Origin of the sequence: Frigoribacterium sp. VKM Ac-2530 (assembly GCF_015350835.1) — a bacterium.
GTDB lineage: Bacteria > Actinomycetota > Actinomycetes > Actinomycetales > Microbacteriaceae > Frigoribacterium.
On record NZ_JADKSE010000002.1, the window covers coordinates 225,039 to 281,902 of the forward strand.

Genomic DNA, 56,864 nt, shown 5'->3' on the forward strand with positions numbered 1-56,864 from the left:
CCGCGACGCCCTCATCGCCGGTCGCTGACCGGGGGCGACGCTCGCCGCGCCTCCTCGGCCCTACAGCACCGCCCAGCGGCCGAGCGGCCAGAAGACGACCGTCGCGCGGCCGACGACGTGGTCGAGCGGCACGAAGCCCTCGTAGGGGCCGGTCACGTGCGACCGGGAGTCGGCCGACTGCTCGCGGTTGTCGCCCATCACCCAGAGCGCGCCGTCGGGCACGGTGACGTCGAACGGCGCGAGCGACGCCGGGTCCCCCTCGGGCACGTTCAGGTACGGCTCGTCGAGCGGCTCGCCGTTCACCAGCAGGCGCCCCTCGGCGTCGCAGCACGAGACGGTGTCGCCGGGCAGCCCGATCACGCGCTTGACGAGGTCGTCGCCCTCGCCTGCCGTCAGCCAGCCGCCCGGGTCCTCGAAGACGACGACGTCGCCCCGGTGCAGGTCCATCACGTCGGGCACGAGCTCGTTCACGAGGATGCGGTCGCCGATCAGCAGGGTCTGCTCCATCGACGCCGACGGGATGAAGAACGACCTCACCAGGAACGTCCGGACGCCCCACGACACCAGCAGGGCGACCAACACGATCACGACGAGGTCGCGCAGCCAGCGCAGCCCTCCCGCCCGCCGGGTCGCAGGAGGCGCGGCAGCGTCGGCAGGATCGGTCACGCCCCCATCCTCCTGCGTCCGCATCGGCGGCGGCTACGCCGCGGGCCGCCGCAGCCGCTCGAGCCGCGCCAGCGAGTGCTCCTCGGCCACCGGCTTGTCGCCGAGCACGCGGCCGATCGCCCCGAGCATCACGCCCGCGGGCCGGGTGGTCGGCAGGTCGACCGGCCCGACGTGCGGTGCACGCAGGCCGAGCAGCTCGCGGAACCGCGGCTGCAGCGTCCCCACGGCGCCGTTGAACAGCACCGGGTAGCCGACGCGCAGCACCGGGAACAGGGGCGGCCGCTTGATGAAGCCCACCACCTCCTCGGTCCGGGCGGTGCGCTCGAGGATCCCGCGGCGGTCGAACGCCATGAGCTGGTCCTGCATCTCGGCGACCGAGCGCGGCGGGTCCACCACGCCCATCAGCTCGCCGGCGGTCGCCCACTCGCGCACGTACGCGTCAGGCCCGCCGGGCACCTCGCCCTCGCCCCACGCCAAGTAGGCGGCGAGGAACGAGTCCGCGAAGGCCATGTGCACCCAGCTGAGCAGCTCCGGGTCGTTCGCGGCGTAGTCGTGCGACACGCCGTTCCGGTCGTCGTAGCTGCCGACCACCTTGGTGTGCAGGCGGCTGACCCACTGGGAGGCGTGGGTCGCCGCCTCCTGGCTGCCGTAGGTCACGGTGTAGATCCAGCGGATCGTGCCGGCCAGCCGGCCGAGCGGGTCCTCGCGGAACCGCGAGTGGTCGTGCACCCCGGCGAGCGCCCCCGGGTGCAGCGCCTGCACGAGCAGGGCGCGCACCCCGGCGAGGATGGCGGTGTTCGAGCCGTGCACGGCCCAGACCGCCGACCCCGGCGCGAAGAAGCCCTCGTCGTCGCCCTTCGCGAGGTCGGTGACCCACTCGGGCGTGCCCGTGTACTGGCCGTTGAAGGTGTACTGGAGGCGGGCGCGGAGCGGCTCGGTCAGGGCGGGCATCCTCCGATCATGCGCCGCGGGGGCTGGGCGCCTGCCCTCGGCGAGCGCGGGAGTCTCGACGTCGAGGCAGTCGAGGCAGTCGAGGCGGTCGAGGCGGTCCGGCCGTCCTGCCCTGGACGCACCGCGCCTCCTCGTCCCGGTGTCGAGACGAGGAGGCGCGGGCAGGGCAGGCAGGCAGGCGTCAGTTGCCGTGCGCCTCCTCGGCGACGGGCTGCCACTCCTCCCACAGCGCGAGGCGCGACTCGTAGTCCTTCTTGGCGATGCCCAGCGGCGCCTTGCCGAAGAAGACGCGGAGCGGCGGCTCGTCGGCGTCGACGACCTTGAGGATCGCCGTGCGGGTGGCCGTGGGGTCGCCGGGGTCGGCGGCCGAGGGACGCTTGGACGCGGCCTCGCGGACCTCGGCGTACGCCTCGTTCTCGTCGCTGCGCGAGGCGGACGGGCCCGACCAGTCGGTCGAGAAGCCGCCGGGCTCGACGAGCGTGACCGAGATGCCGAAGCCGGCGACCTCCTGCGAGAGCGACTGGCTGATGCCCTCCAGGGCCCACTTCGACGCGTGGTAGATGCCGACGGTCGGGAACGCGCTGATGCCGCCGATGCTCGAGACCTGGACGACGTGGCCGGAGCCCTGCTCGCGCATGATCGGCAGGGCCGCCTGCGTCACCCAGAGGGCGCCGAAGAGGTTCGTCTCGAGCTGGCCGCGCGCCTCCTCCTCGGTGATCTCCTCGACCATGCCGAAGTGGCCGTAGCCGGCGTTGTTGACGACGACGTCGAGGCGGCCGAAGTGCTCGGCGGCCTGCTGCACGGCGGCCACGTCGGCGGCGCGGTCGGTGACGTCGAGCTGGATCGGCAGGAACGTGTCGGGGTACTGCTCGACGAGCGCGTCCACCGCCTCCAGCTCGCGGGCCGTGCCGGCGACGCTGTCGCCGCGCTCGAGGGCCGCCTCCGCCCATTCACGGCCGAAGCCCTTCGATGCCCCGGTGATGAACCAGACCTTGCTCACGGTGTTCCTCTCGTCGTGTGGTGTCGCGCTGTCGGGAGCGCGGTTCCACTGAACGCCCGGCCTCCCCGACGCGCGCACAGCCAGCTCGGAGGGTGCGCATCTCGGCCTAGAGTGGGGTCGTGACCATCGACACCGCTCGTCCCTGGCTGGCCTCCTACGCTCCCGGCGTCCCCCACGACATCGAGCCCGTCACGGGCTCCCTCCTCGACATCGTCGAGGGCACGGCCGCCGAGTACCCGAGGTCGGTGGCGCTCGAGTTCTTCGGCGCGACCACCACGTACGCCGAGCTCGTCGACCAGATCTCGCGCGCCGCCGAGGGCCTGCGCAAGCTCGGCGTCCGTCACGGCGACACCGTCGCCCTCGTGCTGCCGAACAGCCCCCAGCACGTGGTGGCGTTCTACGCGGTGCTGCGCCTCGGCGCGATCGTCGTCGAGCACAATCCGCTCTACACGCCGCGTGAGCTACGGCACCAGTTCGAGGACCACGGCGCGAAGATCGCCATCGCGTGGGACAAGGTCGTCGAGACCCTGCAGGACTTCCCCTCCGACGTCGCCGTCGACTCGATCGTGTCGATCGACGTCACCCGCGGCATGCCCCTCGCGACCCGCACCGCCCTCCGCCTGCCGATCAAGAAGGCCCGCGAGTCCCGCGACCGCCTGACCACGACCGTGCGCGGCACCGTCCCGTGGGAGAAGGTCGTCGGCTCGTCCCGCATCAAGGCGAAGCACCCTCGCCCCGAGACCTCCGACCTCGCGGTCATCCAGTACACGAGCGGCACCACCGGCACCCCCAAGGGCGCCCAGCTGACCCACGCGAACCTGCTCTCGAACGCGGCGCAGTCGCGGGCGTGGGTGCCCACCATCACGCGGGGCGACTGCACCGTCTACGCCGTGCTGCCGATGTTCCACGCCTACGGCCTGACCCTCTGCCTCACCTTCGCGATGAGCATGGGCGCCCGTCTCGTGCTCTTCCCCGCCTTCGACCCGGCCCTCGTGCTCAAGGTGATGAAGAAGCGCCCGCCGACCTTCCTGCCGGCGGTCCCGCCCATCTACACGCGCCTCCGGAAGGCCGCCGACGACGCGGGCGTCTCGCTGCAGGGCGTCGAGGTCGCGATCTCCGGCGCCATGCCGCTCTCCGCCGAGGTCGTCGAGCCGTGGGAGGAGCAGTCGGGCGGCTGGCTCGTCGAGGGCTACGGCCTCTCCGAGTGCTCGCCCGTGCTGATGGCCAACCCCGTCGGCCCGACCCGTCGCGCCGGCACCGTGGGCCTGCCCCTGTCGAGCACGGAGGTGCGCGTCGTCGAACCGGAGGACCCGACGGTCGACGTGCCCGCCGGCGAGAGCGGCGAGCTGATCGTGCGCGGCCCCCAGGTCTTCAGCGGCTACTGGCGGAAGCCGCAGGAGTCCAGCGAGGTCTTCGTCGACGGCGACTGGTTCCGCACCGGCGACATCGTCACGATCGACCCCGACGGCTTCGTCCGCATCGTCGACCGCATCAAGGAGCTCATCATCACCGGCGGCTTCAACGTGAGCCCGTCCGAGGTCGAGGAGGTGCTGCTGCGTCACGAGGGAGTGGCCGAGGCCGCTGCGGTCGGCCTGCCCTCCCCCGGCGGCGAGCAGGTCGCGGCCGCGATCGTGCTGCACCCTGGTGCCGAGGTCGACGTGCAGGCGCTGCGCGCCTTCGCCCGCCAGCACCTCACGCCCTACAAGGTGCCCCGTCGCATCGTGGTCGTCGACGAGCTGCCGAAGTCGCTGATCGGCAAGGTCCTGCGCCGCAAGGTGCGGGACGAGCTCGCCGACCGCTGACCCGGGCCGACCAGCCGCCGCCGTGGCCGCCGCCGCCGCCTCGCCGACCAGCTCGGGCCGGCCGGCGCTAGCCTCGACGGCATGACCATCGACGCTCTGCCCACCAGCACGCCGTCCGCCGAGGGGATCGACGCCGCCGGCGTCGAGGCCTTCCTCGACGGGCTCGAGTCCACGCCCGGCGTCGAGCCCCACAGCATCGTGCTCGTGCGTCACGGCTCCGTGGTGACGCAGGGCTGGTGGGCCCCGTACTCGGCCGACCGGGTCCACCTGCTCTACTCGCTGAGCAAGAGCTTCACCTCGACCGCCGTCGCCTTCGCAGTCGACGAGGGCCTCCTCGGCCTCGACGACACCGTGCTCAGCCACTTCCCCGAGCTCGACGCCGACGTGACCGACCCCCGCAGCCGCTCCATGCGCGTCCGCGACGTGCTCGCGATGTCGAGCGGCCACCAGGCCGAGGCCCTCGGCCGCGCGCTCGAGGCCGACCCGGCCGACCTCGTCCGCGGGTTCCTCCTCACGCCGCCGGAGGCCGACCCCGGCTCGGTCTTCGCCTACAACCAGCCCTGCACCTACGCGGTCGCGGCGATCGTGCAGCGCGCCTCCGGCCTGTCGCTCACCGACTACCTGCGTCCGCGGCTGTTCGAGCCGCTCGGCATCGGGCAGGCGAGCTGGCAGCGCGACGACAGCGGCCGCGAGATCGGCTTCAGCGGCCTGCACGCGCAGACCGAGGCCGTGGCGCTGCTCGGCCAGCTGTGGCTGCAGCGGGGCGTGTGGCAGGGCAGGCAGCTGCTGCCTGCCTCCTACGTCGACGAGGCGACCCGGGTGCAGGTCGCGAACCCCGACGAGGCGAACGCGGACTGGAGCCAGGGCTACGGCTTCCAGTTCTGGATGGCCCGGCACGGCTATCGCGGAGACGGCGCCTACGGCCAGTTCTGCGTCGTGCTGCCCGAGCACGACGTCGTGCTCGCGCTCACCGGACAGACCGTCGACATGCAGGCCGTGCTCGACCTCGCCTGGCAGCACCTCCTGCCAGCCTTCGAGGGCCCGGGCGACGCGGCCGCCGACGACGCGCTGGCCCGCCGCACGGCCGCGCTCGGGCTGGCGCCCCTCGAGGACGACGCCGGCGCTGCCGAGCTGCGTGCCGCCTCCTTCGTGCCGACGTCGTCGAGCGAGCAGTCGTCGCTGACGTCCGTCGAGCTGGCGGACGAGGGGCCGTCGTGGTGCGTGCTGCTGCACGAGGGCGACGACGTGCTCGAGGCCGAGGTCGTCCTCGGCGCCTGGACCGTCACCGACGCGCTCGCGGTCACCGCGGGCCGCCGGGGCGCGGCGCTGCACGTGGACGTGATGTTCGTCGAGACGCCGCACCGCCTGCACCTGGTGCTCGACGGAGGCGCCGCCGACGTCCGGTGGGAGACGACACCGCTGCACGCGCCGGCACTCCGTCAGCTGCGAGCGCCGCGCGGCGGCGAGACGGCCCCGCTCTAGCTCGGCGAGACCCGGTCGCGCAGCCGTCCCTCGGCCAGCCACGCCAGGCGCCGGAGCGTCTCGCGGTTGCGGACGCCGAGCGCAGGATCGAGCACGGCGTCGGGGACGAGTGCGCCCGGCCCGGTGACCGCCTCCTCCTCCATCACGACGAGGCAGCCGCCGGTCCGGTCGTGGACGGTGAGCGTCACCTGGGCCTCCCCCAGCGGCCAGCCCCTCGCGCGGAGGACTGCCTGGTGCGGCGGGTGCCACACGAGCACGCTCGTGGTGTCGTCGACGACGAGCGGCCAGACGCCGAAGGAGTGGTGGATCCGCGCCCCGACGGCCGGCCAGGTGAGCTCGACGTCGCGGATGCGCGAGGCGCCCACCACCCAGCTCGGGTAGAGCCAGCCGTCGCTCAGCACGTCGAAGACGTCGTGCGGCGATGCCTCGACGAACCTCTGGTCACGGCTCACGTCGTCGTCCCTCCGTCGGGCCCCAGCCGGGGCAGGTGCTCGACGCCGAACTCGTGGCGCAGCGCGCTCAGGGCGGCGTAGGCCCCGCCCATCCCGTGCACGGAGGGGCCGGGCGGCACGGACGACGACGCGAGGTAGGTGCCCGGGACAGGGGTGCGCCACGGGTCGGTCGACACCACCGGGCGCGCGATCAGCTGCCGCATCGTGGGAGCGCCCGACGCGATGTCGCCGCCAACGTAGTTCGGGTCGTGCTCCTCGAGGTCGGACGCCGTGTGGGCGCGGGAGGCGAGGACGAGGTCGCGGAAGCCGGGCGCGAACCGCTCGATCTGCTGCGTGACCGCCTCGGTCATGTCGACGGTGCTGCCGTTCGGCACGTGCGCGTAGGTCCACAGGGCGTGCTGCCCGGCGGGCGCGCGGGTGTCGTCGACGACGCCCGCCTGCACCGCGAGCACGAACGGCTCGGCAGGGTGCACGCCGCGGGCGACGTCGTGCTCGGCCCGCGCGACGGCTGCCCGGTCGCCGCCGAGGTGCACGGTCGGCGTGCGCCGCAGCTCCTCGGCCTGCCACGGCACGGGGCCGCTGAGGGCGAAGTCCACCTTGGAGGCGCCTCCCCCGTAGCGGAACCGCTCCAGCCGGCGTCGGTACCCGGCCGGCATCTCGTCGCCGGCGATCGCGATCAGCTGCTTCGGGGTCACGTCGAGCAGCCGGACGGACGCGTCGAGCTGACGCAGGCTGGTCACCTCGACGCCGGTCTCGATCACGCCGCCGTGCGCGACCAGGTCGTCGGCGAGCGCGTCCGCGATCGCCTGGCTGCCGCCGCGCGGCACCGCCCACCCGTAGCCGTGGCCGTGCACCGCGAGGGCGAGGCCTGCGGCCGACGCGCTGAGGCTCGGCATCGGGCGGATGGCGTGGGCCATGACGCCCGCCAGCAGCGCGCGCGCCTCCTCGGTGCGGAGGCCGGCGTCCCACCACGGTCCTGCCTGGTGCAGGATCCGCAGGCCGAACTCGACCGTCGTGCCGAGGTGGCGGGGCACCTGGAGGATCGGCGACAGGGTGAACTGCGAGAGCTCGGGCTCGAGGTCGACGAGGCGGGAGAACATCCGGTGCCAGGTGGGGCCGTCGACGCCGAGGCCGTCGGCGGTCCGCTCGAGGTCGCGGTACGCCACGCCCGCCGTGCCGCCGTCGAGCGGGTGCCCGTACGAGACCTCGGGCACGATCATCTCGACCCGCTGCTGCAGCCCCCACCGCCGGAAGAAGCCGGAGGCCATCGCCATGGGGTGCACCGCCGAGCAGATGTCGTGGCGGAACCCCGGCAGGGTCAGCTCGGCGGTGCGGGTGCCGCCGCCGATGGTGTCGGCGCGCTCGAGCAGCTGGACCCGGAGCCCTGCCCGCGCGAGCACGACGGCGGCGGAGAGGCCGTTCGGCCCGGCCCCGACGACGACGGCGTCGAAGGCGGCCGTCACGGGCGGCGCCGGCTGCCGGCGACGGCCCGCACCACGGCGGCGCCCGCGCCGAGGGCACCCGCCGCGGCGAGCGCGTAGCTGACGCCGCGGTTGCGCGTGTACCAGACCTGCGGGCTGGTCGAGCGGGCCTGGTCGTCGAAGATGCCGTGGGCGCCGTGGTCGCCCGCGACCGGGCTGTACAGGTTGTCGGGCCACATCGGCTCGGACTTCTCGGGCGCCTGCTGTCCGCTGTAGCCGGTCTTGGCGAGGTACACGTCGAGCCAGTTCGCCACGAACCGGTTGCCGAGCACCGTCATGACGGTCGGCTCGCCGATCCACGAGCGACGACGCGGCTTGTCGGCCACGTCGGCGATCGCCCGGGCGCCCACCTCGGGCTGGAAGATCGGCGGCACCGGCTTCGGGTGCTCGGGGAGACGCGACCGGACCCAGTTGAACTGGATCGTGTTGAGCGCCGGCATGTCCACGGTCGAGATGACGACGTGGCTCCGGTTGTGGATCAGCTCGGTCGTCACCGACTCGGTGAACCCCTGCACGGCGTGCTTCGAGGCGCAGTAGGCGGCCTGCAGCGGGATGCCCCGGTGCGCGAGGGCGGAGCCCACCTGGATCACGTGGCCCTTGTCACGCGGCGTCATGCGCGACAGGGCCGCGCGGGTGCCGTTGACGAAGCCGAAGTAGTTCACCTGGGTGGCACGCTCGAAGTCGTCGGGGTCGGTCTCGAGGAACTCGCCGAACACCCCGACCATGGCGCAGTTGACCCAGAGGCCGATGTCGCCGAGCTCGTCCTCGACGCGCGTCGCGGCCGCCTCGACCTGCTCGCGGTCGGCGACGTCGGTGGGGACGCCCAGGGCGCGGCGACCGGCCGCCCGGACGTCGGCGACGGCGCCGTCCAGCCCCTCCTGTCCCCGCGCGAGCACCGCGACGTCCCAGCCGCGGTCGGCGAGCTCGCGCACCACGGCCCGTCCGAGACCCGCGCTGCCCCCCGTCACGACGGCGATGCGAGAGATGGTGGGATCGAGCTTGCTCATGGGTCTCCTCAGACGGTCTGCGACGGGGTCGTCGGGGTGCGGGTGGTCGACGGTAGTCCTGGCCAGGGGTCCCGGTCAGATGTCGAAGTCGCCGAAGCCGCCGCCCCCGCCGAAGTCGCCGCCCCCGAACCCGCCGCCGAAGTCGCCGCCCCCGAAGTCGCCTGCCGCGCCCGGGTCGCCGCCGGTCGCGTCGCCGCCGGCCAGCTGCGGGTCGGAGCCGGCGTCGGCGCCCGCACCGCCGTCCGCGCCGCCGTCGGCAGCGGCGTCGCCCTCGGCACCGGCGTCGCCCGCGTCCCCGCCGTCGGCCGTGGCGTCGCCGCCGTCGGGCAGGAACGAGCTGACGAGGGCCGAGCCGATCACGTAGCCGGCGACCGTGCCGAGCAACGAGCCGCCGATGATCGAGCCCATGCCCATGCCGCCGCCCTGCCGGCCCGGTGCCTGGCCGGCGCCGGCCTGCGCGCCCTGCTGGCCGCCTCCCAGGGTCTGCTCGAGGGTGCCGGGACGACGCAGCTCGGAGCGGGTGGCCGCCTGGGCCAGCGAGCCCGCGTCGTCACCGCGGGGCTGCTCGCCCTGGGGCGACTGGCGGCTGAGCTCGTCGAAGACCGTGCGGCGCTGCTCGGGCGTCAGGGTCGCGAACGCCTCGGCGTGCACCTGCTCGATGGTCTCCGGCGGCGCGGTGCGGAGCAGGTAGCGGTAGCGCTCGACGGCGATCTCGTCGTCGGTGCGACCGCCGGGACGCTGACCGGTCTGCTGAGGGGCCTGCTGCTGCGCGCCCTGCGGCGTCGCGCCGTCCTGCGGGTCGTCGCGTCCGAGGAGCTTGTCGAGGAATCCCATGGTGTGCCGTTCCTTCCGGTGGTCCCGGGAGCCTCCCGGGGTGTCCGACAGTACGGACGACCTGGGCCATCCGCCTGGACGGGCCGTGGGGATCCCCTCCGAGCGCGCCCCCGGCACGACGGGACGGATCAGCCCCGGGTGCGCTCGGCCGCACGGCGACGCCGCACCGCCCGGACGACGAGCCACAGGACGACCCCGGCGATGGCCGCGTAGACGGCGTAGTCGAGGTACGTCGCGTAGCGGTCGATCAGCTCGTACTGGGTGCCGAGGGCGACGCCCAGCCCGATCAGGAGCGTGTTCCAGAGGCCGCTGCCGATGATCGTGAAGAGCGAGAAGGTGACGAGCGGCATCCGGTCGGCGCCCGCGGGCAGCGAGATGAGGCTCCGCACCCCGGGGATGAAGCGCCCGAAGAAGACCGCCGACCGGCCGTGGCGGTGGAACCAGCCCGCCGCCGAGTCGAAGTCCTCGCGGTCGACGAGCGGCAGCTTCGACAGCCAGCGGATGCTGCGCTCGAGGCCGAGCACCGCGCCCAGCCAGTAGAGCACCAGGGCGCCCACGTAGGCGCCGAGCGTGGCCGTGGCCACGAGCAGGACGACGTTCATGTCGCCGCTGCCCGCCAGCGCACCGGCCAGGGGCAGGATCAGCTCGCTGGGGATCGGCGGGAACACCGTCTCGACGAACGTGAGCAGGCCGACGCCCCACTCGCCGGCGGCGTCGATGACGCGGGAGGCGATGCCGACGATGCCGTCGCTCTCGGTGAGCGAGCCGGGCGAGGCGGAGGCGGTCGGGCCGGAGGCGGTCGGGCCCGAGACGGTCGAGGCGGCGAGGAGGAGCGGGCTGGCAGCGGTGGAGGTCATGGGTCCCTGGGTCGGTTCGTGGCCCGCGAGGGCTCGGATCGGCTCGTCGAGCATGGCAGGGACGGCTGGGCGCAGCCCCGGACGCTGCACGCTCTGCACCGCGGCGCCCTCGCCCAACGCGCGTCCGCCCCCGCACCGGGACACGACCGGACTCGGGGCGACCCTGTCGGAGGCGCACGGTAGGTTGTCACCGACCGCTCCGCTCACCCCGAGCCGCGGTCCGGCACGGACGACAGGACTGAACGGGTACTCCCATGGGATCGCTGATCTACGGCACGTCGAGCATCGAGATCGAGTTCGACGACAGGACGCTCGAGCACCTGCAGATCGTCATCGCCACCAAGCTGCGACGACGCGAGTCGTTCTTCTTCTCCTGGCGCGACACCCAGAAGGTCGGCGACGGCCGCAGCAGCATCTGGCTCGACCCGGGCATCCCCCTCTACTTCAAGTACTCCGGCGGTCGCGTCCCGACGATCAGCCGCGAGTGGCTCGCCGAGCTGACCACCTCCTCCAACAGCTCGTCCGGCCTGGTGCTCACCGACGAGCCGAGCCTCGACAACTCGGTCAAGCGCAAGTAGCGGCCCCGGGCGGCTGCGGGCGCGTCGGCGCCTCGGCGCCTTGGCGCCCCCAGGTCGTCAGCGACGCGAGCCGCGGGCCCGACGGCGCCGCAGCCTCGCGAGTGCTCGCCAGCCCAGCAAGAAGACGCCGAGCACGACGACCGTGACGACCACGAAGCTCACCGCCGTGCCCTGACCACTGATCACCCTGAGCACCATCCCGACGACGACCGTGGCAGGCCACACGACGAGGCCGGAGCCGACGGCCGGGAGCGCCCGACCGCGCACCAGCACGAGGGCCCAGCCGACGACGAGCCCCGCGGCGAACGGCCACAGGGTCGTCAGCACACCGGCCAGCGCCGACCCCTCGTCGTGGCTGCGACGCCCGATCAGGACGAACGCCACCACGAGCACGAGATCCGCGACGAAGGCCCACCACGGAGACCTGCGCGCGGTCACCGGGGCTGCTCCAGGGTGCGCGACAGCTCGGCGAGCAGGTCGTCGACCTGCGGCTCGACGAGGCGCGCCAGGGCCTCCGCGATGCGTTCCCGGTGGTCGGCGACGGCGAAGCAGAGGGCCGTCCCGACCGCCTGCGCGTGCTCGTCGGCGAGGGCGAGCTCGCGACGGAGGGCCTGCTTGGCCTGCTCGGTGAACACCGGCTCGGCCGCCGCCTCCTCGTCGGTCGGGCCTGCAGGAGGCGCGTCCTCGGCGGCGAGGCCGGCCAGGGTGAACAGGAACGGCTGGGTCGGGTCGGGCTCGGGGTCGACGTCGAGGCCGTCGAACTCGGGTGCCAGGTCGGCCTCCGGCCGGTACCCGTCGGGCTCGCCCGCCGCGGCACGCCGCAGCTCGCGGTCGACCAGGGGCAGGTTGCGGGCCGTGTAGGTCTCGACCTCGGCGTCGACGATGTGCCGGAGGCGGTTGAGCAGCGCGTGCTGGACGGCGTGCGGCACGTCGTGGTCGAGGCCCGCCGCGGTGGAGACCGGCGAGCCGAAGCAGGTGCGGCAGACCCGGGTGCGCCCGCGGGCCGTGCCGATCCGCCAGCGCGGCAGCCAGCGCAGCCAGGCGTCGACCGCGCCGCGCACCTGCCCCTCGATGGAATCGGCCATGCGACGAATCTAGGGCGCGGAGCCCGTCGGGGGCCGCTGCCGTCGGGCGATTCGCACCTCCGACGTCCCAGGTATCAGGATCGAGCCGTCACGCGGTCCTGATCCGTGCACGGATCAGGACGATCACGCCCCTCCCCGCGCGGATCAGGACAGATGTTCCTGAATGAGGAGGTGGCGGGCGGGGCGGGTCAGTCGACGGTGACGAAGTCGATCAGCTGCTCGACGCGTCCCAGCAGGGCGGGCTCGAGGTCACCGAAGGTCCGCACGCGGCCGAGGATCCGCTGCCAGGCGGCGGCGATGTCGGCCTGGTCGTCGTGGGGCCAGCCGAGGTGCTCGCAGATGCCGTGCTTCCACTCGACCGAGCGCGGCACGATCGGCCACGACTCGAGCCCCAGGCGACCCGGCTTCACGGCCTGCCAGACGTCGACGAACGGGTGGCCGACGACGAGCACGTGAGCCCCCGACGGCCCGCGGGCGATCGAGTCGGCGATCCGGCTCTCCTTCGACCCGGCCACCAGGTGGTCTACCAGCACGCCGACGCGGCGGGTCGCGGTCGGCCGGAACTCGGCGAGCACTTCGGCCAGGTGGTCGACGCCCTCGAGGTACTCGACCACGACGCCCTCGACCCGCAGGTCGGCGCCCCAGACCTTCTCGACGAGCTCGGCGTCGTGCCGGCCCTCGACGAAGATCCTGCTCTCGCGGGCGACCCGCGCCCTGGCCCCGTCGACCGCGAACGAGCCCGAGGCCGTCCGGGCGCGCCCCTGGGGCGCCGCGCGGGGCACGCGCAGCGCGACCGGCGAGCCGTCGATCAGGAACGACCCGCCGAGGGGGAAGGCGCGGACGCGGCCCTTCCAGTCCTCCAGCTCGACGGTGCCGGCCTCGACCCGCACGACGGCTCCCGTGAAGCCGCTGCGCGCCTCCTCGACGACGAGGTCGCGGACGGCGTCGGTGGGCGTCGGCGCCGGTCGCGACGAGCGCTTCCAGTCGCCGCTCAGCACGTCCTGTCCGTAGCGGTCGTCATCCACGGGGCGGTCCTCCTCGGGTGGGTCGGGTGGGTCGGGGCTGGTAGGGGCGCGGCGGCCCCTTGCCGTCGGGCTCGCCGCCGGCGGGCCGCCCCGCCGTCGGTCGCCCCCCGGGGACGGTGCTCGGCGGCGGAGGGCGGGTCGCACGGGGAGCCACAGCGGGGCCCGTGGCGGAGCCGAGCCCCGCCCTGGCCCCGGGGCGGTCGGCAGGCGCGGTGGGGCGTGACGCACGGTCGGCGCGCAGGGCCGGGGCGGCTGTCGACGCCGACGCCGAGGCGGCAGCCCCCGATCGTGCCGGCACCGTCGCCGCCGACGCCGTCGGGGCCGCGGACTCGTCCGGTCGGAAGCCGAGCCCGAACGCCCAGGCGAAGCCGCCGAGCACGACGAGGACGTAGAGGCCCGACACGACGAGCGGCAGCCACCAGGCCGACAGCGGCCCCCCGCTCTGCCCCGCGATCGCCAGGACGACGAGTGCCGACACGAACCAGACCGCGGCGGCGAAGGCCCGGGCGGCCCAGCGAGCCAGGCGCAGCCGCAGCTCACGACGGCGGGGCGCCGCCTTCCAGTGCGCGGCGTGCGGCACGAGCAGGTGCCGAGCGGGCGTCCACGCGAGCGCAGCGGCCGTGAGCAGCCAGGCCAGGACGAGGCCGACGAGCACCGAGGAGGCGATCAGCACGAGGTCGGACCGGCTCGCGGCCAGCCCCGTGGCCCCGTCCCGGAGGTGGACGACCGCCACGCGGTCGGGCAGCAGCTGCGAGGCGGTCACCAGGACGAGCGCCGCCGCCGCGAGGGCGAGGCCCATCGGCGCGGCGGCACGGAGCAGAGGCGGCACGGTCATCGTGACCGGGCCGCCTCTGCGGCGTCGAGACGGGTGGTCAGGCCTGCGCCCTCTCGAGCACGAGCTCGCGGACGCGCGCGGCGTCCGCCTGGCCCTTCATCGCCTTCATGACGGCACCGATGACGGCGCCGGCAGCCTGGACCTTGCCGTCGCGGATCTTCGCCAGCACGTCGGGCTGCTGGGCGAGCGCCTCGTCGATGGCGGCGATGAGCGCGCCGTCGTCCGAGACGACCGCGAGGCCGCGCGAGGCGACGACCTCGGCGGGCGAGCCCTCGCCGGCGACGACGCCCTCGAGCACCTGCCGGGCGAGACGGTCGGTCAGCTCACCGGACTCGACGAGGGCGATCAGCTCGCTGACGTGCAGGGGCGACACGAGCGACGCCGGCTCGACGCCGGCCGCGTTCGCGGTGCGGGCGATCTCGCCGGTCCACCACTTGCGGGCCGCCTGGGGCGACGCGCCGGCGGCGACGGTGTCGACGAGCTCCTGCAGGAGGCCCGAGTTGACGACGTCCTGGAACTCCTGGTCGGCGAAGGCCCACTCGGCCTTGAGACGTCGACGCATGGCCACCGGCGCCTCCGGCAGGGCCAGGCGGAGCTGCTCGACGAGCTCGCGCGACGGGACGACGGGCAGCAGGTCGGGCTCAGGGAAGTACCGGTAGTCGTCGGCGTCGCTCTTCGGGCGCCCGGCGGAGGTGCGCCCGGTGTCCTCGTGCCAGTGCCGGGTCTCCTGCGTGATCGTCCCGCCCGCGGCGAGGATCGCCGCCTGGCGCTGGATCTCGTGGCGGACGGCGCGCTCGACCGAGCGGAACGAGTTGACGTTCTTCGTCTCGGTGCGCGTGCCCAGCTCCACCTGGCCGTGCGGACGGAGCGACACGTTGGCGTCGCAGCGCAGGTTGCCGCGCTCCATCCGCGCCTCGCTGACGCCGAGGCTGCGGACGATGTCGCGGATCGTCGAGACGTACGCGGCACCGAGCTCGGGGCCGAGGGCGCCGGCGCCGATGATCGGCTTCGTGACGATCTCGACGAGGGGGATGCCCGCGCGGTTGTAGTCGACGAGCGAGTACTCGGCACCCTGGATGCGACCGGTCGAGCCGCCGACGTGCGTGAGCTTGCCGGCGTCCTCCTCCATGTGCGCCCGCTCGATGGGCACGTGGAACACGGTGCCGTCGGGCAGCTCGACCTCGACCTCGCCCTCGAACGCGATCGGCTCGTCGAACTGGCTGACCTGGTAGTTCTTGGGGTTGTCCGGGTAGAAGTAGTTCTTCCGGGCGAAGCGCGAGCTCTCGGCGATCGAGCAGCCGAGGGCGAGGCCGAGGCTGATCGAGTACGTCACGGCCTGCTCGTTGACCACCGGCAGCGAGCCCGGCAGCCCCAGGTCGACCGGCGTCACGTTCGTGTTCGGCTCGCCGCCGAAGAAGTTCGGCGCGTCGGAGAACATCTTCGTCTTGGTGCCGAGCTCGACGTGCACCTCGAAGCCGAGGACGACCTCGTAGCGGGCGAGCGCCTCGTCGTAGTCCATCAGGTCTGCCTTGGCCATCAGATGACTCCCTCGGTGGCGGCGGTCTGCTCGGTGCTGCTCAGGTCGGGCGCACGCGAGATGAGAGTGTGGCCCCAGCCCTGCTCGAGGAGCTGCTCGACGGCGGCGCCGTAGGTGTAGAGACGCGCGTCCTCGCGGGCGGGAGCCATGAACTGCAGGCCCGTCGGCAGGCCGTCCTCGTCGGCGAGCCCCATCGGCACCGTGATGCCGGGCACGCCGGCGAGGTTCGCGGGGATGGTCGTGAGGTCGTTCAGGTACATCGACAGCGGGTCGTCGAGCTTCTCGCCGAGCGGGAACGCCGTGGTCGGCGCCGACGGCGAGACGAGCACGTCGACCTTCTCGAACGCGGCCGCGAAGTCGCGCTGCACGAGCGTGCGCACCTTCTGGGCGCTGCCGTAGTACGCGTCGTAGTAGCCGGCGCTCAGCGCGTAGGTGCCGAGGATGATGCGGCGCTTCACCTCGGGGCCGAAGCCGGCCTCGCGGGTGGCGGCCATGACGTCCTCGACGGTGCCGCGGCCCTCGGGGACGACGCGCATGCCGAAGCGCACGGAGTCGAACTTCGCGAGGTTGCTCGAGGCCTCGGCCGGGAGGATCAGGTAGTAGGCGCTGATCGCGTACTCGAAGCTCGGGGCGTCGATCTCGACGACTTCCGCACCGGCGCCGGTGAGCAGGTCGAGAGCCTCGGCGAAGCGCGCCTTCACGCCGGCCTGGAAGCCCTCGCCGGCGAGCTGGCGGACGACTCCGACGCGCACGCCCTGCAGGGCGCCGCCGGCGAGGCCGCGGCGGGCGGCGTCCGCGAACGACGGCCACTCGTCGCGCAGCGAGGTGGAGTCGCGGCGGTCGTGGCCCTTGATGACGTCGTGCAGCAGCGCCGAGTCGAGCACGGTGCGGCTGACGGGGCCGACCTGGTCGAGCGAGCTCGCCAGCGCGATGGCGCCGTAGCGGCTGACGCCGCCGTAGGTGGGCTTGACGCCGACCGTGCCCGTGACGGCACCGGGCTGACGGATCGACCCGCCGGTGTCGCTGCCGAGGGCCAGGGGCGCCTCGAAGGCGGCGACGGCCGCGGCCGAGCCGCCGCCCGAGCCGCCGGGCACGCGGTCCAGCGACCACGGGTTGTGGGTCGGGCCGTAGGCGGAGAACTCGGTCGACGAGCCCATCGCGAACTCGTCCATGTTCGTCTTGCCGAGGGGCACCAGGTCGGCGGCGCGCAGCTTCGCGACGACGGTCGCGTCGTACGGCGGCACCCAGCCCTCGAGGATGCGGCTGCCCGAGGTCGACGGCATGTCGATCGTGCAGAGCACGTCCTTGACGGCGATCGGCACGCCCGCGAGGGGGCCCATCGCGTCGCCGGCGGCGCGGCGGCGGTCGACGTCGGCGGCCGTGGCCAGGGCCTGGTCGCTCACGTGGAGGAACGCGTGCACGTCGCCGTCGACGGCGGCGATGCGGTCGAGGTGCGCCTGCACGACCTCGACGGACGAGACGTCGCGCGAGGCGAGGCGGGTGCTGAGGTCGTCCGCGCTGAGGCGGATGATCGAGGAGGCGTCGGCCACGTCTACTGCTCCTCTCCCAGGATGGCGGTCACGCGGAACCGCGAGCCGTCGTGGTCGGGCGCGCCCGAAAGCGCCTGCTCGACCGTGAGCGTCTCGCCGACGACGTCGTCGCGGAAGACGTTCGTCAGCGGGATCGGGTGGCTGGTCGCCGGGACGTCGTCGGTCGCGACCTCGGACACCTTGGCGACGTTGTCGACGATCTGCCCGAGCTCCCGGGTCATGGTCTCGATCTCGTCGGGGGTGAGGGCGATGCGGGCGAGACCTGCGAGGTGCTCCACCTGTTCGCGCGTGATTTCAGACATGCTGCTCCGTCACGTGGTTCGTCTGGGGTACCGCGGCTGGGGGTACCCGACGATCTTACGGGGCCGCACCCGGCCCGGCAGGCCCGGGACGTCGTGCCCGTCGCGGGGCGCGGCAGGGCTCAGTCGCGCACGTACAGGTCCTGGGGCCGGACGACCGAGAGGTCCGGCACCTCCGGGGCGACCGGGCGCGGGTCGCCGGGCTCGCCGTCGACGAGGTCGCCGCGGCCGAGCCCGATCAGGGCCGTGCTCCGCAGGGTCTCGGTGCCGGGCACGAGATAGGAGTTGTGGCCGAGGGCGGCGGCGAGGGCGCGTCCCGTGTAGCCGTCCGCGCCTCCCCCGGTGTGCAGCAGCACGGCGCCGAAGCCGGCGGTGCCGGGATCGGCGCCGAAGTACGCGCTGCCGGCCACGGGGTCGAAGCTGCCCGCCGCGGCGTAGACGTCGTCGCCGGCGACGTCGAGCATCGACGCGGTGGGGACGACGCTGCCGGGCGAGCCGAGCAGGACGAGGGAGTCGACCGACACGGTCCCGGACGACAGGGCGAGCGTGGCCGTCGTCGACCCGTAGGAGTGGCCCACGACCGTGACCCGGGCAGGCGAGGAGGCGCGGGCCGCGTCGAGCCCCGCGATCGCGTCCTCGAGGCGGTCGGCGCCGACCCGGGCGAGGTCGAGCCCGTAGACGTTGGTCAGGTCCGGGGTCCGGTACCCCAGCCAGGCCACGACGGCGACCTGGTCGAGCCCGCCGTCGTCCGCCCGGGCCAGGAGGTAGGTCCACGACCGCTGCTCGTCGAAGAGCTCGCCGGCCGTGTCCGTCCAGTCGACGAGCTGGCTCCCGACGGTGAAGAACATGCCCGGCACGAGCACGGTGACGTCGTCGGCCGTGTCGAGGTCGCCGACCGAGACGGCCGCTCGGCCCGGCAGAACCGTGTCGAGGACGACGAGGTGCCGCTCCGCGTCGCCGGCCGCGCGGCCCCCGACGGCCGCGGCGACCTGGTCGAGCATCTCGGCGCGGGCGTCGTCGTCGCGCCGTTCGTCGCCGGTGCCCCGACGCTCGTCGATCGCGGAGCGCGCGGCCACGAGGAACAACCGGTTCGCCTCGTCCCTGGTCGTGTACGGGACGCCCTCGAGGTTGCCGACGAGACCAGGCACGCGAGCGACGAGGGTCAGCTGGCGCGAGGGGTCGAGGCCTGCCCACCAGGACGCCACCTCGGGGGCGGTCCGGACGGAGGCGACCGCGTCGACGAGCGCACCGGTGTCGTCGCCGGAGGCGTCCAGGGAGGCGGCCAGGCCGTCGAGCTCGTCCTCGCTCGCCGTCGCGAGGTCGTCGAGGCAGGACACGGGGACGGGTCCCACGCAGACGTCGGAGAGGGACGACCGAGCGGGCTCGGCCAGGCTCGAGGGCGCAGACGGAGTCCCCCGGCCGGCGGACGTGGCGTGCTCGGACGCGGCTCGGTCCTGGCGGGCCGACGTCTCGGACCCCGTTCGCCTCTCAGACACCGGGCGCACCGGGGACACCGTGTGCGCCTCGGCGCCCGCTGCTCCCGGCCCGGCGGCAGGCTCGACGGGACCGACGACCACCCCGGAGAGGTGGATCGATGCGGACAGGATGGCTGCGGCGAGGAACAGCACGTCGGGTCTTTCCCTCTCGTGCGCACCTGAGCCACGACCCCCTACAGCCCTGGTCGATGCGCGCCCTCATCGTACGAGCGCGAGGTGCCGCCTGACCAGGCATTTCGTTAGTCCGCTGGGGATTCGTCCCCCGAAACGGGGACAGCCAGCCCCGATGGGCCCTCCTTAAGGAGGACAGCGAACTCCGCCGCGTCGATGATGCGGACGCCGAGCTGCTCGGCCTTCGTGAGCTTCGACCCTGCACCGGGGCCGGCGGCCACGAAGTCGGTCTTCTTGCTCACGCTGTTGCCGGCCTTGCCGCCGGCCGCGAGGATCGCCTCCTGAGCGCCCTCCCGGCTGAAGCCCTCGAGGCTGCCGGTCGCGACGACGGTCAGGCCGGAGAGCACTCCCCCGGCCTCGACGGCCGCGCCGGGGCCCGGGTGGTCGGGCGTCGTGAGCTGGACGCCTGCCGCGGCCCAGCGATCGACGATCTCGACGTGCCAGTCGACCTCGAACCAGTCACGCAGGGCGTCGGCGATGATGCCGCCCACGCCGTCGACGGCGGCCAGCTCGTCGCGGGTCGCGGCTCGGATCGCGTCGAGCGAGCCGAAGTGGCCGGCGAGGGCCCGGGCGGCGACCGGCCCGACGTGGCGGATGCTGAGCCCCACGAGGATGCGCCAGAGCGGGCTCGTCTTCGCCGCCTCGAGGTTGGCGAGCATCTCGATCGCCGTCTTCGACGGCACGCTCGTCTCGTCGCCGGCGAACTCCGGGGCGTCGGGGTCGAAGGGGCCGTCCTTCTTCGCACGGCGCCGCCGGAACGGCGTCACGAGCTTGGGCACTCCGTCGGCCTCGAGCTTCTCCATGCCCGTCTCGGAGTCGCGCACGACGACCCTCACGGGGAAGATGTCGCTCATCGTCAGGTCGAACAGCCCCGCCTCGGTGCGGAGCGGCGGCGTCGACGGCTCGACGGGCTGCGTCAGCGCGGCCGCCGCGACCTCGCCGAGGCCCTCGACGTCGAGCGACCCGCGCGAGGCGATGTGCTCGACGCGGCCGCGCACCTGCGCGGGGCAGCTCTCGGCGTTGGGGCACCGGAGGTCGACGTCGCCCTCCTTCGCCGGACGCAGGGTGGTGCCGCACTCGGGACACTCGGTGGGCATGACGAACTCCCGCTCGCTGCCGTCGCGCAGCTCCACCACCGGGCCGAGCACCTCGGGGATGACGTCGCCGGCCTTGCGCAGCACGACGGTGTCGCCGATCAGCACGCCCTTGGCCTTGACGACCTGCTGGTTGTGCAGGGTCGCCTGGCGCACCTCGCTGCCCGCGACCTCGACCTTGCGCATCACGGCGAAGGGCGTGGCCCGGCCGGTGCGGCCCACGCTCACGACGATGTCGAGCAGCTCGGTGTTCACCTCTTCGGGCGGGTACTTGAACGCCGTGGCCCAGCGCGGCGCCCGGCTGGTGGCGCCGAGCTCGTCGTGCAGGGCGAGGTCGTCGACCTTGACGACGATGCCGTCGATCTGGTGCTCGACGCTCGACCGGCGCACTCCGTAGTCGTGGATGAACGCCGCCACCTCGGGCACCGTGTCGTAGACGCGGTGGTGGGTCGAGACGGGCAGCCCCCAACGCGAGAGGAGGTCGTAGACCTCGCTCTGGCTGTGGACGTCGGTGTCGCGCTCGAGCTCACGGACGGGCCAGGCGCCGATGCCGTGCACGAGCATCCGCAGGCTCCGGAGGCGTGCGTCCATCAGGGCGCGCTTCTCCGGGCTCTTGCCCTCGGCCTTCTGGCGCAGGGACCCTGCCGCGGCGTTGCGCGGGTTCGCGAAGACGCGCTCGCCCGCCTCGCGCTGGCGGGCGTTCAGCTGGTCGAACTCGGCGACCGGGAAGAAGATCTCGCCGCGCACCTCGACGATCGGAGGGTGGCCGGTGCCCTCGAGACGCTCGGGGATCGTCCCCATGGTGAGGACGTTGCCCGTGACGTCTTCTCCGACGACGCCGTCGCCGCGGGTGGCGGCCGTGACGAGCACGCCGTGCTCGTAGCGCAGGTTGATGGCGAGCCCGTCGATCTTGAGCTCGCAGAGGAACCGGACGCGCTCGGCGCCGGCGTCGCGCTCGACCTTGCCGGCCCACTCGGCGAGCTCGTCGTCGCTGAAGACGTTGTCGAGGCTGAGCATGCGCTCGGCGTGCTCGACGGGGGCGAACTGGGTCGTCTCGGCCCGGCCGCCCACGGTCTGCGTGGGGCTGTCGGCCGTGAGCAGCTCGGGGTGCTCGCCCTCGAGCTCGGCGAGGCGCCGCACCAGCGCGTCGTAGTCGGCGTCGGACGCCGTCGAGGCGTTGCCCTCGTAGTACTGGTCGCGCAGCTCTAGGACGCGCGACGTCAGCTGAGCGACCTCGTCGCGGGCGGCGGCGAGGTCGTCGGGCGTCACGTCGGGGACGACGACGTCGGCCGCGCCAGCGGCCCCGTCGCCCACGGGCCCGTCGTTCACGGCGCGGTGACCGGCACGGCGCTGACCGTCCGGTCGATCGTGCACTGGCCGAGCACGCGGGTGCCGACGTAGACGACGGCGGTCTGCCCGGGGGCGACGCCGCTGAGGGGCTCGTGGGGAGTGATCACGAGCTCCGTTCTACCCTCGACCGCCGACACCCGCGCGACGGCGGGGACGGGGTCGGCGTGGGCCCTGATCTGGACGTCGCAGTCGAAGGCCGTCGTGGGGTCGACCGGCGCGCGGCCGGCCCACGTGAACGAGCCGCCGGCGATCTCGGCGATGTCGAGCGCCTCCTTCGGGCCCACCACCACCGTGTTGTCGACCGGTCGCACCTCGAGCACGAAGCGGGGCTTGCCGTCGTCCGACGGGAACCCGACGTTCAGGCCCTTGCGCTGCCCGACCGTGAACGCGTGCGCGCCCTGGTGCGTGCCGATGGTCTCGCCCGAGCGGTCGAGGATGTCGCCCTGCTCGGCGCCGACGCGTTCCGCGAGCCAGCCCCGGGTGTCGCCGTCGGGGATGAAGCAGATGTCGTGGCTGTCGGGCTTCGCCGCGACGCTGAGGCCGCGGGCGGCGGCCTCGGCACGCACCTCGGCCTTCGAGGGCGTGGCCCCGAGCGGGAACATCGAGTGCGCCAGCTGCTCGGCGGTGAGCACGCCGAGCACGTAGGACTGGTCCTTGGCCCACGCGGAGGCGCGGTGCAGCTCGCGCTCGCCCTGGTCGTCCGTGACGATGGTCGCGTAGTGCCCGGTGCACACCGCGTCGAAGCCGAGCGCGAGGGCCTTCTCGAGCAGGGCGGCGAACTTGATGCGCTCGTTGCAGCGCATGCAGGGGTTCGGGGTGCGACCAGCGGTGTACTCGGCGACGAAGTCGTCGACGACGTCGAGCTTGAAGCGCTCGCTGAAGTCCCACACGTAGTAGGGGATGCCGATGACGTCGGCGGCGCGCTGGGCGTCCATCGAGTCCTCGATGGTGCAGCAGCCGCGGCTGCCGGTGCGGAGGGTGCCGGGCATCCGGCTGAGGGCCAGGTGCACCCCGACGACGTCGTGGCCGGCCTCGACCGCCCGGGCCGCGGCGACCGCCGAGTCGACGCCGCCGCTCATCGCTGCGAGGATCTTCATCCGTCAAGTGTAAGCAGCCGCGCCGGCGCCCGGCGGGGCCGAGGGGGTCGGCCCCGGCCGAGGCAGGCATAGTGTGGCCGGTGCCATGACGTCGACGCCCTCCCCCGCCTTCTCGTTCCGGTCCGTCGCCCTGTCGGCCTTCCTCCCCGCCGCGTTGTTCGCGATCGGCGAGGGGGCGATCATCCCGATCATCCCGGTCGTCGCGAGCGACCTCGGGGCGACCCTGCCCTTCGCGGCGTTCGTCGCCGCGCTCATCCTGGTGGGCGAGCTGATCGGCGACGTCCCGAGCGGCTGGCTCGTCTCCCGCATCGGCGAGCGCACCGCCATGATCTCCGCCGCGCTCGTGAGCATCGTCGGGCTGCTGACCTGCGTGTGGGCGCCGAACGAGTGGGTCCTGGCCGGGGGCGTGCTGCTCATCGGCCTCTCGACGGCCGTGTTCGCCCTGGCCCGGCACGCCTTCATGACGAGCTTCGTGCCGGTCGAGGTCCGGGCGCGGGCGCTGTCGAGCCTCGGCGGGGTCTTCCGGCTCGGCTACTTCGTCGGGCCGTTCCTCGCGGCCGGCACCATCCACCTCACCGGCTCGACGCAGTCCGCGTTCTGGATCCACGTCGCCGGCTGCCTCGGCGCGGCCGTCGTGCTGCTCGTGCTGCGCGACCCGTCCGAGGTGCTCCGCGAACGGCGGGCGGCGGCCGCCGTCCCCGTCGACGCCCCGACCCCCGGCGAGGAGAAGGTCGCGAAGGAGGCGGAGGGCCTGTTCCGCACGCTCGCCCGCCACCGCGGCGTCCTCGTCAAGCTGGGCAGCGGAGCCGCGCTGATCGGCGCGATGCGGGCCGGGCGCCAGGTGATCCTGCCGCTCTGGGCCGTGAGCATCGGGATCAGCGCGCCGCAGACGGCGCTGATCATCGGCATCGCGGGCGCCGTCGACTTCGCGCTGTTCTACACGAGCGGCCAGATCATGGACCGCTGGGGCCGCCTCTGGAGCGCCGTCCCCTCGATGGTCGGCCTCTCGATCTCGTACCTGGCCCTGTCACTCACCCACGACCTCGACGCCCGGGTCGGCTGGTTCGTCGCCGTGGCGATGTTCATGTCGCTCGCGAACGGGATCGGCAGCGGCATCCTCATGACCCTCGGCGCCGACCTCGCCGACCGGGCCGACCCCGCGCCGTTCCTCGGTGCCTGGCGGTTCACGGGCGACGCGGGCAGCGCGGCCGCACCGCTGCTCATCTCGGGCCTGACCGCCGTGGTCTCGATCTCGCTGGCGAGCGGGGTGATGGGCGTGCTCGGCCTCGTCGGGGCGGTCATCCTGCTGCGCTACGTGCCGCGGTACTCGCCGCACGTGCCGCGGGAGCTGCGCTGACGCCGAGCCCGCGCCTCCTCGTGCTCGTGCTCGTGCTCGTCGGTACACTCGGTCCTGCCCGCGGGAGTGGTGAAACTGGCAGACACGCAGGATTTAGGTTCCTGTGCCTTCGGGCGTGAGGGTTCAAGTCCCTTCTCCCGCACGAAGGCCCGGCTCTGTCCCGGTGACGAAGGTCACTGCAGCCTGCGCAGCCAGCACGGGTAGCCTGGTCCTCCCGGCACCTCGAGAAAGAGACCCATGCTGCCCCTGGCGACCATCTCGTGGCTCGACCCCGAGTACCTCTTGTCGGCGTTCGGCCCCTGGGCCGTGCTCGGCGTCTGCCTGCTCGTCTTCGCCGAGACCGGGCTGCTGATCGGGTTCCTCTTCCCCGGCGACACCCTGCTCATCATCACCGGCATCCTCGCGGCCACGAACCCCGGCGCCCTCGGCCTGCCGATCTGGTTGATCGCGATCTTCATCGGCATCGCCGCCTTCGCCGGCGGCGAGCTCGGCTACCTGATCGGCCACAAGATCGGGCCGCGCATCTTCGAGCGGAAGGAGAGCGGGCTCTTCAGCAAGGCGAACGTGAACCGGACGAACGCCTTCTTCGAGCGCTTCGGCCCGCTCGCGGTCATCATCGCCCGCTTCGTGCCGGTCGTCCGCACCTTCGCGCCGATCATGGCCGGCGTCGGGCACATGAGCTACCGGCGCTACTCGCTCTACAACGGCATCGGGGCGATCGTCTGGGGCTTCGGCGTCACCATGCTCGGCTTCGGCATCGGCCACATCCCGCCCGTCGCCGACTTCGTCAGCTCGTACATCGACCTGATCCTGCTCGGCGCCGTGCTCGCGACGCTGATCCCCGTGGCGATCCACTACTTCCACGGCGTGCACACGGCGAAGAAGCACGAGGCCGACGGCACGACCCCCGACGCCGAGGTCGACGCCGCGGCCGTCGAGCCGACACCCGTCGACTCCCCCACCGGCCAGACGCCGACCCAGGCCTGACCCCCTCCTCATTCAGGAAGATCGGTCCTGATCCTCGCGGATCAGGTGCCGATGTTCCTGTCTGCTGCAGCGTTCAGGAACCCCTTCGTGGGACTTCCTGAGTTGCCCGCGCGGTCGGGCCCGCGTGGGCTCAGCCAGCCCGCGAAGGCTCAGCCAGCCCGCGGGCGACAGCAGAGGCGCTCAGCCTGCGAGGCCCGCGACGTGCGGCGCGATCGCGCGGAACGCCCGCGACCGGTGGCTGACCGCGTTCTTCTCGTCCGGGGTCAGCTCGGCCGCGCTGCGGGTCTCGCCCTCGGGCCGGAACACGGGGTCGTAGCCGTGTCCGCCCGTGCCGACCCGCGCCTCCAGGACCTCGCCCGGCCACTCGCCCTGCTCCACCAGCTCGCGGGCGGCGACCGTGCCGTCCGCCGACGCGGGCACGACGAGCGCCGCCGCGCACGAGAAGTGCGCCGAGCGGTCGGGCACGCCGACCAGGTTCGCCAGCAGCAGGTCGATGTTGTCGTCGTCGTCCCGGGTACCGGCGTAGCGGGCCGAGTGGATGCCGGGCGCGCCCCCGAGGGCGTGGGCCGAGATGCCGCTGTCGTCGGCGAGCGAGGGCAGCCCGGTGTGGGCCGCCGCCGCGCGCGCCTTGATCAGCGCGTTCGCGGCGAACGTGTCGCCGTCCTCCACGGGCTCCGGGCCGTCGTAGGCGACCAGCTCGACGCCCGGCGCGGTCTCGGCGAGCAGCAGCCGCAGCTCCCAGACCTTGCCCTGGTTGTGCGTGGCGATGACGACCTGCGTCACGCGCCCAGCACCTCCTTCTGGAGGGTCGTCAGGTCGGCGCCGCCGGCGACGGCGAGGTCGAGCAGCTCGCCGAGCTCGCGGCGGTCGAAGGGCGCTCCCTCGGCCGTGCCCTGCACCTCGACGAACAGGCCGGAGCCCGTGACGACGACGTTCATGTCGGTCTCGGCGCGGACGTCCTCGACGTAGGCGAGGTCGAGCAGCGGGACGCCGTCGACGATGCCGACCGAGACGGCGGCGACGCTGTCGGTCAGCGGGGTCGCCTTCTGGGCGATGAACTTCTTCTCGCGGCCCCACTCGATCGCCTGCGCGAGCGCGACGTACGCGCCCGTGATGGCCGCCGTGCGCGTGCCGCCGTCGGCCTGGAGCACGTCGCAGTCGAGCACGATGGTGTTCTCGCCGAGGGCCTTCGTGTCGACCACGGCCCGCAGGCTGCGACCGATCAGGCGGGAGATCTCGTGGGTGCGTCCGCCGATCTTGCCCTTGACGCTCTCGCGGTCGTTCCGCGAGCCGGTGGCGCGCGGCAGCATCGCGTACTCGGCCGTGACCCAGCCCTTCCCCTTGCCGGCCAGCCAGCGCGGCACGCCGTTCGTGAAGGAGGCGGTGCACAGCACCTTCGTGTCGCCGAACGACACCAGGGCGCTCCCCTCGGCCTGCGCGCTCCAGCCCTTCTCGATGGTGACGTGTCGCAGCTGGTCGGCGCGGCGGCCGTCGGCGCGGACGAGGTCGGTGGTGGTCTCGGTCATGGTGTCTCCCCTGGTCGGGTCGGTCTGGTGTGGTCTCGTACGGGGCGGTGCAGGGCGGTGTGGGGCTGTGCGGGCGGTGCGGTCAGGCGCGCGGGCTGCCGGCGCGGAGCCCGCCCGGCAGCTCGATGGCACCGGTCTCGAGATGGCCGACGCGCGACACCTCGGGCCCGAGGAACCGCTTCGCCAACCGCAGGAAAGCCGCCTCGTCCGCGCCGGTGGCCTCGAACTCGTAGCGCGGCACGCTGCCCGCCGGCGCCTCGAGATCGTGGTCGACGAGGGTGCGGTAGACGTCGGCGGCCGTCTCGTCCGCGCTCGAGACGAGGCGCACCTCCGGCCCCATCACGTACTGGATCGCCGCCGACATCAGCGGGTAGTGCGTGCAGCCGAGCACGAGCGTGTCGACCCCTGCCTCGCGGAGCGGTGCGAGGTAGCCCGCGGCGACCTCGCGGAGCTCGGGGCTCGAGGTGTCGCCTGCCTCGACGAACTCGACGAAACGCGGGCACGCCTGCGTGAAGATCTGCAGGTCGGAGGCCGCGGCGAAGGCGTCCTCGTAGGCGCGCGAGCGGACCGTGCCCTCCGTGCCGACCACCCCGATGCGCTTGTTCCGCGTCTGGCCCACGGCGGAGCGGACCGCGGGCTGGATGACCTCGACGACGGGGATGCCGGCGCCCGTCGTGTACCGCTCACGAGCGTCGCGGAGGACCGCCGCGGAGGCGGTGTTGCACGCGATCACGAGCAGCTTCACCCCCTGGGCGACGAGGTCGTCCATGACGGCGAGCGCGTACTCGCGCACCTCGGCGATGGGCTTCGGGCCGTAGGGCGAGTGGGCGGTGTCGCCGACGTAGAGGACGGACTCGCGCGGCAGCTGGTCGATGATCGCCCGCGAGACGGTCAGGCCGCCCACGCCGCTGTCGAAGACTCCGATGGGTGCGTGCGTCACGGTCGTCGAGCCTACCCGGACGGAGGCGCGCCGCAGCCGGGCGCCCTGGTCCCGGCCCCCTCCCCCCGCCTAGGGTGGAGAGGTGACCAGTGCCCTGCTGACCGACCGCTACGAGTTCACGATGGTGGAGGCGGCCCTCAAAGCCGGCACCGCCGACCGACGATGCGTGTTCGAGCTCTTCGCCCGCCGCCTCCCCCAGGGTCGCCGCTACGGCCTCGTGGCCGGCACCGGCCGCTTCCTTGCCGAGCTGACGCAGTTCCGGTTCGGCGACGCCGAGCTCGCCTGGCTGCGCGACGGCCGCATCGTCGACGACCGCACCGTCGACTGGCTCGCCGACTACCGCTTCTCGGGCGACATCCGCGGCTACGCCGAGGGCGAGGTGTACCTGCCGGGGTCGCCCCTGCTCGTCGTCGAGTCGACCTTCGCCGAGGGCGTCCTGCTCGAGACGCTCGCCCTCAGCGTCTTCAACTACGACTCCGCCGTCGCGAGCGCCGCGGCACGGATGGTCTCGGCCGCCGACGGCCGGCCGCTCGCCGAGATGGGCTCGCGGCGGACCGGCGAGCGCAGCGCCGTGGCGGCGGCGCGGGCCGCCTACGTCGCGGGCTTCGTCGCCACGAGCAACCTGGAGGCCGGGCGCACCTGGGGCGTCCCGACGATGGGCACCGCCGCGCACGCCTTCACCCTCCTGCACGACACCGAGCGCGAGGCGTTCGAGGCGCAGGTCGCGAGCCTCGGGCCCGGCACGACGCTGCTCGTCGACACCTACGACATCCCGGAGGCGGTGCGCACGGCCGTCGAGGTCGCCGGCACGGGCCTCGGCGCCGTCCGCATCGACAGCGGCGACCTCCCCGCGCTCGTGTCGCAGGTGCGCGCACAGCTCGACGACCTCGGCGCCACGGGCACGAAGATCACCGTGACGAACGACCTCGACGAATACACGATCGCGGCGCTGCGCGCGGCGCCCGTCGACAGCTACGGCGTCGGCACGTCCGTGGTGTCGGGCTCGGGCCACCCGGCGGCGGGGATGGTGTTCAAGCTGGTCGCCCGCCAGGGCGCCGACGGCGAGTGGGTGTCGGTGGCGAAGAAGTCCGCCGACAAGGCGACCATCGGCGGCCGCAAGGCACCGGTGCGGGTGCTCGTCGACGGCGTCGCGACGACGGAGCTCGTGCGCATCGGCGACGGGGGGCCGGGCGAGGGCGAGGAACGACCACTGCTCGTGCCGCTCGTCACCGGCGGCGTGGTCGACGACCGCTGGACCGGGCCGCAGGGCGTGCAGCGTGCGAGGGACCACCGTCAGGCCGCCGTCGACGAGCTGCCGCCGAGCGCGTTCCGGCTCGGCCGGGGCGACCCGGTGCTGCCGACGGTCTACGAGTGAGCGGCGCCTGCCGGGTGACGGACGGGACCTACTCGGACTTCATCTTCTCGTAGACCTCTTTGCAGGTCGGGCAGACGGGGAACTTCTCGGGGTCGCGACCCGGTGTCCACTTCTTGCCGCAGAGCGCCTTGACGGGCTTGCCGCTGAGCGCGGACTCCATGATCTTGTCCTTCTTCACGTAGTGCGAGAAGCGCTCGTGGTCGCCGGGGTCGACGGCGTCCTCGTTCAGGAGCTTCTCGAGCTCGCGATCCAGGACGTCGAGTCCGCCGCCGGTCTGTGTGTCGCTCATGGCGACCATCGTACGTCAGCTGCGCAGGGTGAAGGCGAGCAGCTCGGGCGCACGACGCGTGAACGTGCGCGAGCCGATCGCAACGCCGACGACGAGCACGACGACGCCCGCGGCGAGCCCCGTGACGAACGACCACGTGTCGGCGCCCTCCTGCCCCTGCAGCAGGTACCGGCCGGCGAACCAGAGCGACGGGGAGGTCGCCAGGACGGCCCCTCCGATCATCGTGACCTGCGCCGTCACCGAGGCGCTGCCGTGTGCCTGGGGCTGCTGGAACGGGTCGTCGTGCGGACGCACCGCCGCGTAGGGCATCGCCGCCGAGACGATGCTCGACAGCCCCAGGCCGCTCAGCAGCAGCCCGGCGGACACCCCGATCTCGGGCAGCAGCGCGCCCCGGTCGCCGAAGAGCCACGTGGCGACGAGCGACCCGAGAACGACGAGCGGCACCCCGATGAGCAGAGGAGGCGCGAGGCGGCCCACGCGGTCCGCGAGGCCCCGCGTGCCGGCCGCGACGTGCAGCCACAGGGCGGTGCTGTCGTACGCGACGTCGTTGTGCGGCAGGAACCCGAGGATGAGGCACATCAACGGCACCGGCACGAGCGCGAGCCAGTGCCAGCTGATCCCCGCGATGCCGAGCGGCACGACGAGCAACGGCAGGATCGGGATGATGACGAGGGACATGCGGTAGCGAGCGTCCCGCATCCAGTAGGTCAGGCTCCGGCCCGCGACGGCACCGGTCGGGCTCGCCCGGACGAACTCGAACCAGCCGAGGCCGGCTGCGTCGTCCGCGACGTCGGGCTCCGGCTGGTCGACGAAGGCGCGCGCCACGAGCGCCCGCCACGCGAGCCAGAGCGCGACCAGGGTGACGACCGCCACCACGAGGTCCGCGACGACCCGGCCCGTCTCGCCGACCGCCGCGTGCCCCGGGAGGGCGAGAGCGGCGCCGAACGGGGTCCAGGCGAGCACGTCGGCGACGACCCCGCTCGTCCTGCCGCCGGGGAGGGTGGCACGGACCAGGTCGATGACGAGCGGCACGAGCAGCACCGCGACCACCACGCCCCCCGCGACCAGGAACTGACGGGCCCGGCGGGTGGTGAGGACGACGCTGTTGATCGTCGCCGCCACCAGGGACGCGAGGTAGGCCGTGGCGCCGGCGAGGACGACGGCGAGGACCGCGAGCGACGCGATGCCCTGCCCCTCGCCCCATGAGCGCACGTAGCCGGGAGCGACCGCGACGAGGGCGAGCACGGGCAGGCCGACGGCACCGCCGAGGGCGAGGCCGACGGCCGCCGACCCCTCGGGCACGCCCAGGACGGCCAGGCGGCGGGGGTCGCTCCACGGCGGCCGGACCCGCGCGAACGGCAGCACGCTGTAGGCGACGACGACGAGCGCCCCGGCACCCACGACGAGCGCGCGGACGTCGCTGAGCGAGTCGTCGCGCAGCGAGCCCGCGAGGGCGGAGACGGCGAAGGAGGCGCCGAGGACGAGGAGGACCGACACGACCGTGACGAGCAGCCGGCGCGGCTCGTGCCGGACGGTGTTCGCGATCGTCTGGAGCCTCAGTCGGAGAAGCTCTGCAACCATTCCATGCCCTCCGTGACGGCTCGGCCGCCGGCCAGCTCGACGAACGTCTGCTCGAGCGAACGGCCGGCCCTGACCTCGTCGACCGTCCCGCTCGCGAGGACGTGACCGTCGACGATCACCGCGACGCTGTCGCAGATGCGCTCGACGAGGTCCATGCTGTGGCTCGAGAGCAGCACTGTGCCGCCGCCGGCGACGTAGCGCTGGAGCACGTCCGTCACCGTGGCCGCCGACACCGGGTCGACCGACTCGAACGGCTCGTCCAGCACGAGCACGCGGGGCGAGTGGATGACGGCCGCCGCGAGGGCGATCTTCTTCGTCATGCCGACCGAGTAGTCGGCGACGAGACGGCCGAGCGCGTCCTGCAGCCCGAACGCGGCCGCCAGGTCCGCCGAGCGCTTGCGCGCCGTGGCCCCGTCGAGTCCCCGGAGCGTCGCGGAGTAGTAGAGGAGCTGGGCGCCCGTGAGGCGGTCGAAGAGCCGGAGGCGGTCGGGCAGCACCCCGAGGGCGCGCTTGGCGGCGGCGGGGTCGTCCCACACGTCGGAGCCGAGCACCGAGACGGTGCCCTCGTCGGGCCGCAGGAGCCCGGTGACGATCGACAGGGTCGTCGTCTTGCCCGCGCCGTTGGGGCCGACGATGCCGTAGAACGAGCCGGCCCGCACCTCGAGGTCGACGCCCTCGACGGCGACCGTGCTGCCGTACCTCTTCGCGATCCCCTTGATCGAGAGGACCACCGGGCGCTCCGCGTCGTCGGCAGGAGGCGCTGTCGCCTCCTCGGTGTCCGTCGCGTCGTCCCCGGCGACGGGCGTCACCTCGTCGTCGTCGGTGCCCGCGTCGACCGACCCGGACTCGTCGTCCGTCTCGACCGCCAGCTCGTCGGGCGCGGTCGCCAGTGCGACGACGTCGTCGTCGTCCTGAGCGGGCTCCGCGTCGTCGGGCGCGGCATCGGCGTCGGTCGCTGGGGCGACGGCGTCGTCCGGCACGCTCTCGTCGTCGCCGGACTCGACCACGGCCTGCTCCTCGGCGGCGGGCACGGCGTCGAGCTCGGCCACGGCCTCCTCGGCGACGGCCGCCTCCTGGGCGGCGGCCTCGGCGGCGGCAGCTTCCTCGGCCGCCGCGGCAGCAGCGGCCGCGGCCCGGGCGCGCGCGTTCGCGGCCCGCGTCGCCGCGGCCTTCTTGGCGGCGGCCGACCGATCGGCAGCCGTCCGGGTCGAGGCGGGCTTGCGGCCGGCCGACGTGGTCCGGGGGCTCCTCGGGGCAGGGGACGCGCCTCCTCGGGAAGGGGTCCGCTCGCGTGCCGGCTGCTCTCGCTGGCCGGCCGCGCCCTGGCCGGGCTCGTCGACCGTCGCCACCCCGTCCGGTGCGTCCGTCGGCGTCGCCTCGTCGTCCATCTGATCCCCCCGGTGAAGCACGTCCCCGCCGCTGCGCGTCGCCTCGTCGGGGTGCAGGGCACCCTCCTGGTCGTCGCGCGCGGAAGCCATCGCACCACCGTACCAAGCGAGCGAGCCCGGCACGCCCGCCCTGAGGACGATCACGAAAGGGACACGACCTCGACCAGCACCTGCCGCTGGGCGACCGCTCGCGGTAGTCTGGGGCAGCACGACGACGTGTCCACATCGAGTCCCGAGGGTGAACGCCGCCCGAACACCAGACGGAGGGGCGCCACAGACGGCGCCCGACCGCACCTCCCGGGGCACGACCCAGAAGCACGACCGAACACCTGTCAAGACCCGGGGCCCGCCCCGCGGATCTCCGATCCGACGTCGAGGCGGCGCACCGTGACGGCCCTCACCACCGGCCGGCACGGAACGACAGGCAGACGGTCAGCCCCACGAGGAGACAGACGTGAGCAAGACAGACAGCACCGCCCCCCAGATCGTGATCCTGGCCGCCGGCCTCGGCAGCCGCCTCGGTCGCTCGCTGCCCAAGGCGCTCACCGAGCTGAGCGACGGCCGCACCATCATGCAGCAGCAGTTCGACAACATCCGGTCGGCGTTCGGGCCCGACGCCCGCATCACCGTCGTCGTCGGCTACAAGTTCGAGCACATCGTCGAGGCATTCCCCACCGCCTCCTTCGTCTACAACGAGCAGTACGACCAGACGAACACCTCGAAGAGCCTGCTGCGCGCGCTGCGCGCCAGCACGTCGGGCGGCGTCCTCTGGATGAACGGCGACGTCGTGTTCGACCCCGAGGCGCTGCGCCGTGCCGCCCGTCAGGTCCGCGACGAGCAGTCGTTCGTCGCCGTCAACACCTCGAAGGTGTCCGACGAAGAGGTCAAGTACACGACCACGGCCGAGGGCTACATCGCGCAGCTGTCGAAGCAGGTCGTGGGCGGCCTGGGCGAGGCGGTCGGCATCAACTTCGTCGCCAAGGCCGACAAGGCCGTCCTCATGCGCCAGCTCGCCAAGGTCGACGCGCAGGACTACTTCGAGCGCGGCATCGAACTGGCCATCGAGCAGAACGGGCTACTCTTTGAGCCCGTGGACATCTCCGACCTCTACGCCGTCGAGGTCGACTTCGCCGAGGACCTGGAGCGCGCGAACCTCTTCGTGTGACCGGGGCCCGCCCCGTCGGCCGGGATGTCCCCCGAGACCGAGGACACCCGTGAGCACAGCCCTGGCCGATCGACCCCGGCGCACCGGGGCCGCCCGCTACCGCCAGACGCTGTGGCTGCTGACCAGCCGCGACCTCAAGGTCCGGTACTCGACGTCCGCGCTCGGCTACGTCTGGTCGATCCTCGATCCGCTGGTGATGGCGGGGATCTACTTCTTCGTCTTCCAGGTGGTCTTCCAGCGATCGGTCGGTGAAGACCCGTACATCGTGTTCTTGCTGAGCGGGCTCCTCCCGTGGATGTGGTTCAACGGAGCGGTCTCCGACAGCACCCGAGCCTTCATCCGCGAGGCGAAGCTGGTCAGGTCGACCAAGATCCCCCGGACGATCTGGGTGTTCCGCCTGGTCGGCTCGAAGGGCATCGAGTTCGCCCTGAGCCTGCCCGTGCTCGCGCTGTTCGCGGTGCTCGGCCGAGCCGAGCTGCACTGGCAGGTGGTGTTCCTGCCCATCGCCATGGTCATGCAGACCGTGCTCGTCGCCGGCGTGGGGCTGATCGTCGCCCCTCTGGTCGTGTTCTTCCGCGACCTCGAACGCGCGACCAAGCTCGCCCTCCGGTTCCTCTTCTACGCGTCCCCGATCATCTACGGCACCCGCGACCTGCCCGAGAGCCTGCACCTCCTCGCGGCCTTCAACCCGCTGAGCGGGATCTTCGGCCTCTACCGGTCCGCGTTCTTCCCCGAGCAGCTCGACCTGCTCGAGGTCCTCGTCGGGGGCGGCATGTGCCTCCTCCTCCTGGCCGTCGGCCTCGGGGTGTTCCGGGCCAGCGAGCGCGCCGTGCTGAAGGAGATCTGATGACTCCCCCCACCGGCGACCAGCCCGTGATCCGCGTCGAGGGCGTCGGCATCCGGTTCCGGCGCAACCGCCGCGGGCGCCGCTCCTTCAAGGACCTCTTCTCCGACTCGAGCCGGCGGTCCCGTCCCGGCGAGTTCTGGGCACTGCGCGACGTCTCGTTCGACGTCCGTGCGGGCGAGGCGATCGGGGTGGTGGGCCGCAACGGCCAGGGCAAGTCGACGCTGCTCAAGCTCGTGGCCGAGGTCATCCTCCCCGACACGGGGTCCGTCTCGGTCTCGGGAGGCGTCGCCCCCCTCATCGAGATCACCGGCGGCTTCGTCGCCGACCTCACCGTGCGCGAGAACGTGTACCTGACAGCAGGCCTGCACGGCATGCGTCGGGACGAGATCGACGAGCGCTTCGACGAGATCATCGACTTCGCCGAGATCGCCGCGTTCGTCGACACCCCCTACAAGCACCTCTCGAGCGGCATGAAGGTCCGGATCGCGTTCGCCGTCATCTCCCGGCTCGAGGAGCCCGTCATCCTCGTCGACGAGGTCCTCGCGGTGGGCGACAAGGCGTTCCGCGAGAAGTGCTACGGGCGGATCGAGCAGATGCTGGCCGACGGCCGCACGCTCTTCCTCGTGTCGCACAACGAGCGCGACCTCAAGCGCTTCTGCGCCCGGGGCCTCTACCTCGACAAGGGCGAGCTGGTCTTCGACGGCCCGCTCGACGAGGCTCTCGCCCGCTACTCCTCCGATCATCCTCCCCGGCCCGCGGCGTAGCATCCGGTGATGCCCGATCGCCACGTCTCGCCCCGTCCCGCCGAGGACGACATCGTCCGCATCGATCCCGCCACCGGGTCTCCCGAGCCGTACCGGGCCGCGTCGCACGACGGCCAGGTCGTCGACTCGGCGTGGCTGCGCCGTCTCGACCGCCTCCTCGCCGTCCAGCGGCCCGTGGTCGTCAAGCACGTCGCGGCTCTCCGGCGCCGCCACCGCAAGGCCGACCCGGCCAAGCTCATCCGCATCCTCGAGCGCGAGTACCTGACGGCCGTCACGTCCGGCGGGGCGGCCGTCGGGGCGAGCGCGGTCATCCCCGGCGTCGGCTGGGGCATATCCCTCGCCCTCTCCGGGGTCGAGACCGCGGGGTTCCTCGAGGCGAGCGCCCTCTTCGCCCAGTCCGTCACCGAGGTGCACGGCATCGCCGTCACCGACCCGGAACGCGCCCGAGCCCTCGTCATGACGATGATGATGGGCGCCCCCGGCGCGACCCTGGTCCGGCAGTTCGCCGGGGAGGCGCTGGGCACGGCCCCTGCCCGCAGTGCCTTCTGGGGCGAGCTGGTCACGCAGAAGCTCCCCAAGACCGCCATCAGCGGACTGACCGACACCGTCCGCAAGCACTTCGTCCGGCGCTTCGCCGCGTCGCAGACCGCCACGGTCCTCGGCAGGGCCGTCCCCTTCGGCATCGGCGCGGTCGTCGGCGGCACCGGCAACCACCTGCTGGGGCGCAAGGTCGTCGCGAGCGCGAGGGACGCGTTCGGACCGGCTCCCGCCTCCTTCCCGGTCGAGCTCGGAACCTAGGCACCCGCCGGTCCGCCGGGCGGCCGCGACGCCGTCGTCCGGCGGAGGTCGTTCCTCCCCCGACGGGGCGCGGTCCACAGGGCGGAGCGGGAAGGGTCGGGGGTCCGACCTACCGTCGCGGCATGACCGTGACAGCACCCACCGCCTACAGCGTCCCCTTCCGTCTCGACCGCTCGCGCGGGCCCCGGATCGTCCGTCTCGTCAACGACGGCAGCGAGACCGTGTCGTCCCTGAGGGTCACCCTGCTCGGCTCCGGTCTCCTGGTGCCCGTCAGCACCGGCACCCTGGCCCCCGGGCAGTCGCTGGCCCTGAGCGTCATCGGCCCCGAGCTCGCGGCGAGCTCGATCGCCGTCGTGCGGTGGTTCCGACCGTCGCGGGAGGAGTACCTCTGGCGGTTCAGCTTCTGACGGCGCGGGCGCGGCGCTCCGCCACGTAGTCGGCAGCCGAGAAGGCCTCGAGCACGGGCGGCAGGTGATCGCCCGACATGCCGCCGACCAGCACGCCCGGGTCGACGCCGAGCACGGCCGCGAGGCGCACGATCGTGTGCAGGACGGGGTTGCCGACACCGCGCTCGATCTTGCCGTAGTTCGACACGTTCATCCCTGCGAGGTGGGCGACCTCGTCCTGGCTGAGCCCGAGTCGCTGACGCTCGCCGCGGACACGTTCACCGAAGAGCAGGGCAGCAGGAGACGAGGGATCGGGCATGCCTCATGGATACGCCCACCAGCGATGCGACGCCAGATGCCAGACGCCTGGATGCCACGACCACGAGCGCTGCATGCCTCTGTCGCTGCCCGAGGCCTAGGAGGGAGTCGCGCCGTCCGAGGCCTCGGTGTCCGGGGCGTCGGCGCGACGGGCGAAGTCGTCCCTCCGCTCGACGAGCTGCAGCACCGCCTCCTCGAACCGCCTCGTGGCGGCGCCGGGAGTCGTGTCGCCGAAGTACCGGCGGACCCAGTGCTCGAGGCGTCGACGGGCCTCCGGGTCGTCGCGGACGCGGTCGACCACGTCGACGACGTCGCCGGCCTCCGCGGCCTCGAGCCACTCGGCGGCCCCGAGGTAGCCCCGTTCGTCGACGTCGGCCTCGGCGGACGCCGGCCTCGTCACGAGGAGGGGCCTGCCCGTGGCGAGGCGGTCGTAGATCATCGCCGAGACGTCCGTGACGGCGACGTCCGCCGTCGTGAGCTGCCAGCCGAGCTGGGGGCTGGTGTCGTAGATGTGGCCGGCTCCGGGCGTCGCCGCGTTCGCGGCCTCGATCGCGGCGACGACGGCCTCGTGCGCGCGACGGTAGTCACGGTCGACCACCCCGCTGCGAGGGTGCGGACGGTAGACGAGCCTGTGGCGCCCCGACGCCAGCAGCGCCTCGACCAGACGGACGCCGTGCGTCGCGATGGACCCGTAGGTGGCCGCCGGGCGGTCGCCCTCCCAGGTCGGGGCGTAGAGCACGACGATGCGGTCGTCCGGCTCGAAGGGGGGCGTCCCCGCAGCGTGGTCGGCCTGGGGCCGACCGATGGCCACGGCACGACGGTCGAGGTCGTAGTCCCAGAGGGCGACCTCGAGCCGCGCCCGGGCGGCGTCGCCCGCGATGAAGGCGTAGTCGTAGGCCTTGAACTGGTTCGTGGTCATGTACATCTTGTCGCTCTCGCCGTGGTTGACGAAGACGTGCCACATGCGCCCGTAGCGCATCATCTGGAAGTTCTTGGCGTTCTGGTTCACGTAGAGGGTCATGGCCAGGGGCTGCGACTCGACGAACTCCTCGAGGTCCACGACCTGGCGCGCGTACACGACGGGGACGGGCGACTCCTCCAGCAGGGCGAGCATGGCGCCGGGCGAGCGGGCGACGATGGCGACGGGGACGGTCTCGGCGAGGTGGGCCAGCGGCGCGTACCACTGCCGGATCTGGTACATGTTGACCGCCGTGTCCGCGAAGTACACGGCGACCCGGACGGTGCCGGGCTCGGGCCGCCGCGCGGCGTCGCCGATCCGATCGAGGCGCCGACGCTGACGCCGTGACTTCCAGGCGCGCACGGCCAGGCCCCTGGCGAGCTCGAGATCCCGTTTCAACGGCACGGACGGTCCTCCTGTGGTGGGTCGTGCGCCCGACGACTGTCGCGCACCTGGACGTTCCAGGCTAGATCACCGGGGGTCGACCGGACCTGGACATGCGCAGGACCGTTGCCCAGCCGACGGACCGACGGCCGCCGGGAGACGTGCGCCAGCCCTCGGCCCAGCCGCCGAACCAGGCCCGGAGGCGAGCCGGCGTCGAGGCCCAGCGCAGCACCTGCACCGCCGTCCAGCTGCCCACGTACACGGGGACGAGCGGCCACGGCAGGTTCCGCTTGGCGAGCCACACCCGGTTGCGGGCGTTGAGCCGGTGGTACTCGGCGTGGCGTGCGGGGTCGATGGCGGGATGGTGGGCCACGAGTCCGCCCTCGTACCGCACCCGGAGGCCCTGCGCCCAGACCCGCCAGGCGAGCTCGATCCCCTCGTGCGCGTAGAAGTAGGGCTCCCCCCAGCCGCCGCAGGCGTCGAAGACCCGGCGGGGCATCACCGTGGCGCCCTCCCAGACCGAGAAGACGTCGCTCGACTCGGCAGGGTCGCCCTTGCGCAGCCGGGGGATCCAGCGGCGGGGAGACGTCGCGCCCGACGCGTCGACGACCCGGGGCTGCACGAGCCCCACGTCGCCCTCGCGCCGCATCAGGTCGATCGCGTCGGCGAGGAACGTGGGGGACGGGATGCTCGCGTCGTCGTCGAGGAAGAACACCCACTCGCCCGACACGCGCTCGGCGCCGCGGTTGCGACCTGCGGGGATGCCGACGTTCTCGGGGAGGGCAAGGACCGACACGCCCTCGGGCACGGGGCCGGGGCCCCCGCCGTTCCCGACGCACACGACGTCCACCTCGACGCCGACCTGCGCGAGGACGCTCTCGAGGCCGCGGCGCAGGTCGTCGGGCCGGCGGCCCTGGGTCAGGCTGACGACCCCGACCCGAGGTGTCGACCGTGCCGCCTCGCCGCTCAGGAGCGGACCCTCTTCGACGCCATGATGGCCACGAAGTGGCCCACCAGGGCGACCAGGGACAGCGGCAGCAGCACCGACACGAGCACGCGGTCGGCCAGGGGCTCGCCGACGACCAGCCCCACGAGCGCGGCGACGAAGGCGAGCATCGTCAGCTCGACGGAGTGGTAGAGCCGGTGGAACGGGACGAAGCGCGCGGCGGAGCGGAGTCGCGACAGGAGGCGCCCGCTGGGGACGGTCGCCCCTCCGCGCTTGTCCTCGAGGCGGGTCAGCCCGGCGTTGGCCCGGGCCACGTGCACCATGTCGTTGAGGGCCTTGTTGAGGACGATGACGAGCGCCAGCGCCGTGCCGAGCGTCGTCCAGAGCCAGTCGGCGGGCACGTCGAACGGCCAGCCGGCCGCCCGGACCCCGAGCGCCACGGGGATGAGGGCCTCGGTCGAGTAGTGCCCGACCTTGTCGAGGAACACCCCGGCCGGCGAGCTCGTCCCCCGCCACCGGGCGACCTCGCCGTCGCAGCAGTCGACGAGCATCTGGAGCTGACCGAGGACGAGGGCGAGCATCGCGCCGCCGATGCCGGGCACGAGCAACGCCGCGGCGGTGGCCCAGCCCGTGAGGATCATGAGCCCGGTGACGCCGTTCGCGGTGACGCTCGTCTTGAGCAGCCACCACGTGAGGTAGGGCGAGACGTCGCGCAGGTAGAGCGAGGCCGTCCAGTGCTCGGCGTTGGCACGGCTGCGGACCTCGGGCGGCTGGGCCACCCGTCGCAGCTCGGCGATGGACGTGGGACGCGTGGGCAGCGCGGTCATGGCGTGAGGCTATCTTCCCGTGTGCGCGGTGATGTTCCCCGTCAGGTCGAGGAACCCCGCCACGAAGCCGAGCCCCCAGCCGAAGTGGATGGAAGGCAAGACTACGAGAAACCACAGCCGCGTGCGGAGGCCGTCGCCCCGGGCCACGAGGACGGCGGCCAGCACCACGAACGCGACGTAGAGACCCGGGACGACGAGCCCGAGCAGTGCCCAGGCCGCCGCCGTCCCGGTCAGCGCGCCGACGAGGCCCACCAGCCCGGCCAGCACGCCCAGGGCGACGCCCACCACCATCGCGGGCGGCACGAGGTAGCGGAGCGTGTTCGCCTTGGGGAACCGCCGCGCGAGCTCGCCCCGCCACAGGCCCGTGGCGACGAACTGCCGGGCGAGCGTGCGGAGGCTGGGGCGCGGACGGTACGTCACGACGAGGTCGGGCGTGAACCAGACGGTGCCCCCGGTCGCGCGGAGACGACGGTTGAGCTCCCAGTCCTGGCCGCGCTTGACGCCCTCGTCGAACAGGCCGACCTCGAGGAGGCGGTGGCGCAGGAACACGCCGAGGTAGGCGGTCTCGGTCGGCCCCTCCGCGCCTCCGACGTGGTGGGGGGTGCCGCCGAGCCCGACCCGGCTGCCGTACGCGCGGGCCACGGCCTTCTCGAAGGGCGTGCGCCCCTCGGCCAGCATGATGCCGCCCACGTTGTCGGCACCGCTGCGGCGCAGCGCGTCGACGGCGAGCCGCGTGTAGTCCCGCGGGAGGACCGAGTGGGCGTCGACCCGCACCGTGATCGGGTGGACGCTGGCACGGATGGCCACGTTCAGGCCCGCCGGCGTGGAGCCGACCGGGTTGGGCAGGGTGCGGATGCGGGGATCGGCGGCCGACATCGCCGCGACGACCTCGTTGGTGCCGTCGACGCTCGGGCCGAGGGCCAGCAGCACCTCGAACGGCCCCTCGTAGTCCTGGTCGACGAGGCTCTCGACCGCGGCACGGATCTCTCGCTCCTCGTTGAGCACGGGCATGACGTAGGACACGCCGGGCGCCGGGCTGTCGGGGAAGGTCATGGAGGAGCCTCGGGATGCGGCGCTGACGCGCTGGCGGACGAGACCGGAGCCCCGCGGAGATCCCGCCGAGCCTACCAAGGACGCAGGGCGGGCCGGGGCAACAGGTGCCCCGGTCCGCCCTGAGGAGGAGCCGTGTCGTCCCCGAGGTCAGCTCGTGAGCGTGTCCAGGGTCACCTGGGCGGTCGCCTCCGCGCCGTCCCGCACGTACGTCAGCTCGGCCGTGGCGCCCCCGGCGAGGAACCGGACCTGGGCGGTCAGGTCGGTGCGGCTCGTGACCGCGATGCCGTTGAACTCGGTGACCACGTCGCCGGCACGCAAACCGGCCTCCTGGGCCGCGCCTCCCTGGCTGATCTCGACGATGAGCGCTCCGACTCGGTCGGCGCCCTGCGCCGTGGCCGCGTCGTCGACGCTCGCGCCGAGGAGGCCGTGGGTGGCGCTGCCGTTCGCGATGATCTCCTTCGAGACCCGCTGCACGAGGGCGGAGGGGATGGAGAAGCCCACGCCGATGCTGCCCGAGGACGAGCCGGAGCTGGCGATCGCCACGTTCAGGCCGATCAGGTCGCCCTTGGCGTCGAGCAGCGCGCCGCCCGAGTTGCCGGGGTTGATCGACGCGTCGGTCTGGATGACCGGCAGCGAGATCACGCTGCTCGCCTGGTTCTGGGTGCTCCCGTCGCCGTTGTTGAACGAGAACGGGCCCTGGCCGTTGTTGTCGCCCTGGTCGCCCTGGTCGCTGCCGTCGCTCGGCGCGGCCGAGGACTGCACGGTGATGCTGCGGTTCAGGGTCGACACGATGCCGTCGGTCACGGTGTTCGAGAGCCCCAGGGGCGCCCCGATGGCCACGGCGGTGTCGCCCACGTTCAGCTTGGACGAGTCGGCGAAGGTGATGGGCTTGAGGCCCGTGGCGTCGACCTTGAGGACGGCGAGGTCGACCGTGGGGTCGAGGCCCACGACCTCGGCGGGCAGGATGTTGCCGTCGCTGAGGGTGACGGTCACCGTGCCGGAGGCGCTCGCCCCGTCGAGGGTGACGACGTGCGTGTTGGTGACGATGTAGCCGTCGTCGGAGACGATGACGCCCGACCCCGTACCGCCCGACGAGCCGCTGGCGACGTTGATGGTGACGACGGACGGCGTGGCCTTGGCCGCGACGGCCGTGATGGCCGTGGCGTCGTCGTAGTCGTTGACCGTGAGCTCACGGGACGGGCCGCTCGAGGCGGTCGTGCCGCCGCGTCCGTCGGCGACCACTCCTCCCACGACCCCGCCGAGCGCGCCGCCCGCGATCAGGCCGACGGCGAGGGCGGCCGCGAGGACGCCCTTGCCGCCGCGGCGCTTCGTCGTCGTCGAGGCGGGAGGCGCCCAGGAGGCGGCACCCTGGGGAGCTCCGCCCGTGGCAGGCCGCCCGAAGGCATCCGTCTGCGGCGTCGACGCCTGCGCGTACTGCGACCCCTGCTGGTACGACGAGGGCTGCTGGTACGAGGCCGGCTGCTGGTAGGAACCAGGCTGCTGGTACGACGCAGGCTGTTGGTACGACGCAGGCTGCTGGTGGGCCGCGGGCTGCTGGTACGAGGCGGGCTGCTGGTACGAGGCGGGCTGCTGGTACGACGCCGGCTGCTGGTACGAGGCGGGCTGCTGCTGGTGGGCCGCGGGCTGCTGGTACGACGCCGGCTGCTGGTAGGACCCAGGCTGCTGCGGAGCGGCAGGGCGCCCGTCGGCCGAGCCGGCGCGCGCGGCCGCCTCGTCGGCGAGGGAGCCCGGCGTGCTGCCGGGCAGGGGCGGCGCGCCGAACGTCACCGGGGGCTCCTGCCCGCGCGGAGCCGTGGCGGCCGTCTCGGGAAGGCCTACGGCGTCCGCTCGGTCGGCCCGCGCCTCCTCGGCGGGGCCCCCGGTCGTCGGCGCCTCGTTCGTCGCGTCGGCGTCGTGGTCGTGGTGGGGACCGACGTGGTCGTCCGCGCCTCGGGGGGTCTCGTTCATGAGGGTGTGCTCCTTCCAAGCGAGGACAGCCTGGTCGCGCAAGCTGTGCAGCGCATAAGACCCGCCTGGGAGCGGGCTGCGGTCAGCTTATGCGTCCGCCGGTGAGGGTCCGCCTGCCCGCGCGGAGGTGCCCCCCGGTCGTGCGGGTACCGTGACAGCACCATGACTGCACCTGCCCCCTGGGAACGCGCCGCGCGCGGCGCGATGCTGCTCGACGGTGCCGGCCGTGCCGCGCCCACCGTGTTCGCCGAGATGTCCGCGCTGGCGGCCCGCACCGGGGCGATCAACCTCGGCCAGGGGTTCCCCGACGAGGACGGGCCCCGGGTCGTGCTCGACGCCGCCCACGCCGCCCTCGACGCCGGCCTGAACCAGTACCCGCCCGGTCGCGGCAGGCCCGAGCTGCTCGAGGCCGTCGCCGAGCACCAGCGTCGTTTCTACGGCATCGAGCTCGACCCGCGACGCGAGGTGCTCGTGACGGCCGGCGCCACCGAGGCCCTGGCCGCGACGGTCCTCGCCCTCGTCGACGACGGTGACGAGGTCGTCACCCTCGAGCCGTTCTACGACGCCTACGGAGCCGTGATCGGCCTCGCGGGCGGCGTGCACCGCACCGTCCCGATGCGCGGGGCCGAGTTCGCGGTGGACCACGCCGAGCTGCGCGCGGCGTTCTCCGACCGCACGGCCCTCGTGATCGTGAACGACCCGCACAACCCGACGGGCACGGTGCTCGACGCGGCGACGAGGCAGCTGGTGGTCGACCTGGCGCGCCGCCACGACGCCGTCCTCGTCACGGACGAGGTCTACGAGCACCTGCTCTTCGACGGTGCCGCACACGTGCCGCTCTCGACCCTGCCCGGGGCCGCGGAGCGCACCCTGAGCGTCTCGAGCGGGGGCAAGACCTTCAGCACGACGGGCTGGAAGATCGGCTGGCTCACCGGCCCCGAGCACCTCGTCTCGAAGGTGATGACGGTGAAGCAGTACCTCACGTTCGTCAACGGCTCGGTCTTCCAGCCCGCGATCGCCGTGGGGTTGGGCCTGCCGGACGAGTGGTTCGCGGGGCTCGCCGCCGGCCTGCAGCGCAAGAGGGACGTGCTGGCCGACGGGCTCGCCGCCGCCGGGTTCTCCGTCGCCCCGTCCCGCGGCGGCTACTTCGTCGTCGCCGACGCCGCCCCGCTCGGCTTCTCGGACGCCGCAGACCTCTGTCGGCGACTGCCCGAGCTCGCCGGCGTCGTCGGCGTCCCGGTGAGCGCCTTCTGCCACGAGGAGGCTGCGGTCGAGCACGCGTCGCGCATCCGGTTCGCGTTCTGCAAGCGCACGGAGGTGCTCGAGCGGGCGGCTCGTCAGCTGGCGGCCCTGCGCGTCTGAGGGACGAGCGGGGCGCCTCCCCGGCTCACGGGGTCTCGCCGGCCGCGCCGCCCGCGTCGCCCGCGTCGCTGCGCGCGGTGGCGCGCGCGGTGGCGCGCGCGGTGGCGCGCGCGGTGGCGCGCGCGGCCAGAACGGCGCCGGCCTCGGTGAGCCACCGCTGCGGCTCTGCCCGCGAGGCGTCGGCTCCCCCGGCCAGGACGGACGTGTCGACGACGTCCGTGAACCCGGCCGGGTCCGCTGCCACCTGGCCGGCCACGAGGGCGACCGGCACGTCGAGGGCACGAGCCGAGGAGGCGACCCACGAGACGAGCTTGCCGCCCGCCGTCTGCTCGTCGAACCGCCCCTCCCCGGTGACGACGAGGTCCGCGTCGGCGACCAGGCGGTCGAGCCCCACGGCCTCGGCGACGGCCTCGGCGCCGGAGACGACGGTGGCGCCCCAGACGAGGAGCCCGAAGCCCGTCCCGCCCGCGGCCCCGGCGCCCGGGGTCGACGGATCGGCGTCGACCAGCACGGCGAAGCCCTCGAGCGCGCGCTCGAGGGCGAGGACGTCGTCGGGCCCGGCGCCCTTCTGCGGACCGAACACGGCGGCAGCGCCGCCGGGCCCCAACAGCGGCGCCGTCACGTCGGACCAGATCTCGACCCCGCCCGCGGGCAGGGGCCGGAGACCGGACAGGTCGACCCGCACGGTCGCGGCCAGCCCGTGCGACCCGTCGACGACGGGCTCGCCCAGGGAGTCGAGGAGGCGCGCGCCGAGCTCCGTGAGGAGCCCGGCTCCCCCGTCGGTCGACGCGCTGCCGCCCAGCCCGACGACGAGGCGCCGCGCACCCGCGTCGAGCGCGTCGGCGAGGACCCGGCCGAGGCCGCGCGTGTGGGCGTCGTACGGCGCAGGCGTCGACATCAGCCCCAGGCCGCTCGACGACGCGAGCTCCGCCACGGCGGTGCCGTCCGGGAGCATGAGCCAGGACGCCGTGACGGGCCGCCCGTCGGGGCCGGGCACGACGACCTCGTGACGTGTGCAGGTCGGGAGCGCGGACTCGAGGGCGTCGAGGGTCCCCTCTCCGCCGTCGGCCAGGGGCAGCTCGGTGACGTGGTCGCTCGGCCGCACGGAACGCCATCCCGCGGCGACGGAGGCGGCCACGGCGGCGGCACCCGCGGTCCCCTTGAAGGAGTCGGGCGCGACGACGACGGCGAGGCCTGGCACAGAGACATGCTGGCACACGGGACTCCGGGAACGACAGAAGCCCTGATCAGATGATCAGGGCCTCTGTCGTGGTGCGGCGTTGGTTGCGGGGGCAGGATTTGAACCTACGACCTCTGGGTTATGAGCCCAGCGAGCTACCGAACTGCTCCACCCCGCGGCACGAGAAGAAACTTATCACGGCATCTGACGCTCCACAAATCGAGGCCGCGGGAGGTGCCGCCGGACGGTCCTGATCACTCGCGGTGCGCCTCCGGAGACGGCGACGGCCGCCCCTCGACGAGTCGAGGAGCGGCCGTCGCCGTCAGGTCAGGACGTCACTGGCCGCTGGCGGCCACCGCGTCCTCGAGGGCGGTCTGGAGGCGCTGGTCGGCCTCGGCCGCCGCCACCAGGTCGTTCGACGCGTACGCCGCAGCACGGTCGTCCAGGGCGGACTGAGCATCGGCCAGGGCGGCGTTCAACGCCGAGTTGCCCGTGTCGGTGCCCGCGTCCGGAGCCGGCGTCGCCGTGCCCGGGTCGGTCGTCCCCGAGTCGGTGCCCGTGTCGCCCCCGGTGTCGGTCGACGTGCCGTCGTCGGTCTCGGGCACGGCGTCGTCTCCGGCCACGGCACCTGAGTTGCCGCCGAAGAGCGAGTCGAGCGCGCCGTTCAGGGTGTCCTCGAAGGCGATCTTCTCGCCGAACGAGACCAGCACCTTCTGCAGCACCGGGTACGACGTCTCGGAGTTGGACTTCACGTAGATCGGCTGCACGTAGAGCAGGCCGCCGCCGACGGGGAGCGTGAGCAGGTTGCCCCGCACGACGCTCGTGTCTCCTCGGGTGAGGAGCGCCAGCTGGTTCGCGACCGCCGTGTCGGTGTTGAAGTTGTTCTGCACCTGTCCGGGGCCGGGCACCGTGTCGGTCTTCGGCAGGGTCAGCAGCGAGAGCTTCCCGTAGTTCTCCGAGATCTCCCCCGGTGTCGAACCGGCGTCCGCGTTGGCGGCCAAGTACCCGGTCAGCACGTTCCTCGCGTTCTCGCCCGACTGCTGCGGGATGTACGTCGAGTAGATGGAGAAGGCCGGGTCCTGGTCGGGCAGCTGCAGCGTCAGGTAGTACGGCGGCTGCAGCGGCGGGCTGGCCGCGTTGCTCGTCGGCTCGTTGGGCGTGACCCACGCGTCGTCGCTCGAGTAGAACGAGTCGGCGTCGGTGACGTGGTACGTGCCGAGGATGGCACGCTGCACCTTGAACATGTCCTGCGGGTAGCGGACGTGCTGCATGAGCTCGACGCTCATGTCGCTGAGCGGGCTCACCGTCGACGGGAAGATCTTCTCCCAGGTCTTGAGGATCGGGTCCTCGGTGTCCCAGGCGTAGAGGTCGACCGACCCGTCGTAGGCGTCGACCGTCGCCTTGACCGAGTTGCGGATGTAGTTGATCTCGTTCGACGCGTAGACGGGACGCTCGGTGTAGGTGTCGGCGATCGCGTCGGACAGGGCCTGCGGCTTCGAGTACGGGTACTCGCGCGTCGTCGTGTAGGCGTCGACGATCCACTTGACCTTGCCGTCGACCACGGCCGGGTACGGCGCGCTGTCGATGGTCAGGTAAGGAGCCACCTTCTGCACCCGCTGCGCCGGGTCACGGTCGTAGAGGATCTGCGAGCCGTCGTTGACGGCGTCGGACAGGAAGACCTGCTCGGACTGGAACTTGATGGCGTAGATGAGCTTCTTGAAGGCGCTGTCGAGCTTGGGCCCTCCGTCGCCGCTGAAGGTCGTCGTCTGGTTCGTGCCGTTGTCGTTGCTGCCGGAGGGGTAGTCGAGCTCGATGTCGTCGCCTCCCTCGCCGCCCACGATCGAGTAGGCGGGCGACTCCTGGCCGAAGTAGATCCGCGGCTCGTACTCGTCCGCGTCGCCGAGCGCACCGTTGACGGGGATGCCCGACTCGAGGAACACGGGCTGGCCGTCGGCCGAGCGCTGGTTGCCGTAGGCCGCGACGACGCCGTAGCCGTGCGTGTAGACGAACGTCGTGTTGTAGGGCGTGGCCGAGCTGCCGAGCTGGTCGGTGTTGAGCTCGCGCACGGCGATCACCGTGTCCTGGGTCGCTCCGTCGATCGTGTAGCGGTCGACGGAGAGCTGCTCGGGGAAGCTGTAGTACTGGCGGTACTGCTGCAGCTGGGCGAAGGCGTCGGTGACGAGGGCCGGGTCGATGATGCGGATGTTGGCCGTCGTGACCGCGTCGCCCGCCAGGGCTCCCGCCTCGGCATCGGACACGGCGTCGTACGGCTGCTCCTCGACGTCGGAGACGCCGTACGCGTCCCGAGTGGCCTGGATGTTCCGGTCGATGTACGTCGACTCGACGGTGCGCTCGCTGGGCTCGACCTGGAACCGCTGGACGATCCACGGGTAGATGCCGCCGACGATGATGCTGATGATGATCAGCGCGGCCGTGCCGATGACCGACAGGCGCCAGCGTCCGATGATCGCGGTCACGACGAACAGCACGGCGACGACCGCCGCGGCGAGCGCGAGGATCTGCTTGCCGGGGATGCCGGCCGCGACGTCGGTGTAGGTGGCGCCCGTGATGAGCTTGTTGGTGCCGTCGGAGAGCGTGGCGTACTGGTCGAGCCACAGGCTGACGCCCTGGAGCAGCAGGTAGACGGCGGCGGTCACGGCCAGCTGGATCCGCGCGACCCGTGAGATGCGGACGTCACGGCCCGAGAAGCGGAGCGCGCCGTACAGGTAGCTCGTGGCGAGGGCGGCGATGCCGCTGATCAGCACGACCGCCGAGGCGAAGCCGACGACGCCCTGGTAGAAGGGCAGCTCGAACACGTAGAAGCCCACGTCGAGGCCGAACTGGGGGTCGGTCTGGCCGAAGGGCGTCCGGTTGAGCCACTGCAGGGTCGTCTGCCAGTTGGTGGACGTGGCGATGCCGGCGAAGAGGCCGAGGACCACGGGCACGCCGATGACGACGACACGGCGCAGCGGCTCGATGACCTGCTGGTAGCGGTCGAGCTGCGAGTTGAGCTTGGCGTAGACCGGCCGGAACCGGAACGCGACCTCGATGCTCACCCACACCGGCACGGCCATGGCCACGAAGCCGACGAAGAACATCGCCGCCCCGGCCAGCCACTGGGTCGTCAGCACGTTGGCGAAGCCCAGCTGGTCGTACCAGAGGTAGTCCGTCAGCAGCGACGAGAAGATGAAGAAGGCGATGACCAGGGCGGCGAGGACCGCCACCGTCACCAGGACGGGCAATCGGGGCGAGCGTCGTACGGGTCGCGACGATGCAGGTGACGTCAAGTGGTTGCTCCTGGATCAGGGGACGTGGACGGCCATCCTACGGGGGCCGCTCCCGAACAGGCTGCGAGCCCGCCCATCGTCCGCGACGCGTCCATGAGGGAGCTGGACGCGCCTCCCCGCGCCTACTGCGCCGAGCAGGTGGGCAGGGCCCCGGTGTCGCCTCCGTCGGCCACGGTCTCGAGCGCCGTGACCGCGTCGTCGAGGGTCGCGACCGAGTAGACGTCGAGCCCGTCCGGCACGTGGCCGACGACCTCGTCGCAGTTCGAGCTCGGCGCGAGGAACACGGTGGCGCCGGCGTCGCGCGCGCCGTAGAGCTTCTGGCGGATGCCGCCGATCGGGCCGACCGTGCCGGAGGCGGTGATCGTGCCGGTGCCCGCGACCCGCTCGCCGCCGTTGAGCTCGCCGGGCGTCGTCTTGTCGATGATGCCGAGGGCGAACATCATGCCGGCGCTGGGGCCGCCCACCTTGTCGAGGCGGAGGGTGACGTCGAAGGGGAACGTGTAGTCGACGCTCACCCCGACCCCCAGCAGGGAGGTGCCCTGCACCTCCTGGGGGGTGATCCGCTCGGTCTCGCGCTGGCCCGACCGCTCGACCACCACCTCCGCCGGGGACGTGGCCCCGTTGTCGGCCACGATCGAGCGCAGGGCGTCGACGTCGCCGTTCGTCGTCAGGTCCTGGCCGTTGACGCTCACGAGGACGTCTCCCTCCTCGAGGACGCCCTCCGACGGCCCGCCGGGCGAGACCTCGCTGACCGTGACGGTGCTCGGGACCTCGTAGCCCTCGTGCACCAGCGCCGCGGCGACCGCCGACTTCTGGGAGTTCTGCATGTCGACGGCGTTCTGCTCGTCGACCTGCTCGTTCGAGACGCCGGAGGGGTAGATCGCCTCGACGGGCACGACGGCCCGGCTCGGGGAGAACCAGGAGCCGACGACCTCGATCCAGCTCGGACGGACCGACTCGTTGCCCTGGACGCTGACCGTGAGCAGGTCGAGGGAGCCTGCCGTCGGGTAGGTCTCCGCACCGTCGACGGTGATGAGGGGGGCGTCCTCGCCCTCGTACTCGGCGGTGCCCAGGGTGTCGAAGACGGGGCCGGGCTGCTCGATCAGGTACGGCGAGGGGATGAAGGTGAGTGCGAGGCCGGAGACGAGGGCGACGCCCAGGAGGGACCAGCCGAGACGGCCGGAGCGGCGACCGGCCGTGGCGGCTCGGGTCGGGGGCGTGAACAAGGCCACGGGTGTTCCTCTCGCTGTTCGCCACGGGCGCAGCGAAGGACCCTGGGGCATCGGCCGAGATCCAGGCTGTTCCTGGGGCCACGAGCTAGCGTAGCCACCATGACCGATGATCCGCAGCGCGAGCCTGAGGACGAGTTCCGCGACATGCTCCGCCAGTTCCTGTCCGGCGACTCCGAGATCGATCCGTCGCAGCTCGCGGGTGCCGCGGGGCTGCCGAACGACCCGGCCTTCGTGGCCCAGCTGATGAGCCAGCTGCAGTCCGCCGTGGCCCGCAGCGGCGACGGCATCGACTGGTCGGTCGCGACCGACCAGGCCGCCTCCGTGGGCACGCAGTCCGCCGTCGCGACCAGCCCGGCCGACGAGCGGGCCCTCGAGCAGGCGTTCCACGTCGCGGCCCTCTGGCTCGACGACGTCACCTTCGTGTCCGAGCTCACGGTGGCGCCTCGCCTGCTGACACGCGCCGAGTGGGCACGGCTCTCGATGCCGGTGTGGACCCAGCTCGCCGAGCCGGTCGCCGAGTCCATCGCCGACTCCCTGACGAACGTCCTCCGCGAGCAGGCCCCCGAAGAGATGCAGCAGCTGCTCGCGGGTGCCAGCCAGGTGATGCGCAGCGTCGGCGGCACGCTCTTCGCGATGCAGCTCGGCCAGGTCGTGGGCCAGCTCTCGACCGAGGTCGTGTCGGGCGGCGACGTCGGCATCCCCCTCCTCGACGACCAGCAGGCCGCCCTCGTGCCGCAGAACGTCGCCGCCTTCGGCGAGGGCCTCGACATCGAGACCGACCAGGTGCAGCTCTACCTCGCCGTGCGCGAGCTGGCCCACGCTCGCCTGTTCCGGCACGCTCGGTGGCTGCGGCTCCACCTCATCTCGTCCATCCGCGAGTTCGCCCAGGGCATCCGGATCGACACCGCCCGGCTCGAGGAGCTGGCGGTCGACTTCGACCCGTCCGACCCGGGCGAGCTGCGCGACGCGCTGGCGAGCGGCGCGCTGATCCCCCCGAAGACCGACGAGCAGCTCGCCGCGCTCGGTCGGCTGGAGACGACCCTCGCCCTGATCGAGGGCTGGGTCGACGTGGTCACCGCCCAGGCCACCGCGCGCCTCCCCCGCTCCGCCGCCATCGCCGAGACGGTGCGCCGTCGTCGGGCGGCGGGCGGGCCGGCCGAGTCGGCCTTCTCGACGCTCGTCGGCCTCGAGCTGCGACCCCGTCGACTGCGCGAGGCCGCGGCCATGTGGTCGGCCGTCTCGGAGGCTGTGGGCGCCGAGCAGCGCGACGCCCTCTGGTCGCACCCTGACATCGTGCCCACGAGCGCGGACGTCGACGACCCCCAGGCGCTGATCGCCCGGCTCACGTCGGACGAGCCGGCGTTCGACGACGTCGACCAGGCCATCGAGGACCTGCTGAACGACACGAGCGACGACCGCCCCCGCGAGGCGGAGGACGGCTCGGCCGACGAGCCCGGCTCCTCCCCCGCCCCCTGAGGTCCACGGCGGCGCCCGAGCTCCTGTGGACAACCCCGCGGGGCCGGACGGCGTGGTCCAGTCTCGTCAGGTGCCCCGCCCCTCGCCGCTCCGTCTCCCTGCCCGCGCTCCCGTCGTCTGGCGTGATCCGTCGTCCCTCCAGATCGGGGTCGAGAAGGTCCACGCGGTCGTCGACCGGGTGACGACCGGGCAGGCGGAGTTCCTGGCCGCCGTCTCGGCCGGCCTCGGGGCCGGGGGCATCTCGGCGGTGGTGGTCCAGGTGGGCTGCGACAGGTCCGAGGCCGTCGACCTCGTGCGGCAGCTCGGGTCCGTCGTCCTCCCCGGCCCCCCGGCGCGGCGCACTCCCCTGCCCCGCCCGGTCGTCCGGCTCGCGGGGCGCGGGGCGCTGGCCGACGAGGTGGGGCGCCTGCTCGAGTCGTGCGGCCTCGGCGTGCTCCTCGAGGACGGCGACTCGGCCGTCTCGACGCCGGGGCCGGGCGACGAGGCGCGACAGCCCGTCGGCGTCGCCGTCGGCGGCCTCGTCCTCGACCCCGTCGTCGTGTCCGAGTGGCTGCGCCGGGACGTGCCGCACGTCCTCGTGCGCGTCGGCGACCGCTCGGTCCGCGTCGGACCGGTCGTCGTCCCCGGGGTGACGGCGTGCGCGCGGTGCCTGCACCTCCACGACGGCGACCGCGACCGTGCATGGCCGGCCATCGCGGGGCAGCTGGCGGCGCGCCCCGTCGTCGCGCCTCCCCTGCTCGTCCTCCGGGAGGCCGCGGTCCGGACCGTCCGTCGCGTCCTCGAGACGAGGACGTCCCTCGACGGCGGCGACGGGGCGGGCGACGACGACGGCGAGCGCCGCGTCGGCGGCTCCCCTCCGGCAGAGGTCGTCCGCATCGACCTCGACAGCTACGAGGTCAGTTCGTCGGTCGTGCGGCCCCATCCCGACTGCGGGTGCGGAGCTCCTCCAGGAACCGGCTCGGTCGACGCTCGCCGCCCCGGCCCTGGCCGCTCGGCGCCCACGAGAGACGCAGGCGCTCCCGCGCCCGGGTGATGCCGACGTAGAGCAGACGACGCTCCTCGTCGACGGCCTCGAGGCCCTGCGCGTAGCTGATCGGCACGAGCCCCTCGCTGAGGCCGATCAGGTAGACGCTCCGCCACTCGAGGCCCTTGGCCGAGTGCAGCGTGGCGAGGGTGACCGCGGCCATCGTCGGCTCGTGCTGCCCGGCCTGCCTCGCCAGCAGCTCCTCGACGAACTGCACCAGGGTCGTCCCCTCCGACGAGGCCTCGGCGAGGCCCATCAGGGCGTTCAGCGACTCCCAGCGGTCGCGGAGGGCGCCCCGCTGCTCCGGCGCCTCCTGCGTCCAGCCGAGGGAGCGCAGCACGTCGCTGACCGTCTTGAAGAGGGGCTCGCCGATGATGCTGACCGATGCTCCCTTGAGCATCATCACCGCCTCCTTGACCTCGCGGAGGTCGAAGAACCGGGTGGCCCCGTGGATCCGCGTCGAGACGCCGACGTCGGCCAGGGCGCGCTCGAGCGCCGCCGCCTGCACGTTGACCCGGTAGAGCACCGCGATCTCCTCCGGCGCGACCCCGCTGCGGATCTCGTCGGCGATCGTCTGCGCGACGCCACGGGCCTCGGCCATGTCGGTCGGGTACTGGACGACGGGCGGCACGGGCCCCGTCGACTCGACCGCCGGGTGGAGGTGCAGCGCGCCGGGCCGGCCCCGCATCAGCTGGTTCGCCGTGTCGACGATCTGGCGCGACGACCGGTAGTTCTGCTCGAGCCGGACCACGGTCGCGTCGTCGTAGCGCGAGCCGAAGCCCAGGAGGTAGTCGGCCGAGGCCCCGGCGAACGAGTAGATCGTCTGGCTCGCGTCGCCCACGACGCAGAGGTCGTTGCGGTCGCCGAGCCAGAGCTCGAGCAGCTCCTGCTGCAGCGGGGAGACGTCCTGGTACTCGTCGACGACGAAGAAGCGGTACTGCTCCCGGACCTGCTGCGCGACGCGGGGCTCGAGCTGCATCATGCCGACGGTCGCGAGGAGGACGTCCTCGAAGTCGAGCTGCCGGCGCTCGTCCTTGATGTCCTCGTAGGCACGGTGCAGGTCGACGGCCTTCTCGACGGTGAGCGCCTGTGGCAGGTTCCGCGAGTGCGCCTTCACGGCGTACTGCTCCACCGTCAGCCGCGACACCTTGCGCCACTCGATCTCGCCCGCCGTGTCGCGCAGCGACGCCGTGTCCAGCTTGAGGCCCACGCGCTCGGCCGCGTGGGCCAGGAGCTTCCCCTTGCTGTCGATCAGCCGCGGCATCTGCCCGCCCATGGTCTGGGGCCAGAAGTACGACAGCTGCGACAGGGCCGAGGCGTGGAAGGTGCGAGCCGAGACCCCGCCCGCACCGAGCTGGCGGAGGCGCCCCCGGAGCTCGGCCGCGGCACGCGACGTGAACGTGAGGGCCATGACGCGCCCGGGCGCGTACACGCCGGTGGCGACGCCGTAGGCGATCCGGTGGGTGATCGCCCTGGTCTTGCCCGTGCCGGCCCCCGCCAGCAGGCAGACGGGGCCGAGCAGCCGCCGGGCCGCCTCGCGCTGTTGCTCGTCGAGGCCCGCGATCAGCGACGCGGCGTCGCTCACTGGTCGAGCTCGGCGCCGAACCAGTCCTCGATGATGGCGCGTGCGATGGAGGTGCGGCCGGGCAGGAGGACCTCGCCGAGCGAGGCGGCCAGCTCGTCGCGGCTGAACCAGCGCAGGTCGAGGATCTCGGCCCCGTCGGGCTCGAGGGTGCCCGGGTCGTCGACGTCGACGCGCGCCGTGAAGCCGAGCATGAGGCTGGCGGGGAAGGGCCAGGGCTGCGACCCCACGTAGCGCGGGTCGACGACCTTGACGCCGCTCTCCTCGAAGATCTCGCGCTGGACCGCGTGCTCGAGGGACTCACCCGGCTCGACGAAGCCCGCCAGCAGCGACCAGCGGTTGGACTCCCACAGCGCGTTCGAGCCGAGCAGGAGGCGGTCCTCGGCGTCCGTCACGCCCACGATGATCGCCGGGTCGGTCCGGGGGAAGACCTCGTGGCCGTCGTCGGCGTCGCGACCGACCCACCCTGCCTTGTCTCGGACGAGGGGACGACCGGTGCGGGGCGAGAACCGGTGCGAGTCGTGCCAGTTCGCGAGTGCCACCGCCTCGACGGCCAGGCCGGCGTCCCGGTCGCTCAGCCGGGTGCCGAACATGCGGACGCTGCCCCAGTCGTCGTCGCTCGCCGACAGCCGGGCCGAGGCCTCGTCGTCGAGGAGCGCGGCGACGAGGGGCGTGCCCACCGGCTCGGCGGCGTCCGGGTCGAGGGACCGTCCGAGGTACAGGTAGCCGCCCGCCTCGGGGACCTCGCTCGGGGGCAGCAGCGCGAGGCGGTCGCCGCCCGCCATCAGCAGGCGGGTGCCCCACACCGGGAGCACGCGCGTGCCCGCCGCAGCCAGGAGCTCGCGGATCGCGTCGGGCCTCTCTCGAGTGAGGTAGTCGCGGTCGACCTGGTGTCGGGCGAGGGGCAGCCGGGACGTGAGCGGCGAGGACATCGGACGACCAATCATCGCGAGTTGACAGCGTGGCGAACGGCGGAGCACCGGACACTGCGGCCTACCCTGAGGGCATGGCCAGATCTCACCTCACTCTAGCCGCGTTGGCCACGGCCGCCGTCGCCGACCTCGACGTGCGCACGACCTCCCCGCACGGCTCCCCGACCGGCGACGTCGACTCCGCGCTGCTCACGACCGGGACCGGTGACGAGCTCATCGTCCGCGTCCCGCGGTCGCAGCGCGCCGAGGCACAGCAGTCCGCCGACCTGGTCGCCCTCCGGGCCCTCAGCGCGGGCGTCCGCGGGCGTCTGCCCTTCGCCGTCCCGGCCTACCGTGGCCAGGCCCCCGTCGGCCGGACCCGCGGGATCGTCTACGACTTCATCGCGGGCACGCACCTCCGCACGGCCCAGGTGACCGGCGGATCCGGCCTGCCCACGGCCCTCGGCCGAGGCGTGGCCGCGATCCACGCCCTGCCGACCAGCTTCGTCACCGACGCCGGGCTCACGAGCCACACGCCGTTCGAGGCCATGCGCTCGACGGCCTCGCTCGTCGACCGCGCCGCCTCCACCCGGCTGCTGCCCGCCGCGCTGCTCGAGCGGTGGGAGGCGGCGATCCAGGACCACGTGCTGTGGCAGTTCCAGCCCACCGTCGTCAACGGCTCCCTCGACGCGGCGTCCTTCCTCGTCGTGGACGGCGCTGTCACCGGGGTCCTGGGCTGGCACGACCTGCAGGTCGGCGACCCCGCCCGCGACCTCGCCTGGCTGCTCGGCGCCGGCCCCGAGGCCGTCGACTCCGCCTTCGCGGCCTACAACGACGCCCGAGGCACGAGCGACCACCAGCTCCGACGCCGCGCCACCCTCTACCGCGAGCTCGACACGGCGAAGTGGCTGCTGCACGGCACCGCCACGAAGAACACGGCCGTCGTCGACGACGCCGTCGGCATGATGGCCGCCCTGGTCGACCGGCTGCAGTCTCCCGAGGGGGTGTCGATCTCGTCGGACTCGACGGCCGCGCTCGACCTCGACGGCGTCGAGGAACTGCTCTCGACCACCGAGCGCCGGCACGGCTGAGACCCGCTCGGGCTGACGGCCGGACCGGCTGAGACCGCTCGGGCTGACCCTCGGCTCGACCGAGCTGCCCGTCGCGCCTGCGCCTGGGCGGCGGGCTACTCGGCCTGGCTCCCCGTCCCCGCCTCCACCGCGTCCCAGAGAGCCGCGAGCTCGTCCCTGTCCGCGATGTGCCGGGGCTCGACCACGACGTCGTCCGCCACGAAGTAGAAGGCCGCGTCGATGTCGTCCGCCGGAACGCCTCGGAACGCCGAGTACGCCTCTCGGTAGAGGGCGAGCTGCAGCTGGCGCAGCTCGAGGTCCGCGTCGTCCGTCGGGGCTCGACCGGTCTTCCAGTCGACCACCTGGAGGCGCCCCTCCCGCTCGAAGACGGCGTCGATCTTGCAGATGACCGTCCGACGGCCGAGCGGCAGGTGCACCTCGAGCTCGACCTCGACCGGCTCGAGCCGGGCCCAGGGAGACTGCTCGAAGGTGGCCTGGAGCTCGACGAGACGGCGCGCGTCGTCGGGATCGACGAGTCCGTTCCCGCCTCGCTCCTCGTCGTCGTCGAGGTCGAGCTCGAGACCCCACGCGTCGAGCAGCTCGGCGCGGCCGGTCGGCCGGTAGCGCTGCTCGACCCACTCGTGGAACAGGGTGCCGAGGCGCGTCGCCCGGTAGGGGCGCTCCGGCAGCGGACGCCGGAGGGACGAGGCGACGCCGGAGGGGTCGCTGACGTAGTCCTTGAAGCGGGACGCCGGGATGCGCTGCGGCAGGTCGATGCTGCCGGCCCGCCGACGGACGGCCTCCCGCTCGAGCAGGAGGAGGTCGATGTCGTCGGCCCAGGGCCCCACGTCCTCCCGTCGCCGGGCCGCGGCGTCGACCACCTCGCCCGTGCCGGACTCCGCCGACTCGCGGGCTCGGAGGGTGCGCCCGACCCGCACCGCGGCGCGCTCGACCCGTGCGCGCCTCGGGCCCAGCGGGTCGACGGGCCAGACCAGCTCGCGCGACGACTGGGCGAGAGGATCGGACTCGTCGTCGGGCTCGGCCGGCACCGCCTCGGCCGGGACGAGGCCCGCCTCCACGAGCTCGGCCAGGTACCTGCTCGGCTGCCGGGGCTTCACGGTCGACGACCAGAACGACCCGCTGAGCAGCAGGGCCTCCTTCGCCCGGGTGAAGGCGACGTACGCGAGGCGCCTCTCCTCGGAGAGGTGCCGACGCCGGAGGTCGTCCTTGAAGG

51 protein-coding genes and 2 tRNA genes (2 of these 53 cut by a window edge) are annotated in these 56,864 nt (G+C 73.2%); 16 read left to right on the plus strand and 37 right to left on the minus strand.

The genetic code is table 11. The features are described from left to right. A protein-coding gene (locus ITJ48_RS09975; RefSeq protein ID WP_194613564.1) for a long-chain-fatty-acid--CoA ligase crosses the window boundary here: on the plus strand, nt 1-28 show its final stretch. Its footprint begins 1,676 nt before the window's first position; the window shows 28 of its 1,704 coding nt (coding positions 1,677-1,704); the start codon falls outside the window, past its left edge; the stop codon is at nt 26-28. 32 nt (nt 29-60) lie between these two features. Here the strand turns inward: ITJ48_RS09975 and lepB are convergent, their stop codons facing one another. The 3 genes from lepB to ITJ48_RS09990 form a co-directional block, all read right to left on the minus strand. Then, entirely contained in the window at nt 61-690 is a 630-nt protein-coding gene (gene lepB, locus ITJ48_RS09980) for a signal peptidase I (RefSeq protein WP_194613565.1), read from the minus strand. A gap of 9 nt (nt 691-699) precedes the next feature. Then, nucleotides 700-1,617 (minus strand): oxygenase MpaB family protein, encoded by a 918-nt coding sequence (locus ITJ48_RS09985; protein WP_194613566.1) that lies wholly within the window; start codon nt 1,615-1,617, stop codon nt 700-702. A gap of 181 nt (nt 1,618-1,798) precedes the next feature. After that, complete coding sequence (locus tag ITJ48_RS09990) at nt 1,799-2,617, minus strand: SDR family oxidoreductase (RefSeq protein WP_194613567.1); 819 nt, start codon at nt 2,615-2,617, stop codon at nt 1,799-1,801. A 119-nt stretch (nt 2,618-2,736) separates the two neighbouring features. Between ITJ48_RS09990 and ITJ48_RS09995 the strand changes: the two genes are divergently transcribed. After that, nucleotides 2,737-4,419, plus strand: coding sequence for a long-chain-fatty-acid--CoA ligase (locus tag ITJ48_RS09995; RefSeq protein WP_194613568.1), 1,683 nt, complete (start codon nt 2,737-2,739; stop codon nt 4,417-4,419). A gap of 81 nt (nt 4,420-4,500) precedes the next feature. Then, nucleotides 4,501-5,901, plus strand: coding sequence for a serine hydrolase (locus ITJ48_RS10000; RefSeq protein WP_194613569.1), 1,401 nt, complete (start codon nt 4,501-4,503; stop codon nt 5,899-5,901). Here ITJ48_RS10000 and ITJ48_RS10005 read toward each other — a convergent pair. The 5 genes from ITJ48_RS10005 to ITJ48_RS10025 form a co-directional block, all read right to left on the minus strand. Then, nucleotides 5,898-6,353: an SRPBCC family protein gene (locus ITJ48_RS10005; RefSeq protein WP_194613570.1), complete on the minus strand. Its 456-nt coding sequence runs from the start codon at nt 6,351-6,353 to the stop codon at nt 5,898-5,900. The genes ITJ48_RS10000 and ITJ48_RS10005 overlap by 4 nt on opposite strands. Continuing rightward, nucleotides 6,350-7,816: an NAD(P)/FAD-dependent oxidoreductase gene (locus ITJ48_RS10010; protein WP_194613571.1), complete on the minus strand. Its 1,467-nt coding sequence runs from the start codon at nt 7,814-7,816 to the stop codon at nt 6,350-6,352. The genes ITJ48_RS10005 and ITJ48_RS10010 overlap by 4 nt, the downstream gene beginning before the upstream one ends. Continuing rightward, entirely contained in the window at nt 7,813-8,841 is a 1,029-nt protein-coding gene (locus tag ITJ48_RS10015) for an SDR family oxidoreductase (RefSeq protein WP_228506858.1), read from the minus strand. The genes ITJ48_RS10010 and ITJ48_RS10015 overlap by 4 nt, the downstream gene beginning before the upstream one ends. 75 nt (nt 8,842-8,916) lie before the next feature. Beyond that, entirely contained in the window at nt 8,917-9,675 is a 759-nt protein-coding gene (locus ITJ48_RS10020) for a hypothetical protein (RefSeq protein WP_194613572.1), read from the minus strand. A gap of 128 nt (nt 9,676-9,803) precedes the next feature. Further along, nucleotides 9,804-10,532 (minus strand): DedA family protein, encoded by a 729-nt coding sequence (locus tag ITJ48_RS10025; protein WP_194613573.1) that lies wholly within the window; start codon nt 10,530-10,532, stop codon nt 9,804-9,806. Nucleotides 10,533-10,786: 254 nt separating this feature from the next. On the opposite strand from ITJ48_RS10025, the gene ITJ48_RS10030 reads away from it, so the two are divergent. Next, nucleotides 10,787-11,110 carry an ATP-dependent DNA ligase gene (locus ITJ48_RS10030; RefSeq protein ID WP_194613574.1) on the plus strand — a complete coding sequence of 108 codons (324 nt, stop codon included), beginning with the start codon at nt 10,787-10,789 and terminating at the stop codon, nt 11,108-11,110. Nucleotides 11,111-11,167: 57 nt separating this feature from the next. Here ITJ48_RS10030 and ITJ48_RS16440 read toward each other — a convergent pair whose 3' ends face one another. The 10 genes from ITJ48_RS16440 to mnmA form a co-directional block, all read right to left on the minus strand. After that, complete coding sequence (locus tag ITJ48_RS16440; RefSeq protein ID WP_194613575.1) at nt 11,168-11,548, minus strand: DUF3054 domain-containing protein; 381 nt, start codon at nt 11,546-11,548, stop codon at nt 11,168-11,170. Then, nucleotides 11,545-12,195, minus strand: coding sequence for a spermidine/putrescine ABC transporter substrate-binding protein (locus ITJ48_RS10040; protein WP_194613576.1), 651 nt, complete (start codon nt 12,193-12,195; stop codon nt 11,545-11,547). The genes ITJ48_RS16440 and ITJ48_RS10040 overlap by 4 nt, the downstream gene beginning before the upstream one ends. Before the next feature lie 188 nt (nt 12,196-12,383). After that, nucleotides 12,384-13,220 (minus strand): DUF3097 domain-containing protein, encoded by an 837-nt coding sequence (locus ITJ48_RS10045; RefSeq protein WP_194613577.1) that lies wholly within the window; start codon nt 13,218-13,220, stop codon nt 12,384-12,386. Continuing rightward, nucleotides 13,213-14,055: a hypothetical protein gene (locus ITJ48_RS10050; protein WP_194613578.1), complete on the minus strand. Its 843-nt coding sequence runs from the start codon at nt 14,053-14,055 to the stop codon at nt 13,213-13,215. Before ITJ48_RS10050 ends, ITJ48_RS10045 begins: the two co-directional genes overlap by 8 nt. A 37-nt stretch (nt 14,056-14,092) precedes the next feature. Beyond that, nucleotides 14,093-15,592, minus strand: a complete 1,500-nt coding sequence (gatB, locus tag ITJ48_RS10055) for an Asp-tRNA(Asn)/Glu-tRNA(Gln) amidotransferase subunit GatB (RefSeq protein ID WP_194613579.1) — start codon at nt 15,590-15,592, stop codon at nt 14,093-14,095. After that, complete coding sequence (gatA, locus tag ITJ48_RS10060; RefSeq protein ID WP_192041186.1) at nt 15,592-17,142, minus strand: Asp-tRNA(Asn)/Glu-tRNA(Gln) amidotransferase subunit GatA; 1,551 nt, start codon at nt 17,140-17,142, stop codon at nt 15,592-15,594. The genes gatB and gatA overlap by 1 nt, the downstream gene beginning before the upstream one ends. A 2-nt stretch (nt 17,143-17,144) precedes the next feature. Further along, nucleotides 17,145-17,444 carry an Asp-tRNA(Asn)/Glu-tRNA(Gln) amidotransferase subunit GatC gene (gene gatC / locus ITJ48_RS10065; protein WP_123548173.1) on the minus strand — a complete coding sequence of 100 codons (300 nt, stop codon included), beginning with the start codon at nt 17,442-17,444 and terminating at the stop codon, nt 17,145-17,147. A 119-nt stretch (nt 17,445-17,563) separates the two neighbouring features. After that, a complete protein-coding gene (locus tag ITJ48_RS10070) occupies nt 17,564-18,778 on the minus strand; it encodes an alpha/beta hydrolase (protein WP_194613580.1) in 1,215 nt (404 codons plus the stop codon). 398 nt (nt 18,779-19,176) lie between these two features. Then, nucleotides 19,177-21,516, minus strand: a complete 2,340-nt coding sequence (ligA, locus tag ITJ48_RS10075; RefSeq protein ID WP_194613581.1) for an NAD-dependent DNA ligase LigA — start codon at nt 21,514-21,516, stop codon at nt 19,177-19,179. Between the two features lie 11 nt (nt 21,517-21,527). Next, nucleotides 21,528-22,649 carry a tRNA 2-thiouridine(34) synthase MnmA gene (gene mnmA, locus ITJ48_RS10080; protein ID WP_194613582.1) on the minus strand — a complete coding sequence of 374 codons (1,122 nt, stop codon included), beginning with the start codon at nt 22,647-22,649 and terminating at the stop codon, nt 21,528-21,530. An 85-nt stretch (nt 22,650-22,734) separates the two neighbouring features. Between mnmA and ITJ48_RS10085 the strand changes: the two genes are divergently transcribed. From ITJ48_RS10085 to ITJ48_RS10095, 3 genes are all read left to right on the plus strand, one after another. Beyond that, nucleotides 22,735-24,006 (plus strand): MFS transporter, encoded by a 1,272-nt coding sequence (locus ITJ48_RS10085; RefSeq protein WP_192041183.1) that lies wholly within the window; start codon nt 22,735-22,737, stop codon nt 24,004-24,006. A 60-nt stretch (nt 24,007-24,066) separates the two neighbouring features. Further along, a tRNA-Leu gene (locus ITJ48_RS10090) sits at nt 24,067-24,148 on the plus strand. A 95-nt stretch (nt 24,149-24,243) separates the two neighbouring features. Beyond that, nucleotides 24,244-24,993: a DedA family protein gene (locus ITJ48_RS10095; protein ID WP_194613583.1), complete on the plus strand. Its 750-nt coding sequence runs from the start codon at nt 24,244-24,246 to the stop codon at nt 24,991-24,993. 180 nt (nt 24,994-25,173) lie between these two features. Here the strand turns inward: ITJ48_RS10095 and ITJ48_RS10100 are convergent, their stop codons facing one another. The 3 genes from ITJ48_RS10100 to murI form a co-directional block, all read right to left on the minus strand. Next, nucleotides 25,174-25,776 (minus strand): non-canonical purine NTP pyrophosphatase, encoded by a 603-nt coding sequence (locus tag ITJ48_RS10100; RefSeq protein WP_194613584.1) that lies wholly within the window; start codon nt 25,774-25,776, stop codon nt 25,174-25,176. Continuing rightward, nucleotides 25,773-26,519, minus strand: coding sequence for a ribonuclease PH (gene rph / locus ITJ48_RS10105; RefSeq protein WP_194613585.1), 747 nt, complete (start codon nt 26,517-26,519; stop codon nt 25,773-25,775). The genes ITJ48_RS10100 and rph overlap by 4 nt, the downstream gene beginning before the upstream one ends. Nucleotides 26,520-26,601: 82 nt before the next feature. Further along, entirely contained in the window at nt 26,602-27,459 is an 858-nt protein-coding gene (gene murI / locus ITJ48_RS10110) for a glutamate racemase (RefSeq protein WP_194613586.1), read from the minus strand. An 82-nt stretch (nt 27,460-27,541) separates the two neighbouring features. Here murI and ITJ48_RS10115 point away from each other — a divergent pair, with 82 nt between their 5' ends. After that, nucleotides 27,542-28,834, plus strand: a complete 1,293-nt coding sequence (locus ITJ48_RS10115) for a nicotinate phosphoribosyltransferase (protein WP_194613587.1) — start codon at nt 27,542-27,544, stop codon at nt 28,832-28,834. A 28-nt stretch (nt 28,835-28,862) separates the two neighbouring features. On the opposite strand, the gene ITJ48_RS10120 is transcribed toward ITJ48_RS10115, so the two are convergent. The 3 genes from ITJ48_RS10120 to ITJ48_RS16695 are packed head-to-tail and all read right to left on the minus strand — an operon-like array spanning nt 28,863 to nt 32,182. After that, nucleotides 28,863-29,123 (minus strand): DUF3039 domain-containing protein, encoded by a 261-nt coding sequence (locus tag ITJ48_RS10120; protein ID WP_166760949.1) that lies wholly within the window; start codon nt 29,121-29,123, stop codon nt 28,863-28,865. A gap of 15 nt (nt 29,124-29,138) precedes the next feature. Then, on the minus strand, nt 29,139-30,704 hold the full coding sequence (locus tag ITJ48_RS10125) for an ABC transporter permease (protein ID WP_194613588.1): 1,566 nt from the start codon (nt 30,702-30,704) through the stop codon (nt 29,139-29,141). Next, entirely contained in the window at nt 30,680-32,182 is a 1,503-nt protein-coding gene (locus ITJ48_RS16695) for an ABC transporter ATP-binding protein (RefSeq protein WP_370544871.1), read from the minus strand. Before ITJ48_RS16695 ends, ITJ48_RS10125 begins: the two co-directional genes overlap by 25 nt. 364 nt (nt 32,183-32,546) lie before the next feature. Between ITJ48_RS16695 and ITJ48_RS10135 the strand changes: the two genes are divergently transcribed. The 5 genes from ITJ48_RS10135 (at nt 32,547) to ITJ48_RS10155 (ending at nt 36,073) form a co-directional block, all read left to right on the plus strand. Beyond that, entirely contained in the window at nt 32,547-33,257 is a 711-nt protein-coding gene (locus ITJ48_RS10135) for a phosphocholine cytidylyltransferase family protein (RefSeq protein WP_314102750.1), read from the plus strand. A 49-nt stretch (nt 33,258-33,306) separates the two neighbouring features. Then, nucleotides 33,307-34,104: an ABC transporter permease gene (locus ITJ48_RS10140; protein WP_194613589.1), complete on the plus strand. Its 798-nt coding sequence runs from the start codon at nt 33,307-33,309 to the stop codon at nt 34,102-34,104. Continuing rightward, the gene (locus tag ITJ48_RS10145; protein ID WP_192041174.1) at nt 34,104-34,868 is read left to right on the plus strand and encodes an ABC transporter ATP-binding protein; all 765 of its coding nucleotides are present in this window, start codon (nt 34,104-34,106) and stop codon (nt 34,866-34,868) included. The genes ITJ48_RS10140 and ITJ48_RS10145 overlap by 1 nt, the downstream gene beginning before the upstream one ends. A gap of 9 nt (nt 34,869-34,877) precedes the next feature. After that, nucleotides 34,878-35,666, plus strand: coding sequence for a hypothetical protein (locus ITJ48_RS10150; protein WP_228506860.1), 789 nt, complete (start codon nt 34,878-34,880; stop codon nt 35,664-35,666). A 122-nt stretch (nt 35,667-35,788) separates the two neighbouring features. After that, complete coding sequence (locus tag ITJ48_RS10155; RefSeq protein ID WP_194613590.1) at nt 35,789-36,073, plus strand: hypothetical protein; 285 nt, start codon at nt 35,789-35,791, stop codon at nt 36,071-36,073. On the opposite strand, the gene ITJ48_RS10160 is transcribed toward ITJ48_RS10155, so the two are convergent. From ITJ48_RS10160 to ITJ48_RS16540, 6 genes are all read right to left on the minus strand, one after another. After that, on the minus strand, nt 36,063-36,371 hold the full coding sequence (locus ITJ48_RS10160; protein WP_194613591.1) for a helix-turn-helix domain-containing protein: 309 nt from the start codon (nt 36,369-36,371) through the stop codon (nt 36,063-36,065). The genes ITJ48_RS10155 and ITJ48_RS10160 overlap by 11 nt on opposite strands. Before the next feature lie 96 nt (nt 36,372-36,467). Continuing rightward, a complete protein-coding gene (locus ITJ48_RS10165) occupies nt 36,468-37,733 on the minus strand; it encodes a CDP-glycerol glycerophosphotransferase family protein (RefSeq protein WP_194613592.1) in 1,266 nt (421 codons plus the stop codon). A gap of 61 nt (nt 37,734-37,794) precedes the next feature. Next, nucleotides 37,795-38,682: a glycosyltransferase family 2 protein gene (locus ITJ48_RS10170; protein WP_194614413.1), complete on the minus strand. Its 888-nt coding sequence runs from the start codon at nt 38,680-38,682 to the stop codon at nt 37,795-37,797. Continuing rightward, a complete protein-coding gene (locus ITJ48_RS10175; RefSeq protein ID WP_194613593.1) occupies nt 38,679-39,485 on the minus strand; it encodes a CDP-alcohol phosphatidyltransferase family protein in 807 nt (268 codons plus the stop codon). The genes ITJ48_RS10170 and ITJ48_RS10175 overlap by 4 nt, the downstream gene beginning before the upstream one ends. 9 nt (nt 39,486-39,494) lie before the next feature. Next, complete coding sequence (locus ITJ48_RS10180) at nt 39,495-40,538, minus strand: glycosyltransferase family 2 protein (protein WP_194613594.1); 1,044 nt, start codon at nt 40,536-40,538, stop codon at nt 39,495-39,497. A 147-nt stretch (nt 40,539-40,685) separates the two neighbouring features. Further along, nucleotides 40,686-42,506 (minus strand): trypsin-like peptidase domain-containing protein, encoded by a 1,821-nt coding sequence (locus tag ITJ48_RS16540; RefSeq protein WP_194613595.1) that lies wholly within the window; start codon nt 42,504-42,506, stop codon nt 40,686-40,688. Between the two features lie 162 nt (nt 42,507-42,668). On the opposite strand from ITJ48_RS16540, the gene ITJ48_RS10190 reads away from it, so the two are divergent. After that, entirely contained in the window at nt 42,669-43,868 is a 1,200-nt protein-coding gene (locus tag ITJ48_RS10190) for an aminotransferase class I/II-fold pyridoxal phosphate-dependent enzyme (RefSeq protein WP_194613596.1), read from the plus strand. A 25-nt stretch (nt 43,869-43,893) separates the two neighbouring features. Here ITJ48_RS10190 and ITJ48_RS10195 read toward each other — a convergent pair whose 3' ends face one another. The 4 genes from ITJ48_RS10195 to ITJ48_RS10210 form a co-directional block, all read right to left on the minus strand. Further along, complete coding sequence (locus tag ITJ48_RS10195; protein ID WP_194613597.1) at nt 43,894-45,069, minus strand: glycerate kinase; 1,176 nt, start codon at nt 45,067-45,069, stop codon at nt 43,894-43,896. Between the two features lie 80 nt (nt 45,070-45,149). Then, nucleotides 45,150-45,226 (minus strand) — tRNA-Met (locus ITJ48_RS10200). Between the two features lie 157 nt (nt 45,227-45,383). Next, a complete protein-coding gene (locus ITJ48_RS10205) occupies nt 45,384-48,290 on the minus strand; it encodes a UPF0182 family protein (protein WP_370544872.1) in 2,907 nt (968 codons plus the stop codon). Between the two features lie 167 nt (nt 48,291-48,457). Further along, a complete protein-coding gene (locus ITJ48_RS10210) occupies nt 48,458-49,567 on the minus strand; it encodes a PDZ domain-containing protein (RefSeq protein ID WP_370544873.1) in 1,110 nt (369 codons plus the stop codon). Nucleotides 49,568-49,666: 99 nt separating this feature from the next. On the opposite strand from ITJ48_RS10210, the gene ITJ48_RS10215 reads away from it, so the two are divergent. After that, entirely contained in the window at nt 49,667-51,043 is a 1,377-nt protein-coding gene (locus ITJ48_RS10215; RefSeq protein ID WP_192041165.1) for a zinc-dependent metalloprotease, read from the plus strand. A gap of 896 nt (nt 51,044-51,939) precedes the next feature. Here the strand turns inward: ITJ48_RS10215 and ITJ48_RS10220 are convergent. Both ITJ48_RS10220 and nudC read right to left on the minus strand, forming a co-directional pair. Further along, a complete protein-coding gene (locus tag ITJ48_RS10220) occupies nt 51,940-53,652 on the minus strand; it encodes an ATP-dependent helicase (protein WP_194613600.1) in 1,713 nt (570 codons plus the stop codon). After that, nucleotides 53,649-54,581 (minus strand): NAD(+) diphosphatase, encoded by a 933-nt coding sequence (nudC, locus tag ITJ48_RS10225; RefSeq protein ID WP_194613601.1) that lies wholly within the window; start codon nt 54,579-54,581, stop codon nt 53,649-53,651. Before nudC ends, ITJ48_RS10220 begins: the two co-directional genes overlap by 4 nt. 74 nt (nt 54,582-54,655) lie before the next feature. Between nudC and ITJ48_RS10230 the strand changes: the two genes are divergently transcribed. Next, nucleotides 54,656-55,651, plus strand: coding sequence for a phosphotransferase (locus ITJ48_RS10230; RefSeq protein ID WP_194613602.1), 996 nt, complete (start codon nt 54,656-54,658; stop codon nt 55,649-55,651). Nucleotides 55,652-55,746: 95 nt separating this feature from the next. Here the strand turns inward: ITJ48_RS10230 and ITJ48_RS10235 are convergent, their stop codons facing one another. Further along, a protein-coding gene (locus tag ITJ48_RS10235) for a UvrD-helicase domain-containing protein (protein ID WP_370544874.1) crosses the window boundary here: on the minus strand, nt 55,747-56,864 show its end. Its footprint extends 2,164 nt past the window's final position; 1,118 of the gene's 3,282 nt are visible here — the last part of the coding sequence; its start codon lies beyond the right edge, outside the window; its stop codon occupies nt 55,747-55,749.

What these genes read in the sequence shown, in the direction of transcription:
- lepB (WP_194613565.1), bottom strand. Translation starts at nt 690, where the DNA reads ATGCGGACGCAGGAGGATGGGGGCGTGACCGATCCTGCCGACGCTGCC.
- ITJ48_RS09985 (WP_194613566.1), bottom strand. Translation starts at nt 1,617, where the DNA reads ATGCCCGCCCTGACCGAGCCGCTCCGCGCCCGCCTCCAGTACACCTTC.
- ITJ48_RS10000 (WP_194613569.1), top strand. Translation starts at nt 4,501, where the DNA reads ATGACCATCGACGCTCTGCCCACCAGCACGCCGTCCGCCGAGGGGATC.
- ITJ48_RS10015 (WP_228506858.1), bottom strand. Translation starts at nt 8,841, where the DNA reads ATGAGCAAGCTCGATCCCACCATCTCTCGCATCGCCGTCGTGACGGGG.
- ITJ48_RS10020 (WP_194613572.1), bottom strand. Translation starts at nt 9,675, where the DNA reads ATGGGATTCCTCGACAAGCTCCTCGGACGCGACGACCCGCAGGACGGC.
- ITJ48_RS10025 (WP_194613573.1), bottom strand. Translation starts at nt 10,532, where the DNA reads ATGACCTCCACCGCTGCCAGCCCGCTCCTCCTCGCCGCCTCGACCGTC.
- ITJ48_RS10030 (WP_194613574.1), top strand. Translation starts at nt 10,787, where the DNA reads ATGGGATCGCTGATCTACGGCACGTCGAGCATCGAGATCGAGTTCGAC.
- ITJ48_RS10040 (WP_194613576.1), bottom strand. Translation starts at nt 12,195, where the DNA reads ATGGCCGATTCCATCGAGGGGCAGGTGCGCGGCGCGGTCGACGCCTGG.
- ITJ48_RS10050 (WP_194613578.1), bottom strand. Translation starts at nt 14,055, where the DNA reads ATGACCGTGCCGCCTCTGCTCCGTGCCGCCGCGCCGATGGGCCTCGCC.
- gatB (WP_194613579.1), bottom strand. Translation starts at nt 15,592, where the DNA reads ATGGCCAAGGCAGACCTGATGGACTACGACGAGGCGCTCGCCCGCTAC.
- gatC (WP_123548173.1), bottom strand. Translation starts at nt 17,444, where the DNA reads ATGTCTGAAATCACGCGCGAACAGGTGGAGCACCTCGCAGGTCTCGCC.
- mnmA (WP_194613582.1), bottom strand. Translation starts at nt 22,649, where the DNA reads ATGAAGATCCTCGCAGCGATGAGCGGCGGCGTCGACTCGGCGGTCGCC.
- ITJ48_RS10085 (WP_192041183.1), top strand. Translation starts at nt 22,735, where the DNA reads ATGACGTCGACGCCCTCCCCCGCCTTCTCGTTCCGGTCCGTCGCCCTG.
- ITJ48_RS10095 (WP_194613583.1), top strand. Translation starts at nt 24,244, where the DNA reads ATGCTGCCCCTGGCGACCATCTCGTGGCTCGACCCCGAGTACCTCTTG.
- rph (WP_194613585.1), bottom strand. Translation starts at nt 26,519, where the DNA reads ATGACCGAGACCACCACCGACCTCGTCCGCGCCGACGGCCGCCGCGCC.
- ITJ48_RS10120 (WP_166760949.1), bottom strand. Translation starts at nt 29,123, where the DNA reads ATGAGCGACACACAGACCGGCGGCGGACTCGACGTCCTGGATCGCGAG.
- ITJ48_RS10125 (WP_194613588.1), bottom strand. Translation starts at nt 30,704, where the DNA reads ATGGTTGCAGAGCTTCTCCGACTGAGGCTCCAGACGATCGCGAACACC.
- ITJ48_RS16695 (WP_370544871.1), bottom strand. Translation starts at nt 32,182, where the DNA reads ATGGCTTCCGCGCGCGACGACCAGGAGGGTGCCCTGCACCCCGACGAG.
- ITJ48_RS10145 (WP_192041174.1), top strand. Translation starts at nt 34,104, where the DNA reads ATGACTCCCCCCACCGGCGACCAGCCCGTGATCCGCGTCGAGGGCGTC.
- ITJ48_RS10150 (WP_228506860.1), top strand. Translation starts at nt 34,878, where the DNA reads ATGCCCGATCGCCACGTCTCGCCCCGTCCCGCCGAGGACGACATCGTC.
- ITJ48_RS10155 (WP_194613590.1), top strand. Translation starts at nt 35,789, where the DNA reads ATGACCGTGACAGCACCCACCGCCTACAGCGTCCCCTTCCGTCTCGAC.
- ITJ48_RS10160 (WP_194613591.1), bottom strand. Translation starts at nt 36,371, where the DNA reads ATGCCCGATCCCTCGTCTCCTGCTGCCCTGCTCTTCGGTGAACGTGTC.
- ITJ48_RS10175 (WP_194613593.1), bottom strand. Translation starts at nt 39,485, where the DNA reads ATGACCGCGCTGCCCACGCGTCCCACGTCCATCGCCGAGCTGCGACGG.
- ITJ48_RS10180 (WP_194613594.1), bottom strand. Translation starts at nt 40,538, where the DNA reads ATGACCTTCCCCGACAGCCCGGCGCCCGGCGTGTCCTACGTCATGCCC.
- ITJ48_RS16540 (WP_194613595.1), bottom strand. Translation starts at nt 42,506, where the DNA reads ATGAACGAGACCCCCCGAGGCGCGGACGACCACGTCGGTCCCCACCAC.
- ITJ48_RS10190 (WP_194613596.1), top strand. Translation starts at nt 42,669, where the DNA reads ATGACTGCACCTGCCCCCTGGGAACGCGCCGCGCGCGGCGCGATGCTG.
- ITJ48_RS10215 (WP_192041165.1), top strand. Translation starts at nt 49,667, where the DNA reads ATGACCGATGATCCGCAGCGCGAGCCTGAGGACGAGTTCCGCGACATG.
- nudC (WP_194613601.1), bottom strand. Translation starts at nt 54,581, where the DNA reads ATGTCCTCGCCGCTCACGTCCCGGCTGCCCCTCGCCCGACACCAGGTC.
- ITJ48_RS10230 (WP_194613602.1), top strand. Translation starts at nt 54,656, where the DNA reads ATGGCCAGATCTCACCTCACTCTAGCCGCGTTGGCCACGGCCGCCGTC.